Origin of the sequence: Actinomycetospora lemnae (genome assembly GCF_028737315.1) — a bacterium.
GTDB lineage: Bacteria > Actinomycetota > Actinomycetes > Mycobacteriales > Pseudonocardiaceae > Actinomycetospora > Actinomycetospora lemnae.
In genome coordinates this window covers 1-44,436 of record NZ_JAQZAO010000023.1, presented here as the reverse complement: position 1 = coordinate 44,436, position 44,436 = coordinate 1, and the positions used below count along the sequence as shown (strand labels likewise).

38 protein-coding genes, 1 tRNA gene and 1 rRNA gene are annotated in these 44,436 nt (G+C 74.4%); 28 read left to right on the top strand and 12 right to left on the bottom strand.

Going from position 1 to position 44,436, the window contains the following annotated elements; genetic code table 11:
• Positions 1–107, top strand: a 5S ribosomal RNA gene (gene rrf, locus PGB27_RS29045); the annotation flags it as partial.
• A gap of 274 nt (positions 108–381) precedes the next feature.
• On the opposite strand, the gene PGB27_RS29040 is transcribed toward rrf, so the two are convergent.
• On the bottom strand, positions 382–1,452 hold the full coding sequence (locus PGB27_RS29040; RefSeq protein ID WP_274203936.1) for a hypothetical protein: 1,071 nt from the start codon (positions 1,450–1,452) through the stop codon (positions 382–384).
• Here PGB27_RS29040 and PGB27_RS29035 point away from each other — a divergent pair.
• The 10 genes from PGB27_RS29035 (at position 1,384) to PGB27_RS28990 (ending at position 12,108) form a co-directional block, all read left to right on the top strand.
• A complete protein-coding gene (locus PGB27_RS29035) occupies positions 1,384–2,244 on the top strand; it encodes a hypothetical protein (RefSeq protein ID WP_274203935.1) in 861 nt (286 codons plus the stop codon). The two genes, PGB27_RS29040 and PGB27_RS29035, sit on opposite strands and share 69 nt — an antisense overlap.
• Positions 2,241–3,233 (top strand): HAD-IIA family hydrolase, encoded by a 993-nt coding sequence (locus PGB27_RS29030; RefSeq protein ID WP_274203934.1) that lies wholly within the window; start codon positions 2,241–2,243, stop codon positions 3,231–3,233. Before PGB27_RS29035 ends, PGB27_RS29030 begins: the two co-directional genes overlap by 4 nt.
• A 56-nt stretch (positions 3,234–3,289) precedes the next feature.
• Positions 3,290–3,448 (top strand): hypothetical protein, encoded by a 159-nt coding sequence (locus PGB27_RS29025; RefSeq protein WP_274203933.1) that lies wholly within the window; start codon positions 3,290–3,292, stop codon positions 3,446–3,448.
• 5 nt (positions 3,449–3,453) lie between these two features.
• Positions 3,454–4,281, top strand: coding sequence for a TlyA family RNA methyltransferase (locus tag PGB27_RS29020; protein ID WP_274203932.1), 828 nt, complete (start codon positions 3,454–3,456; stop codon positions 4,279–4,281).
• Positions 4,282–4,418: 137 nt separating this feature from the next.
• Complete coding sequence (locus PGB27_RS29015) at positions 4,419–5,345, top strand: NAD kinase (RefSeq protein WP_274203941.1); 927 nt, start codon at positions 4,419–4,421, stop codon at positions 5,343–5,345.
• A 117-nt stretch (positions 5,346–5,462) separates the two neighbouring features.
• Positions 5,463–7,400 carry a DNA repair protein RecN gene (gene recN / locus PGB27_RS29010; RefSeq protein ID WP_274203931.1) on the top strand — a complete coding sequence of 646 codons (1,938 nt, stop codon included), beginning with the start codon at positions 5,463–5,465 and terminating at the stop codon, positions 7,398–7,400.
• Positions 7,401–7,464: 64 nt separating this feature from the next.
• The gene (gene steA, locus PGB27_RS29005; RefSeq protein ID WP_274203930.1) at positions 7,465–8,664 is read left to right on the top strand and encodes a putative cytokinetic ring protein SteA; all 1,200 of its coding nucleotides are present in this window, start codon (positions 7,465–7,467) and stop codon (positions 8,662–8,664) included.
• Positions 8,661–9,578, top strand: a complete 918-nt coding sequence (locus PGB27_RS29000; RefSeq protein ID WP_274203929.1) for a copper transporter — start codon at positions 8,661–8,663, stop codon at positions 9,576–9,578. The genes steA and PGB27_RS29000 overlap by 4 nt, the downstream gene beginning before the upstream one ends.
• Before the next feature lie 116 nt (positions 9,579–9,694).
• Entirely contained in the window at positions 9,695–11,431 is a 1,737-nt protein-coding gene (locus PGB27_RS28995; RefSeq protein ID WP_408630140.1) for a CTP synthase, read from the top strand.
• A complete protein-coding gene (locus tag PGB27_RS28990; protein ID WP_274203928.1) occupies positions 11,428–12,108 on the top strand; it encodes an NUDIX domain-containing protein in 681 nt (226 codons plus the stop codon). The genes PGB27_RS28995 and PGB27_RS28990 overlap by 4 nt, the downstream gene beginning before the upstream one ends.
• On the opposite strand, the gene PGB27_RS28985 is transcribed toward PGB27_RS28990, so the two are convergent.
• A complete protein-coding gene (locus PGB27_RS28985) occupies positions 12,109–13,002 on the bottom strand; it encodes a TIGR03619 family F420-dependent LLM class oxidoreductase (RefSeq protein WP_274203927.1) in 894 nt (297 codons plus the stop codon). It lies immediately after the preceding gene.
• Positions 13,003–13,070: 68 nt separating this feature from the next.
• Here PGB27_RS28985 and ald point away from each other — a divergent pair, with 68 nt between their 5' ends.
• Both ald and xerD read left to right on the top strand, forming a co-directional pair.
• Positions 13,071–14,195 carry an alanine dehydrogenase gene (gene ald / locus PGB27_RS28980; protein ID WP_274203926.1) on the top strand — a complete coding sequence of 375 codons (1,125 nt, stop codon included), beginning with the start codon at positions 13,071–13,073 and terminating at the stop codon, positions 14,193–14,195.
• Entirely contained in the window at positions 14,192–15,154 is a 963-nt protein-coding gene (gene xerD, locus PGB27_RS28975) for a site-specific tyrosine recombinase XerD (protein ID WP_274203925.1), read from the top strand. Before ald ends, xerD begins: the two co-directional genes overlap by 4 nt.
• A gap of 45 nt (positions 15,155–15,199) precedes the next feature.
• Here the strand turns inward: xerD and PGB27_RS28970 are convergent, their stop codons facing one another.
• Entirely contained in the window at positions 15,200–16,648 is a 1,449-nt protein-coding gene (locus PGB27_RS28970) for a cytochrome P450 (protein WP_408630139.1), read from the bottom strand.
• A gap of 101 nt (positions 16,649–16,749) precedes the next feature.
• On the opposite strand from PGB27_RS28970, the gene PGB27_RS28965 reads away from it, so the two are divergent.
• Positions 16,750–17,334, top strand: coding sequence for a TetR family transcriptional regulator (locus PGB27_RS28965; RefSeq protein ID WP_274203924.1), 585 nt, complete (start codon positions 16,750–16,752; stop codon positions 17,332–17,334).
• Between the two features lie 43 nt (positions 17,335–17,377).
• Here PGB27_RS28965 and PGB27_RS28960 read toward each other — a convergent pair whose 3' ends face one another.
• Positions 17,378–18,628: an MFS transporter gene (locus PGB27_RS28960; protein WP_274203923.1), complete on the bottom strand. Its 1,251-nt coding sequence runs from the start codon at positions 18,626–18,628 to the stop codon at positions 17,378–17,380.
• Positions 18,629–18,871: 243 nt separating this feature from the next.
• On the opposite strand from PGB27_RS28960, the gene PGB27_RS28955 reads away from it, so the two are divergent.
• From PGB27_RS28955 to PGB27_RS28905, 11 genes are all read left to right on the top strand, one after another.
• Positions 18,872–19,768, top strand: coding sequence for a ParA family protein (locus PGB27_RS28955; protein WP_274203922.1), 897 nt, complete (start codon positions 18,872–18,874; stop codon positions 19,766–19,768).
• A 31-nt stretch (positions 19,769–19,799) separates the two neighbouring features.
• The gene (locus PGB27_RS28950) at positions 19,800–20,609 is read left to right on the top strand and encodes a segregation and condensation protein A (RefSeq protein ID WP_274203921.1); all 810 of its coding nucleotides are present in this window, start codon (positions 19,800–19,802) and stop codon (positions 20,607–20,609) included.
• Entirely contained in the window at positions 20,606–21,190 is a 585-nt protein-coding gene (gene scpB / locus PGB27_RS28945; RefSeq protein ID WP_274203920.1) for an SMC-Scp complex subunit ScpB, read from the top strand. The genes PGB27_RS28950 and scpB overlap by 4 nt, the downstream gene beginning before the upstream one ends.
• Before the next feature lie 21 nt (positions 21,191–21,211).
• The gene (locus PGB27_RS28940; RefSeq protein WP_274203919.1) at positions 21,212–22,696 is read left to right on the top strand and encodes a carboxylesterase/lipase family protein; all 1,485 of its coding nucleotides are present in this window, start codon (positions 21,212–21,214) and stop codon (positions 22,694–22,696) included.
• Positions 22,697–22,772: 76 nt separating this feature from the next.
• Positions 22,773–23,522, top strand: coding sequence for a pseudouridine synthase (locus tag PGB27_RS28935; RefSeq protein ID WP_274203918.1), 750 nt, complete (start codon positions 22,773–22,775; stop codon positions 23,520–23,522).
• Positions 23,523–23,623: 101 nt separating this feature from the next.
• The gene (gene cmk, locus PGB27_RS28930; RefSeq protein WP_274203917.1) at positions 23,624–24,379 is read left to right on the top strand and encodes a (d)CMP kinase; all 756 of its coding nucleotides are present in this window, start codon (positions 23,624–23,626) and stop codon (positions 24,377–24,379) included.
• A gap of 33 nt (positions 24,380–24,412) precedes the next feature.
• Positions 24,413–25,813, top strand: a complete 1,401-nt coding sequence (gene der / locus PGB27_RS28925) for a ribosome biogenesis GTPase Der (RefSeq protein ID WP_408630138.1) — start codon at positions 24,413–24,415, stop codon at positions 25,811–25,813.
• Between the two features lie 40 nt (positions 25,814–25,853).
• Positions 25,854–26,426: a TIGR03086 family metal-binding protein gene (locus PGB27_RS28920; protein WP_274203916.1), complete on the top strand. Its 573-nt coding sequence runs from the start codon at positions 25,854–25,856 to the stop codon at positions 26,424–26,426.
• A gap of 216 nt (positions 26,427–26,642) precedes the next feature.
• Complete coding sequence (locus tag PGB27_RS28915; protein ID WP_274203915.1) at positions 26,643–27,359, top strand: hypothetical protein; 717 nt, start codon at positions 26,643–26,645, stop codon at positions 27,357–27,359.
• Positions 27,356–29,536 carry an Rv1355c family protein gene (locus PGB27_RS28910; RefSeq protein ID WP_274203914.1) on the top strand — a complete coding sequence of 727 codons (2,181 nt, stop codon included), beginning with the start codon at positions 27,356–27,358 and terminating at the stop codon, positions 29,534–29,536. The genes PGB27_RS28915 and PGB27_RS28910 overlap by 4 nt, the downstream gene beginning before the upstream one ends.
• A 29-nt stretch (positions 29,537–29,565) precedes the next feature.
• A complete protein-coding gene (locus PGB27_RS28905) occupies positions 29,566–31,434 on the top strand; it encodes a putative bifunctional diguanylate cyclase/phosphodiesterase (protein ID WP_274203913.1) in 1,869 nt (622 codons plus the stop codon).
• Between the two features lie 7 nt (positions 31,435–31,441).
• On the opposite strand, the gene PGB27_RS28900 is transcribed toward PGB27_RS28905, so the two are convergent.
• Both PGB27_RS28900 and PGB27_RS28895 read right to left on the bottom strand, forming a co-directional pair.
• Positions 31,442–32,941, bottom strand: coding sequence for a mannitol dehydrogenase family protein (locus PGB27_RS28900; RefSeq protein WP_274203912.1), 1,500 nt, complete (start codon positions 32,939–32,941; stop codon positions 31,442–31,444).
• A 46-nt stretch (positions 32,942–32,987) separates the two neighbouring features.
• Positions 32,988–34,214, bottom strand: coding sequence for a hypothetical protein (locus PGB27_RS28895; RefSeq protein WP_274203911.1), 1,227 nt, complete (start codon positions 34,212–34,214; stop codon positions 32,988–32,990).
• A 108-nt stretch (positions 34,215–34,322) separates the two neighbouring features.
• Here PGB27_RS28895 and PGB27_RS28890 point away from each other — a divergent pair.
• Positions 34,323–34,396: transfer RNA gene (locus tag PGB27_RS28890), tRNA-Pro, on the top strand.
• Here the strand turns inward: PGB27_RS28890 and PGB27_RS28885 are convergent.
• From PGB27_RS28885 to PGB27_RS28865, 5 genes are all read right to left on the bottom strand, one after another.
• Positions 34,378–35,160 carry a dihydrofolate reductase family protein gene (locus tag PGB27_RS28885; RefSeq protein WP_274203910.1) on the bottom strand — a complete coding sequence of 261 codons (783 nt, stop codon included), beginning with the start codon at positions 35,158–35,160 and terminating at the stop codon, positions 34,378–34,380. The two genes, PGB27_RS28890 and PGB27_RS28885, sit on opposite strands and share 19 nt — an antisense overlap.
• A gap of 53 nt (positions 35,161–35,213) precedes the next feature.
• Positions 35,214–35,501: an acyl-CoA dehydrogenase family protein gene (locus PGB27_RS28880; RefSeq protein WP_332843895.1), complete on the bottom strand. Its 288-nt coding sequence runs from the start codon at positions 35,499–35,501 to the stop codon at positions 35,214–35,216.
• A 288-nt stretch (positions 35,502–35,789) separates the two neighbouring features.
• The gene (locus PGB27_RS28875; protein ID WP_274203909.1) at positions 35,790–37,178 is read right to left on the bottom strand and encodes a DNA-binding protein; all 1,389 of its coding nucleotides are present in this window, start codon (positions 37,176–37,178) and stop codon (positions 35,790–35,792) included.
• A 2-nt stretch (positions 37,179–37,180) separates the two neighbouring features.
• Positions 37,181–38,485, bottom strand: a complete 1,305-nt coding sequence (locus PGB27_RS28870; RefSeq protein WP_274203908.1) for an acyl-CoA dehydrogenase family protein — start codon at positions 38,483–38,485, stop codon at positions 37,181–37,183.
• Positions 38,486–38,602: 117 nt separating this feature from the next.
• Positions 38,603–39,049, bottom strand: coding sequence for an RrF2 family transcriptional regulator (locus PGB27_RS28865; RefSeq protein WP_274203907.1), 447 nt, complete (start codon positions 39,047–39,049; stop codon positions 38,603–38,605).
• Positions 39,050–39,478: 429 nt separating this feature from the next.
• Here PGB27_RS28865 and PGB27_RS28860 point away from each other — a divergent pair, with 429 nt between their 5' ends.
• Positions 39,479–40,789, top strand: coding sequence for an acyl-CoA dehydrogenase family protein (locus PGB27_RS28860; RefSeq protein WP_274203906.1), 1,311 nt, complete (start codon positions 39,479–39,481; stop codon positions 40,787–40,789).
• Between the two features lie 314 nt (positions 40,790–41,103).
• On the opposite strand, the gene PGB27_RS28855 is transcribed toward PGB27_RS28860, so the two are convergent.
• The gene (locus tag PGB27_RS28855; protein ID WP_274203905.1) at positions 41,104–41,367 is read right to left on the bottom strand and encodes an SHOCT domain-containing protein; all 264 of its coding nucleotides are present in this window, start codon (positions 41,365–41,367) and stop codon (positions 41,104–41,106) included.
• 242 nt (positions 41,368–41,609) lie between these two features.
• On the opposite strand from PGB27_RS28855, the gene PGB27_RS28850 reads away from it, so the two are divergent.
• The gene (locus tag PGB27_RS28850) at positions 41,610–44,204 is read left to right on the top strand and encodes a heavy metal translocating P-type ATPase (protein ID WP_274203904.1); all 2,595 of its coding nucleotides are present in this window, start codon (positions 41,610–41,612) and stop codon (positions 44,202–44,204) included.
• Positions 44,205–44,436: the final 232 nt, after the last annotated feature.

Below are 44,436 nucleotides of genomic sequence, written 5' to 3'. Positions count from 1 at the left end.
ACAGCGGAGGGGAAACGCCCGGACCCATCCCGAACCCGGAAGCTAAGCCCTCCAGCGCCGATGGTACTGCGACCGACAGGTCGTGGGAGAGTAGGACACCGCCGGAACACCCGACCACCCCCACACCCGGGGTGGGCAACAAGCATCGACGGCTCGACGAGCCGCCACGAGATCGAGCAGGACCTCGACGGGCAGGACTCCGGCCGGAGCCCTGCCCGTTCGCATGTCCACAGGAGGCCGTCCATGTCGTCCGACCCGTCGGAGGGCGCCGGCGCTCGCGGAGGCGACGACGGCGGTCGGCGCGGCAGGACCGCGGGCGCACCACGCGACGACCAGCCGTCGAGCGGCGGCCGTCCGGCCGGCGGCCGCGGCGGTCCCCGGTCAGGCGGACCGCGAGGCGGAGGCCAGGGCCTGGGCGGCAACCGCTCGGCGGGCCGCGATCGCGGGCCGCGCGACGACCGTGGGGGCGAGCGCCCCCGAGGCGGCCCCGACCGGCGGTCGGGTGGCGACCAGGGAGCCGGGCGTCCCGACCGCGGGGGCCCCCGGCGGCCGTCCGGCGACGACCGTGGCGCCGGCCGCAACGGGCCCCGCGGCGACAACCGCTCCGGCGGGCGGCCCGGCGGCGGGCCACCCCGCGACCGTGGCGGAGCTCCTGGCTCCCGCGGTCGCGTCGACGACCGGCCCACCGACGGCGGCCCGCGCTCGGGTGGCGGCGGGCGGGACGACCGGCGTGGTGCCGACCGCCGGGACGATCGACCGCGCGACGACCGCCCTCGCGACGATCGGCCGCGTGGCGGCTGGTCGCGGGACGACCGGCGCCAGGACGAGCGCGGACGGGACGACCGTCCGCGTCGTGAGGACCGGTCGCGTGACCGCGCCCGTGACGACCGAGCCCGCGACGAACGACCGCGCGGTGACCGACCCCGTGACGATCGTCCGCGGGGTGACCGCGGCCGCGGCGACCGGCCCCGTGACGACCGGCCCCGTGACGACCGGCCCCGCGACGACCGGCCGCATGGTGACGGACCCCGCGGCGACCGGCCGCAACGCGATCGGCCCGAGGGCGGACGCCCCCGCGACGACCGCCGCACGGGCGACCGTCCGTCGGGCGGGCCGCGCCGGGACGACCGGCCCGGCGCCGACCGCGGCGGGCGTCCCGATGGTGCTCGTCGGGGACCGGACCGTCAGGGACCGCGCCAGGACCGTCCGCGCCAGGAGCAGACCCGCGACCGCGGGGATCGCCGGGACGAGCCCGCGATCCAGCGCCACCAGGACGCGGCGCCGCGTCCCGTCGCGCCGCCGCTGCCCGACGACATCACGCCCGACCTGCTCGACCCCGAGGCGCGCCGCGACCTGCGGGGGCTCCCGAAGGACCTGGCGGACATGGTCGCGCGGCACCTCGTCGCGGTGGGCGAGCTCGTCGACGACGACCCCGAGCAGGCCCTCGCCCACGCCCGCTTCGCGCGGCACCGGGCGAGCCGGGTGGCGATCGTCCGTGAGGCGGCGGGCCTCGCGGCGTACCACGCGGGGGAGTGGGCGGAGGCGCTCTCCGAGCTCCGCGCGAGCCGGCGGATGGGCGGCGACGGTCACCTCCCGGTGATGGCCGACGCCGAGCGCGCCCTCGGCCGTCCCGAGCGGGCGATCGAGCTGTCCCGCAGCCCCGAGGCCCGCGACCTCGAGACGGAGGACGCCGTCGAGCTCCTCATCGTGGTGTCGGGCGCCCGGCGTGACCTGGGTGAGTACGACGCGGCGGTGGTCGGGCTCCAGGTGCCGGCGCTCGACGCGTCCCGCGACGACCCGTGGGTGCCGCGGCTCTTCTACGCCTACGCCGAGGCCCTGCAGGCCGCCGGGCGCACCGACGACGCCGTCCGCGCGTTCCTCGAGGCCGCCCGCACCGACGTCGAGGGCGAGACCGACGCCGAGGAGCGGGCCATCATGCTCGGCGTCGGCGACACGGCGGTTGCGGTCGGGAACGCGGTCGACGACGGGGCCGCCGACGACGCGGCCGCCGAGGACGAGGTCGCCGACGACGCGGCCGACGACGCCGATGCGGCCGACGACGCCGATGCGGCCGACGACGCCGATGCGGCCGACGACGCCGATGCGGCCGACGACGCCGATGCGGCCGACGACGCCGATGCGGCCGACGACGCCGATGCGGCCGACGAGGCCGACGAGGCCGGGGACACCGACCGCGAGGATGCGGCGTCGGGGACCGGGACGGGCACGGGGTCGGCCGGGTGAGCACGCACGACACGCTGCTCGTCGACCTCGACGGCACGGTCTACCGCGGCCCGGCGGCGATCGACGGCGCGGTCGCGAGCCTCGAGGCCGTGCGGGCGCGGGCGACCGTCTCGTACGTCACCAACAACGCGTCGCGCGGGCCCGACGAGGTGGCCGACCACCTGCGCGAGCTCGGTCTGACCGTCGACACCGACGACGTCGTCACCAGCGCCCAGGCCGGCGCCGCGGTGCTGGCGGAGCGACTCTCGCCCGGCGACAAGGTCCTGGTCGTCGGCACCGAGGCGCTCGCCGAGGAGATCCGCCTCGTCGGCCTCGAGCCGGTCCGCGCCGAGGAGGACGAACCCGTGGCCGTGGTGCAGGGCCACTCGCCGGACACGGGCTGGCGGATCCTCGCCGAGGCGGCGCTGGCGCTGAACCGCGGCGCCGCGTGGGTCGCTTGCAACGTCGACCCCACGCTCCCGAACGAGCGGGGCCTGCTGCCGGGCAACGGGTCGATGGTCGCGGTGCTGCGCACGGCGTGCGCGCGTGAGCCCGACGTCGCGGGCAAGCCGGCCGCACCGCTGCTGCAGCAGGCCATCGCCCGGGCCGGCGCGCAGCACCCGCTCGTCGTCGGCGACCGGCTCGACACCGACATCGCCGGCGCCCACGCGGTCGGCGCCGAGAGCCTCCTGGTGCTCACGGGCGTCTCGACCCCCGCCGGCCTCCTCGCCGCGCCCTCGGGGCAGCGCCCGACCTACCTCGGCGCCGACCTGCGGGTCCTCGACGACGACCTCGCCCCGACCGCGATCGGCGACGGCGACACTGGCGGCTGGACCGCCCGCCGCGACGGCTCGGCGCTGGTCCTCGAGGGCCAGGGGAGTGACGCCACGGCCGCCCTGCGGGCCCTGTGCCGCGCGGCGTGGGCGTCGTCGGAGCCCCACGACGCGGTGCGCGGCGGTGACGAGGCCGCCGAGAAGGTGATCAGCACACTCGGCCTGTCCACCGGTTGAGGCGTTAGCGTGGTGCCGGAGCACCCGCCCACCGAACAGCCCGGGGAGCACACGCCATGACCGACGCGCTCGCCAGCCTGCGCGAGGCCGTCGCCGCGCTGCCCGCCGACGGGCAGGACGGCGGTGGGGAGCACGACGCGGCCGAGCACGCGGTCCGTTTCGAGGCGGTGCACGACGCGCTGGTCGCGGTGCTGGCCGACCTGGACCGGACCTGAGCGCGGTGGCCCGGTCCACCGCGCGCCGGCTGCGCCTGGACGCCGAGCTGGTCCGTCGCGGCCTGGCGCGGTCGCGGGAGCACGCGGCCGGGCTGATCGCCGAGGGCCGGGTGACGGTCGGCGGCACCGTCGCGACGAAGCCCGCGACGGCCGTCGAGACCGCCGCCGCGGTGGTGGTGCGCGAGGACGTCGACGACCCGGGCTGGGCGTCGCGCGGCGCGGGCAAGCTGCTGGGGGCGCTCGAGGCGTTCGTCCCGCAGGGCCTCGCGGTCGAGGGACGCCGCTGCCTCGACGCCGGCGCGTCCACGGGCGGCTTCACCGACGTGCTGCTGCGTCGTGGAGCGCGCGAGGTCGTGGCCGTGGACGTCGGGTACGGGCAGCTGGTGTGGTCGCTGCAGACCGACCAGCGGGTCGCCGTGCACGACCGCGTCAACGTCCGCGCGCTGACGCCCGAGGACATCGGCGGGCCGGTCGAGCTCGTCGTCGCCGACCTGTCGTTCATCTCGCTGCGCCTGGTCCTCGACGCGCTCGTTTCCTGCACGGTCCCGGGCGGGGACCTGGTGCCGATGGTCAAGCCGCAGTTCGAGGTCGGTCGCGACCGGCTGGGCTCGGGCGGGGTCGTGCGCGACCCGGCGTTGCGGGCGTCGGCCGTGCTCGACGTCGTGGGCGCCGCGCGGGAGCGGGGGCTGGTGCTGCGTGACGTCGTCGCGAGCCCGCTGCCGGGGCCCTCGGGCAACGTGGAGTACTTCTGCTGGCTGCAGCGGACCGACGACGATCCCGACGGGGACGACGAGGCCCTGGTCCGCCGGGCCGTGGAACGGGGACCGGCGTGAACGACGCGGACGAGGGGAGGGCGCCGGTGACCGGCGTCGGGACCGAGGCACGGGGCAACGGGGTCGGTGGTGTCGCCGGCCCTCCGCCGGGCGAGCACAGCGTCGCGTCGGTGGAGACCCACCCCGAGGCCGGCCGCGTGGACGGTGACGGCTCGTCGCGGAACGCGCTGCTCGTCGTCCACACCGGGCGGGAGGCGACGCGACGGGTGGCGTCGGAGGCCGCCCGTCGGCTGGCCGAGGCCGGGTTCGCCCTGAACATCCTGCCCGACGAGTACTCCACCGACGAAGGGCTCTTCGACGACCTGCCCGCGTCGATGCGCCCCCGCACCGTCCCGGCCGAGTCGGACGCCGCGCTGGGCATGGAGATCGTCCTGGTGCTCGGCGGGGACGGGACGCTCCTGCGGGCCGCGGAGCTCGCCCGGCACGCGCGGGTGCCGATGCTCGGGGTGAACCTCGGGCGTGTCGGCTTCCTCGCGGAGGCCGACATCGACGACCTCGACGAGGTCCTCGACGCCGTCGTCGGGCGCACCTACCGCGTCGAGGAGCGCATGACGGTCGACGTCGTCGCGCACCAGAACGGCACCGAGCTGGGCCGGACGTGGGCGCTCAACGAGGCGATCGTCGAGAAGATGAACTGGGCGCGGCTGCTCGACGTCGTGCTCGAGGTCGACGCGCGCCCGGTGTCGGAGTTCGCCTGCGACGGGGTGCTCGTCGCGACGCCGACCGGTTCGACGGCCTATGCGTTCTCGGCGGGCGGGCCGGTGGTGTGGCCCGAGGTGCAGGCGATGCTGCTGGTGCCGAGCAACGCCCACGCGCTGTTCGCGCGCCCGCTGGTGGTCTCGCCGGAGTCGTCGGTGGCCCTCGAGGTCTCCAACCGCGGCGACGCCGGCGTGCTCGTCTGCGACGGCCGGCGCACGATCGAGCTGCCGCCGGGCTCGCGGGTCGAGGTGGTCCGCGGGCGCAACCCCGTGCTGCTCGCCCGGCTGCGGGTGCAGCCGTTCACCGACCGCCTGGTCCGCAAGTTCGGCCTGCCCGTGCAGGGGTGGCGCGGGCGCCGGCCGTAGTCCGTCCCGGTCGGCGCGCCCCCGTCGACCGCCCGACACCGACCGTTCGACCATGTGTTCGATCAGATCGGCGTGTTCGGGCCCGGAGCGCCGGGGGTCGTGGTTATCGTGAGGCCCGTGCTCAGCGAGCTGAGGATCCAGGGCCTCGGAGTCATCGAGGACGCGACCCTCGACCTGCACCCCGGACTCACCGTGGTCACGGGGGAGACCGGCGCGGGCAAGACGATGGTGGTCACGGGGCTGCACCTGCTGGGGGGCGGCCGGGCCGACTCCTCGCGCGTGCGCCGCGGGGCCTCGCGGGCCACCGTCGAGGGCCGCTTCCTGCTGCCGCCGGCGCCGGACGCGGACGACGAGGGCGGTGCCGGCGCCGAGGGGGAGGACGGCACCGACGTCGGGGACGCCGGGGACGCCGGGGACGGCCCGCCCCGCTCGGCCCTGCGCCTGGCCGCCGACGCCGGCGCGGCGCTCGACGACGACGGCAGCCTCATCGCCGCGCGCACCGTCTCCGCCGACGGGCGCTCGCGGGCGCACCTGGGCGGGCGGTCGGTGCCGATGGCGGTGCTCGGCGACGTCACCGACGCGGCGCTCGCGGTCCACGGCCAGCACGAGGCGCTGCGCCTGCTGCGCTCGGCCGAGCAGCGCGCGGTGCTCGACCGGTTCGCCGGGGCCGCGGTCGCCGAGCCCCTCGCCGCCTACCGCCGCACGCGCACGGCGTGGCGGCGCGCGGTCACCGAGCTCGCGCGTCGCCGCGAGCAGGCCCGCGAGCTCAGCCGCGAGGCCGACATGCTGCGCCACGGCCTCACCGAGATCGAGTCGGTCGACCCGCAGCCCGGCGAGGACGCCGAGCTCGTCGCCGAGGCGCGCCGGCTCGCCGACGCCGACGACCTGCGGGCCACCGCCGCGGGCGCGCTCGCGGCCCTCGCGGGCCCGCCGGACGGCACGGGCGAGGAGCCGGACGCCGTCGGCCTGCTGGGCGAGGCGCGCCGGCGCGTGCAGGGCAACGACGACCCGGTGCTCGCGGGCCTCGACCCCCGGCTCGCCGAGGCGGCCGCACTGATCGGCGACGCGGCTGCGGAGCTCACCGACTACCTCGAACGCCTCGAGGCCGACCCGCAGCGCCTCGAGCAGGTGCTCGCCCGGCAGTCCGCGCTCAAGGGGCTCACCCGCAAGTACGCCGCCGACGTCGACGGGGTGCTCGCCTGGGCCGACGCCGCGCGCGAGCGCCTCACCGGCCTCGACACCTCCGACGAGGCGCTGGCCGCCCTGGCCGTCGAGGCCGAGCAGCTCGCGAGCGAGCTCGCCGGACACGCCGCGCGCGTGTCCGCGGCCCGCCGCGAGGCCGCCGACCGGTTCGGCGCCGCGGTGTCCGCCGAGCTCGACGGCCTGGCCATGGGCGCGGCGTCGGTGCAGCTCGCGGTCCGGGTCAAGGAGGCCGCACCCACGGACGCGGCGGCGCTCGAGGTCGACGGCGCCCGCGTGGTCGCCGGTCCCGACGGCGTCGACGAGGTCGAGCTCCTGCTCACCCCGCACGCGGGCGCGCCGGCGCTGCCGGTGCACAAGGGCGCCTCGGGCGGCGAGCTGTCGCGGGTGATGCTCGCGGTCGAGGTCGTGCTGGCCGGGGCGGACACCACGCCGACGCTGGTGTTCGACGAGGTCGACGCCGGGGTCGGCGGGCGTGCCGCGGTGGAGGTCGGCCGGCGCCTCGCACGCCTCGCCGCGACCCACCAGGTCGTCGTCGTCACCCACCTCGCACAGGTCGCGGCGTACGCCGACCGTCACCTCGTCGTGGACAAGGGCGGGCTCGCCGACGTCGCGGCCACTGACGGGGTCACGCGCAGCGCGGTCCGCACGCTCGACGACGCCGAGCGCACCGTCGAGCTCGCCCGGATGCTCGCGGGCACCGAGGAGACCGAGACCGGGCGCGCCCACGCCGAGGAGCTCCTCGCGGCCGCCGCGGCCGATCGCGCGGGGTCAGGCAGCGATGCCCCGACGCCGATCAGTCGCGGTGCGGCCACGCGGCGTAGCGGCAGCCGCCGGAGTCGCCGGGCCGGGTGACCGCTGCGGTCGCCCTCGGCGCGTCGCCTCCGTCCCACGCGTCACTCCGACCACCATCGACCCCATGGGCATCAAGTGGCCGCGCGGTCGCACGAAGGAGGCGCCGGTCGGGGTCGTCGGCACGGCGCGCCTCGGGGGGCGCTCCGGCGGCGAGGTGTCCCCGGAGCTGCTGCGCAGGCTCGGCCGCGGCGACGTCGCCGTGATCGACCAGGTCGACCTCGACCGCGCCACCGCGCACGCACTCGTCGACGCCGGGGTGGCCGGGGTCGTCAACGCCTCGCCGTCGATCTCGGGGCGCTACCCGAACCTCGGTCCGGAGATCCTCACCGAGGCCGGGGTGGCGCTGCTCGACGACGTCGGCGACGCGGTGCTGCGCCGCCTGCGCGACGGCGCGTCGGTCCGGCTCCACGACGGCGGGGTCTACCTGGGTGACGAGGAGATCGCGCGCGGCTTCTCCCAGACGCCGGAGACCGTCGCCGACCAGCTCGCCGAGGCGCGCTCCGGGCTCGCCGCGCAGCTGGAGGCGTTCTCGGCGAACACCACCGAGTTCATGGGCCGCGAGCGGGCGATGCTGCTCGACGGGGTCGGCGTCCCGGGCCTCGAGACGGCGATGAACGGCCGCGCGGTGCTCGTCGTGGCCCCGGGCCCCGACCGCGCCGCCGAGCTGCGGCGCCTGCGGCACTTCGTGCGCGAGGAGCGCCCGGTGCTCGTCGGGGTCGGCGGCGGGGCCGACGCGCTCAAGGCCGCGGGCTGGACGCCGTCGGTCGTCGTGGGGACCGCGCTGGAGATCGACCCGGAGCTCGCGCGCAAGGCCGTCGACGTCGTCATCCCGGCGGACCTCGACGGACACATCGCCGGGCTCGCGCGCCTGCAGGACGCCGGCATCGACCCCGTGGGGTTCCCCTCGTCGGCGAACCCCGAGGACATGGCCCTGATCCTCGCCCAGCGCCACGGCGCGTCGCTGGTGGTCGCCTGCGGGTTCGACGCCACGCTGTCGGGCTTCCTCGACCGCGGCCGCACGGGCAGCAACCCGTCGACGGTGCTCACGCGGCTGCGGCTGGGCCCGACGCTGGTCGACGCGTCGGCGGTCGCCGCGCTGCACCGCCACCGCGTCACCACGGGCGCCGTGCTGCTCCTGCTGCTGGCCGTCATGGCGGTCGGCGCCACGGCGCTGCTGGCCAGCGGCGTCGCCGAGGCGCTCGTCCTGCTCGTGCGCGAGGGGTGGACGGCGGCCGTCGCCGCTGCCCAGGGGGTCCGGGGATGATGTCGCTGCGCTACCACGTCGTGTCGATCGCGGCGGTCCTGCTGGCGCTCGCGCTGGGCGTCGTGCTCGGGGCCTCGGCGCTCTCGGGCCGGGTGCTCGGCGCGCTGACGTCCGACCGCGACCAGCTCGCGGCCCAGGTCGTCGAGGTCCGCGGGGAGCGCGACGCGATCGGCGCCCACCTGCTCGCCACCGAACGCCTGGTCGCGGCCGGCGCGCCCTCCACGGTCGCGGGCGTGCTGCCCGGCCGGGGGGTCGCCGTCGTCGCCGCCCCGGGCGCCGACCCGGCCGACGTCGACGCCGTCGCCGACCTCGTCGCCCGCGCCGGCGGTCACGTCACCGGCCGCCTGGCCCTGACCGACGCCGCCGTCGCGCCCGAGCGGGCCGAGGAGCTGCGCGCGCTCGTGCCGCGCCTGCTGCCCGCGGGCTCGCAGCTGCCGACCACCACCGACACCGGCACGCTCACCGGCTCCCTGCTCGGTTCGCTGCTGGTCACGCGCCCGCAGGGGCTCGACGAGCAGACCACCGGCCCCGAGGTCGCGACGGCGCTGCGCGCGCTGGCGGACGCCGGGTACCTGGCGGCCCCCGACGCGGTGGACCCGTCGCCGGGCGAGCTCGCGCTCGTCGTCACCGGTGGGACCGCCGACCCGGCCCGCGACGCCGTCGTCGCCCGGCTCGCGGGGGAGATGGACCGGGTCGGGGCCGGCGCGGTGCTCGCCGGGCGCACCGGCTCGGGCGCGGTCGACGCCGTCCGCGCGGACCCGGCGACGCGCAGTGGGCTGTCGACCGTCGACGCGCTGGAGGGTCCCTCGTCGCGGGTGGCGACGGTGCTGGCCCTGCGCGAGCAGGCCGACGGCCGCACCGGCCTCTACGGCCCCGCCGCGGGGACGTTCATCCCGCAGCCCGCCGCCGGCTGAGGAGGGTCACTCGGGCGGGGAGGCGCCCCGCTGTTACGGTGGGGTCCCGTGGATCGCGGAGTCTCCCTGCGGAGCATCGCCCGAACGGCCGTCTCGACCGCGACGGGGTCCTGATCATGCAGCAGTCTCGGACGACCAAGCACGTGTTCGTCACCGGCGGGGTCGCCTCGTCGCTCGGCAAGGGGCTGACGGCGTCGAGCCTGGGCCAGCTGCTCACCGCGCGCGGCCTGCGCGTCACGATGCAGAAGCTCGACCCGTACCTCAACGTCGACCCCGGGACGATGAACCCGTTCCAGCACGGCGAGGTCTTCGTCACCGAGGACGGCGCCGAGACCGACCTCGACATCGGGCACTACGAGCGCTTCCTCGACCGCGACCTCTCCGCGCGCGCCAACGTCACCACCGGCCAGGTGTACTCGAGCGTCATCGCCAAGGAGCGCCGCGGCGAGTACCTCGGTGACACCGTGCAGGTCATCCCGCACATCACCGACGAGATCAAGGCGCGGGTGCTCGCGATGCGCATGCCCGAGCCGGCGCCGGACGTGGTGATCACCGAGGTGGGCGGCACCGTCGGCGACATCGAGTCGCTGCCCTTCCTCGAGGCCGCGCGCCAGCTGCGCCACGAGGTCGGCCGAGACAACTGCTTCTTCCTGCACGTCTCGCTGGTCCCGTTCCTCGCGCCGTCGGGGGAGCTGAAGACCAAGCCCACCCAGCACTCGGTGGCGGCGCTGCGCAACATCGGTATCCAGCCCGACGGCCTGGTGCTGCGCGCCGACCGCCCGATCCCCGACGAGATGACGCGCAAGATCAGCCTCATGTGCGACGTCGACGAGGACGGCGTCGTCGCCTGCCCCGACGCGCGGTCGATCTACGACATCCCGAAGGTGCTGCACGGCGAGGGCCTCGACGCCTACGTGGTGCGCCGGCTGGGGCTGCCGTTCCGTGACGTCGACTGGACCGTCTGGGGCGACCTGCTCGACCGCGTGCACCACCCGACGGAGACCGTCGAGATCGCGATCGTCGGGAAGTACGTCGACCTGCCCGACGCCTACCTCTCGGTCACCGAGGCCCTGCGCGCCGGCGGGTTCGCGCACCGCGCGCGGGTCAGCATGCGCTGGGTGCCCTCCGACGAGTGCGAGACGCCGGCCGGCGCGGCCGCGGCGCTGCAGGGCGTCGACGGCATCCTCGTCCCCGGCGGCTTCGGCATCCGCGGGATCGAGGGCAAGGTCGGCGCGCTCGCCCACGCCCACCGCCAGGGCATCCCCGCGCTGGGTCTCTGCCTGGGCCTGCAGTGCATGGTCATCCACGCGGCCCGGTCGATGGCGGGGCTCGAGGGCGCCAACTCCGCGGAGTTCGACGAGACGACGCTCCACCCGGTGATCTCGACGATGGCCGACCAGACCGATGTCGTCGCCGGCGAGCGCGACATGGGCGGGACGATGCGCCTCGGCGCCTGGCCGGCGGTGCTCGCGCCGGACACGATCACGCGCGCGGCGTACGGGACGGGGCGGATCACCGAGCGCCACCGTCACCGCTACGAGGTCAACAACGCCTACCGCCAGCGCCTGGCCGATGCGGGCCTGGTGTTCTCCGGGACCTCGCCGGACGGCGGTCTCGTCGAGTTCGTCGAGCTGCCCCGCGACCAGCACCCCTTCTTCGTCGGCACCCAGGCGCACCCCGAGCTCAAGAGCCGGCCCACCCGCGCGCACCCGCTGTTCCGGGCCTTCGTCGCGGCGGCCCTGCGCTACGTCACGTCACAGCGCCTGGACCTGGGGACCGACGGCCCGGACGACACGGACCTCACCGACGAGCAGACCGAGCGCCTCGACGAGCCGGCGCGGGCGTCCTCGTGAGCGGCCCCCGCACCCCCGACACCCTCGCCGACCCGCACGACGGGCGGCCACCGCACGACTTCGCCGTCGTCGACAGCGAGACCCTCTACGAGGGCCCGATCTTCGCGCTGCGCCGCGACGACGTGCGGATGCCCGGCGGACGGGTCGCCGGCCGGGAGAAGGTCGAGCACTTCGGCGCGGTCGCGATCGCCGCGCTCGACGAGGACGACCGGCTGGTCATGGTCTACCAGTACCGGCCCGCGCTCGGGCGCCGCATCTGGGAGATGCCGGCCGGGCTGCTCGACGACCCGTCCGAGGAGCCGGTCTCGGCGGCGCGCCGCGAGCTGGTCGAGGAGGTCGGGATCGAGGCCGACGAGTGGTCGACGCTGGTCGACATCGTCGGCTGCCCCGGCTTCGCCGACGAGTCGGTGCGCGTGTTCCTGGCCCGCGGGCTGCGGTCGGTGGAACGGCCCGCCGGCGGCGACGACGAGGAGGCGGACCTCGTCATCCGCCGGATCCCGCTCGACGACCTCGTCACCGGCGCCCTGTCCGGGGCGCTGGTCAACGGGCCCTGCGTCGCGGGCGTGTTCGCCGCGGCGGCGGTCCGCGACGGCCGCTCCGAGGCCCGCCCCGTCGACGCCCCGTGGGTCGACCGGCCGAGCGAGTACGCGGCCCGGCGGGCGGCGCGACAGCGCTGATCAGGCGACGCGGCGCAGGACCTCGCGGACCAGGTCGAGGCTCGCGTCGAGACCCGGCGCGACGTACATCGGGTCGACGAACACCTCGGTGAACCCCGTCGCGTCGACGAGGCGCCGGGTGCCGTCGGCGATGGCGGCCGCGTCGACGCCCGCCGCGACGTTGACCCGCAGCGCCGTGCCGACCGCGGCGGGGTCGCGGCCGGCCTCGGTCGCGGCGGCGTCGACGTTCGCGCGGAAGCGCCGCAGGGCCCGCGCCTGGCCCTCGAGGTCGTCACCGGGCAGGCGGCCGACCGGCAGCCACCCGTCGGCGCGCTGCCCGACGCGGCGCAGCGCGGTCTCCGTCCACGCCGAGAGGTAGAGCGCCGGGCGCTCGCGCGGGGTGTCGACGTGCGCGGCCGGCAGCGGGAAGCGCGGGCCGGGCAGGGGTGCGGGCGTGTCCGACCAGAGGGTGTCGAGGCCGTCGAGCAGCTCGTCGAGGCGGGCGCCGCGGTGGTCGAAGTCCAGGCCGGCGCCGGCGTACTCCTCGGGCGACCAGCCGATGCCCAGGCCCGCGACGAGCCGCCCGCGGGCGATGGCGCTGATCGTGCCGAGCGAGCGGGCCAGCACCGCGGGCGGGTAGAGCGGGCCGACGAGCACGCTGGTGCCGAGGGTCGCGCGCGACGTCGCCGACGCCGCGACCGCGAGCAGCGCGAACGGGTCGAGGGCGCGGCGGAACTCGACGGGGATCGTGTCGGTGCCGGCGTAGCCGACCTGCGGGTCGACGGCGGCGAGCAGGCGGTCGCCGACCCACAGGCTCGCGGCGCCGGCCTCCTCGGCCGCGGCGGCGAAGGCGCCGATCCGGTCGGCCTCGTCGACGGCGTCCCCGAACTGCGGCAACGTGGTCCCCAGGCGCACGGAGATCATTCTGGCCCGGTCGCGCGCGGCGGGCGCTGCGGGCCCCGCGGTCCCGCTATGGTCCGGCCATGAAGGTGGGCGTGCCGCGGGAGGTCAAGGACCACGAGGACCGGGTGGCGCTGACGGCGATCGGGGTCACCGAGCTGGTGCGCCGGGGCCACGAGGTGGTGATCGAGGCCGGTGCCGGCGTCGGGTCCGCCATCACCGACGACGCCTTCCGCGACGCGGGGGCGACGATCCTCGACAAGGCCGACGACGTGTGGGCGTCGAGCGACCTGCTGCTCAAGGTCAAGGAGCCGGTGCCCGAGGAGTACCACCGGCTGCGGCGCGGGCAGGTGCTGTTCACCTACCTGCACCTCGCGGCGTCGCGGGAGTGCACCACGGCGCTGCTCGACGCCGGGGCGACGGCCGTGGCCTACGAGACCGTGCAGACCGCCGACGGCGCGCTGCCCCTGCTCGCGCCGATGAGCGAGATCGCCGGGCGCATGGCCCCGCAGGTCGGCGCGCACCACCTCGAGAACGCCCAGGGCGGGCGCGGCGTGCTGCTGGGCGGCGTGCCCGGCGTGCGCCCGGGCCGCGTCGCGATCATCGGCGCGGGGACCTCGGGGCTCGCGGCCACCACGATCGCGGTGGGGCTGCGGGCGTCGGTCGAGGTGCTCGACACCAACGTCCGGGCCCTGCGCCGCGTCGACGAGATCTTCGCCGGCGCCGTGCGCACCGTGCTCTCGAGCGCGCCGGAGGTCGAGCGCGCCTGCCGCGAGGCGGACCTCGTCATCGGCGCCGTGCTGGTGCCCGGCGCGCGGGCCCCGGTGCTCGTGTCGTCGGAGCTGGTGGGGGAGATGCGGCGCGGGTCGGTGCTCGTCGACCTCGCCGTCGACCAGGGCGGCTGCTTCGCCGACACCCACCCGACCACCCACGCCGAGCCGACGTACCGCGTGCACGACTCGATCTTCTACTGCGTCGCCAACGTCCCGGGGGCGGTGCCGACGACCTCGACCCGTGCGCTCACCGGCGTCACGCTGCCCTACGTCCTCGCGCTCGCCGACCAGGGGCTGGCGGCCGCGGCGGCCGCCGACCCCGCGCTCGCCAAGGGCGTCAACGTCGTCGACGGCGAGCTGACCACCCCCGCGGTCGGCGCGGCACACGACCTGCCCGTCCGCGAGCTCTCCGAGGTGCTGCCGGGGGTGGCGTGACCGCCTCCGACGGGTCGGGCTCCGCTGCGCTGCGCGTCCCGGCGGCCGCCGCCGTCCGTGCCTACCTCGACCACCTGCTCGTCGAGCGGGGCACGGCGGAGAACACGCTGGCGTCGTACCGCCGCGACCTCGCGCGCTACCTCGAGCACCTCGAGACCGCCGGCGTCACCGACCTCGCCGCGGTGACCGAGCGCCACGTCGGCGACTTCCTCGTGGGCCTGCGCACCGGGGCCGGCGGGCGCGCGCCGCTGGCCACGGCGTCGGCGACCCGGGCGGTGGTGGCGGTCCGGGGCCTGCACCGCTTCGCGCTGGCCGAGGGCATGGTCGCGGTGGACGTGGCGCGCGAGGTGCACCCGCCCGCGCCGCCGCGCCGGCTGCCGAAGGCGCTGGACGTCGCGACCGTCGGGCGGCTGCTCGAGTCCCGGGGCGGCGAGGCCGACGACCTCGCCGGGGTGCGCGACCGCGCCCTGCTCGAGCTGCTCTACTCCACCGGCGCGCGGATCTCCGAGGCCGTCGGGCTGGACGTCGACGACGTCGACACCACCGAGCGGTCGGTGCGCCTGGCCGGCAAGGGCGGCAAGCAGCGGATCGTGCCGATCGGGCGGCCGGCGCTCGCGGCGCTCGAGGCCTACCGCGTGCGGGCCCGTCCGGGCCTGGCCGCGCGGGGGAGGGGCACGCCGGCGCTGTTCCTCAACGCGCGCGGGGCCCGCCTGTCGCGGCAGAGCGCGTGGGCGTCGCTGCGCGAGGCCGCCGACCGGGCGGGCGTCGACGGCGCAATCTCCCCGCACACCCTGCGGCACTCGTTCGCCACGCACCTGCTCGACGGCGGCGCCGACCTGCGCGTCGTCCAGGAGCTGCTCGGCCACGCCTCGGTGACCACGACGCAGATCTACACCCAGGTCACCGTCGACAAGCTCCGCGAGGTGTTCGCGACGGCGCACCCGCGCGCCCGTATGTGAGTACTTTCCACGGCTATAGCCGTGGAAAGTACTCACATACCCCGGTCAGCCCAGCGGCTCCAGGCGCAGGGGGAGGCCGTCGGCGGGCACGGGCAGCGAGGTGTTGTCCCAGCGCGGGGTGTAGCCCGGCGCGACCGTGATGCGGTGGTGGCGAAGCAGCTCGTGGAGGATCGCCGTCACCTCCAGCGAGCCGAACAGCATGCCCAGGCACTTGTGCACCCCGCCGCCGAACGGGATCCAGGCGTCGCGGTGGCCCTTGTCCTCGCGGCGGTGCTCGGCGAAGCGGTCGGGGTCGAAGGTGTCCGGGCCGGTCCAGATCGCCGGGTCGAAGTGGTTCACCGCGCCCGCGGCCATGACGAGCTGGCCCGCCGGCAGGTGGTGCCCCAGCAGCGCGGTGTCGCGCGTCGTGCGCCGCATGACCACCGGCACCGGAGCGGCGAGGCGCAGCGACTCCCTGATGACGAGGTCCAGCGTGGTCAGCGACTCGAGCGCGGCGCGGTCCGGTGGCGCGTCGCCGAGCGCCAGCGACTCCGCCCGCGCCTTCTCCTGCCAGTCCGGGTGCGCGGCGAGGTAGTAGGCGGCGGCCGCGCTCGTGATCGTCGAGGTGTCGTGCGCGGCCATCATCAGGAAGATCATGTGGTTGACGACGTCGTCGTCGGTGAACGCCTCGCCCTCCGGGGTGCGCGCCCGGCACAGGGCGGCGAACAGGTCGTCGCCGTCGCTGCGGCGCTTGGCCGGCAGCGCGTCGCGGAAGTACCGCTCGAGCAGCGCCCGCCCCCGCAGGCCGGCCCGGAAGCGGGTGCCGGGCAGGTCGCGCCGCACGATCGCGCTCGCCGCCTGCACGCACGCCATGAACGCCTGGTTGACGGCCTCGGCCTCGGGGCCCGAGCGGTCGTCCATGAAGACGTGGGTGGCGACGTCGAGGGTCAGCCGCTTGAGCATCGGGTAGACGCGCACCTCGCGGCCGCGGGGCCACGCCGGGATCGCCTCGCGGAGCACCGGCACCGTGCGGTCGACGTACCCGGCCACCCGCGGTGCGGTGAACGCCTCCTGCATCACGCGGCGGTGCACGCGGTGCTCCTCGCCGTCGAGGAGCATGAGGCCGCGGTGGAAGAAGTCGTCGACGAGGAAGCGCCAGCCGTCCTGCGAGTAGGCCTTGTCGGGGTTGGTGAGCACGGCGTGGGTGGCGTCGGGGCCGGCGGCGATGACCACGTGCTCGCCCGCGAACCCGCACCACGACACCGGGCCCAGCGTCGCGTGCCGCGCGCGGGTGAAGGCGTGACCGAAGCGGATGTAGGTCAGCGTGTGCCCGATGACCGGCGGGCCCGGGTCACCGGGGACCGGCGCGAGCCCCGACCCGGCCGGCGGCGCCGCGAGCGGCACGACCCGCCGCGGCCGCGACCGCTCGAGGATGCGGCGGTCGACGCCCGCGGGCATCGGCGTGAGCACGACGGACGACAGGCGCTCACCCGTCGCGGTGCGGACCACGGACACGGCCACCTCCGGGGCATCGGCTGGTGCTCCGGACGCTAGACACGAATCGCGTTTGTGTCCACGGTGCAGACACGACGGCAGCGAACGTCTAGCCTCGCGGCGTGCCCAGCTCGTTCGCCGCCCGCACCCGGGGACTCGTGCGCGACGAGGCGCTCGAGCGGGCGGCGGAGCTGCTCGTCGCCGGCGGCTGGCGGGGGCTGCGGCTCCAGGACGTCGCCGACGGCATCGGCGTGAGCCGCCAGACGCTCTACAACGAGTTCGCGAGCAAGCAGGGCCTCGCCGCGGCGCTGGTGCTGCGCCGGACCGAGGAGTTCCTGGGCGAGCTCGAGGCGGCGCTCGACGGCGAGGACGACCTGTACCGCGCCTGGTCCTCGGCGGTGCGCACCACGCTCGACACGACCGCGCGCGACCCGCTGCTGCGCGTGCTGCTGACCGGCCAGGGCGCCGAGGAACTGCTGCCGCTGCTGACCAGCGAGGCCGAGCCGCTCGTCGCCGCGGCGCGCGACCGGGCCGCGGACTTCCTGGCGCGGCGCCGGCCCGGGCTCGACGCGGCGACCGCGACCGCCGCCGCCGAGATCGCCGCGCGGCTGACCATCAGCCACATCGTGCTGCCCCTGCACCCGCCCGACGTCGTCGCCGACCAGATCGCGACGACGGTGGTCCGGTACCTGGCCGCCCCCACGTGAGTAGTTGGCCCGCCTATAGGCGGGCCAACTACTCACATAGGAGCTACGTGCGCGCGGGTGCCCGGCCCACCAGCACGACGCCCAGGGCGCCGAGGGCGGCGACGAGGGCGAAGGCGTAGAAGCCCCACGGGTACGCCACGCCGGCCTGGAGCAGCGCGCCGCCGATGATCGGCCCGCTGATCGCGCCGAGGCGCCCGACGCCGCTGGCCGTGCCCAGCGCCGTGCCCCGCGCCTCGGCCGGGTAGAGCTGCGAGACGTAGGCGTAGACCAGGACCTGCGCCGAGAACACGAAGATGCCGGCGAGCAGCACGCTGACGTACACGCCGATGCCGGGCAGGCGGACCGACAGGAGCGCGAGGAAGAGGGTCGCCGCGGCGAACCAGGCGATCGTCGCCGGGCGCACGCCGATCCGGTTGGCGACGGTCCCGGCGAGCAGGAGGCCCAGGATGGCACCCACGTTGAGCACGAGCAGCAGGGCCAGCGCGGCGCCGAGCTCGTAGCCGGCCGACCGCATGATCTCGGGCAGCCAGGTGTTGAGGCCGTAGACCAGCAGCAGGCCCATGAACGACGCGATCCAGAACGCGATCGTCGGGCGCGCGAGGCCGTCGTGGAACAGCGTCGCGACCGGGTTGCGGCGCTCCTTGCGCCAGCTCGAGTCCCGCGACGCGCCGCGGCGCTCCAGGTACTGGGCCGACTCCGGCAGCCGCAGGACGATCAGCGGCAGCAGGATCACCGCCGGGATCGCGCCCGCCACGAACATCGCCTGCCAGCCCAGGGGGCTGATGAGCAGGATGCCGAGCAGGGCGGTCAGGACGGCGCCGACGTGGTAGCCGGTCATGAGGATCGTGGTCGCGCTGCTGCCGCGCCCCGAGGGGGCGTACTCGGCCACGAGCGCCAGCGCGACCGGCAGCACCCCGCCGAGCCCGAGGCCGGCGAGGAAGCGCAGCACGCCGAGCACCTCGGGGTTCGGCGCGAACGCACACGCCAGCGTGAGCACCGAGAACCCGGCGACCGTCCAGATCATCGCCTTCCGGCGCCCGATGACGTCGGCGATCGGTCCGACGGCCAGCGCGCCGACCATGACGCCGAGCAGGCCGACGGTGACGACCACCGAGGCGCCGGCGGGGTCGAGGTCCCAGGTGGGGTCGCGCAGCAGGACGGGCAGCACGACGCCCAGGACGACGAGGTCGAAGCCCTCGAGGGCCACCGCGGACCAGCACAGCGGGCGCACCCAGCCCGCGCCGGCGCCGCGGGTGCCCGGACCGGTCGCGGTGGTGGTCGGCTCGGTCGTCATCGCTCACGTCCTCGTGGTCGACGGACGGCAGGGAAACGGTGAGTATGCAAGCGGTCACACCGCGGCGTCGTCACGTCTTCCGCTGGCCGGGAGAAGGTGACGGAGAGGGTAGAAGATGTGGCCGTCCGTGACGACCGTGACGCACCCCGTTGCGTGCTCGGCGAGTCGCGCACCGGCGTGCCCGACGCGGTGCCTACGCTGATCGCACGAGCACGCGCCGGGCACGCGAGGGAGGGACACGCGATGTCGAACCCGCAGCCGGTCCTCTGGCCGGCTACCGACCAGCCCCCCGAGAACGCCCCCGAGCAGTCCGCCGAGGTCCCGCCGGGCCGCCCGCGCCGGCACGTCCCGGTTCCCGGCCCCCTCGACGGGCACGGCCCCGCGACCGTCCTCGCGATGTGCAACCAGAAGGGCGGCGTCGGCAAGACGACGTCCACGATCAACCTCGGCGCCGCGCTCGCCGAGTACGGCCGGCGCGTCCTGCTCGTCGACTTCGACCCCCAGGGCGCCCTGTCGGTCGGCCTGGGCGTGCAGCCCCACCAGCTCGACACGACGATCTACAACCTCCTCATGGAGAAGGGCACGACGATCGACGACGTCATCCGCCCGACCACCGTCGAGGGGATGGACCTGCTGCCGTCGAACATCGACCTCTCCGCGGCCGAGGTGCAGCTGGTCACCGAGGTCGGCCGCGAGCAGTCGCTGGGCCGCACGATCGCGCCGGTGCTCGACCGCTACGACTACGTCCTCGTCGACTGCCAGCCGTCCCTCGGTCTGCTGACGGTCAACGCCCTGGCCTGCGCGGACGGGGTGCTGATCCCGCTCGAGTGCGAGTTCTTCAGCCTGCGCGGAGTCGCGCTGCTGATGGACACGATCGAGAAGGTGCAGGACCGGCTGAACCCCAAGCTCGAGATCACCGGCATCCTGGCCACCATGTACGACCCGCGGACGCTGCACACGCGCGAGGTGATGACCCGCGTCGTCGAGGCCTTCGGCGAGCTCGTCTTCGACGCCGTCATCAACCGCACCGTGCGCTTCCCCGAGACCACCGTGGCCGGCGAGCCCATCACCCGGTGGGCCACGCGCTCGGCCGGCGCCGAGGCGTACCGCGCCCTGGCCCGTGAGGTCATCGCGCGGTGACGCCGGACGCGAAGCCTGTCGGAGCCGGACCGTGACGCTGGCGCCCGAGAGGAGCGAGGCACCCGAGCGGTCCCGCTTCCAGGTCAGCCTGGACAACTTCTCCGGGCCGTTCGACCTGCTCCTGCAGCTCATCGGCCGCCACGAGCTCGACGTCACCGAGGTCGCGCTCTCCCGCGTCACCGACGACTTCATCGCCTACACCGCGGCCCTGGGCGACGACGCGGACCTCGAGGAGACCACCGGCTTCCTCGTCGTCGCGGCCACGCTGCTCGACCTCAAGGCCGCCCGGCTGCTGCCGCAGGCCGAGGTGGAGGACGAGGAGGACCTCGCGCTGCTCGAGGCGCGCGACGTGCTGTTCGCGCGCCTGCTGCAGTACCGCGCCTACCAGCAGGTGGCGGCCCTCTTCCGCGAGCTCGAGGGCGCGGCGCGCATGCGCTACCCGCGCGCGGTGACGCTGGAGCCGCGGTTCGCCGAGCTGCTCCCGCCCGTGCAGCTGGGTGTCGACGCGGACGGGTTCGCCGAGATCGCGGCGGCGGTGTTCCGCCCGAAGCCGCCCCCGACCGTCGGCCTGGACCACCTGCACGCGTCGACGGTGTCGGTGCCCGAGCAGGTCCGCATCCTCTCGGACCGCCTGCAGGTGGCGGGCGCGGCGACGTTCGCCGAGCTCGTCGCCGACTGCGAGCAGGGCATCGAGGTCGTGGGACGCTTCCTCGCCGTGCTGGAGATGTACCGCGCCCGCGACGTCGCCCTCGACCAGCCCGAGGCGTTCGCCGAGCTCCGCGTCCGCTGGGCGCCCGGGGGTGACGCGGGCAGCGCGAGCGCGACCGGGGAGGACGAGTGAGCGACCCGGGGGAGACCGATCCCCTCGAGGAGATCGAGGAGGCGCTGACCTCCGACACCGAGCTGGTCGCCGCGCTCGAGGCCGTGCTGCTCGTGGTGGACGCGCCGGCGCCGACCGACCAGCTCGCCGACGTCCTCGGCCAGCCCGTCGCCCGCGTGAGGGACGCCCTGGAGACCCTGGCCGCCGAGTACACCGAGCGGGAGCGGGGCATCGAGCTGCGCCCGACCGGCGAGGGCTGGCGGCTCTACAGCCGCGACCGCTTCGCGCCCTACGTCGAGCGCTTCGTCCTCGACGGCCAGCGCACCCGCCTCACGCGCGCGGCGCTGGAGACGCTCGCGATCGTGGCGTACCGCCAGCCGGTGACGCGGTCGCGGGTCGCGGCGGTGCGCGGCGTCAACGTCGACGGGGTCATGCGCACGCTGGCCGCCCGCGGGCTGATCATCGAGGCGGGCACCGACGTCGGCGGCGGCACGCTCTACCGCACCACCGAGCTGTTCCTCGAGCGCCTGGGCCTGCAGTCGATCGACGAGCTGCCGCCGATCGCCCCGCTGCTGCCGGACGTGGACGACATCGACGAGTAGCGAACAGGGCACCCCCACGCCGTGGAGGACATCCGGAAGACCACCGGCGGCGCGGTCCGCGGCACCGTCACCGACGGCGTGGCCGCCTTCCTCGGCGTGCCGTACGCGGCGGCGCCGGTGGGGGAGCGGCGCTTCGCCCGCCCCGAGCCGCCGCACTGGGACGGCGAGCGGGACGCCACCGCCCCCGGGCCGACGGCACCGCAGGGCCCGACCGACACCCCGGGGATGCCCGACATCAGCCCGATCGTCGGTCCCGGTTGGGTGCCCGGCACCGACTACCTGACCGCGGACGTGCGCACGCCCGAGGGCGGCGGCTCCGGCCTGCCGGTCATGGTGTTCGTGCACGGCGGGTCGTTCACCGCCGGCACCGGGCGCGCGCCGGTCTACGACGGCACGCGGCTCGCCCGCGAGGGCGCCGTCGTCATCGCGATCAACTACCGGCTCGGGGTCCCGGGGTTCGCGGCGCTGCCCGGCGTCGTCGCCAACCGCGGGTTGCACGACCAGGTCGCGGCCCTGCAGTGGGTCCGCGACAACGCCGCGGCCTTCGGTGGTGACCCCGACCGCATCACGGTGTTCGGGGAGTCGGCGGGGGCGCTGAGCGTGGCCGACCTGCTCGTCGCCGCGCCGCGCGGCCTCGTGCGCCGCGCGGTGGTGCAGAGCGGTGGGGGCTCGCAGGTCCTCGCGCCCGCCCAGGCCGCGGTGGCGACCCAGGCCCTCGCCGACGAGCTCGGCGTCGATCCGCACGCGCTGGTCGACGTCCCCGACGAGGGCCTCGTCGCCGCCGTCGCGCGGCTGGGCGAGCACCCGCCCGACCTCGCCGTCCAGGGGCTGCGCGACCCGCTCATGGGCCTCGCCCTGCTCGGACCCGTGATCGACGGCGACCTGCTCGACGGCCCACCGGTCGACGCCGTCGCGGCCGGCGCCGCGAGCGAGGTCGACCTGCTCGTCGGGCACAACACCGACGAGATGGCGCTCTACCGGCTCTTCGACGAGGCACTGGGGGTGGCGCCGCCCGACGAGCAGGCCCTGCGCGCCTCCGTCGCCCGCCTGCACGACGACCCCGACCGCGTCGTCGACGCCTACCGCGCCGCGGTCCGCGGCTCGACGCCGGCCGCGCTGCACGAGGCGATCCGCACCGACTGGATGTTCGGCGTGCCCACCCGCCGCCTCGCGGACGCGCACGCTGCTCACGGGGGCCGGACCTGGCGCTACCTGTTCGCCTGGGGTGCCGACCGCCTCGGCGCCTGCCACGGCCGCGAGCTGCCGTTCGTCTTCGACGCGGTCGGCCACGTCGACACCGGCGCGTTCGCCGTGCCCGACACCGAGGAGACCCGCGCCCTCGCCGCCCGCATGCGCACGGCGTGGGTGGCCTTCGCCCGCGACGGGGACCCGGGCTGGCCGGAGTACGCGGCCGAGACGCCCACGACGCGGCGCTTCGACGTCGAGGACGCCGACACCGACACCCCCGACGGCGCCGAGCAGGAGGTGTGGGACGGGGTCCGCTGACCAGGCCGTACGCTGGAGTGTCGGTCGAGTCGGGAGACGAAGTGCAGCGGAGCTCGACCGGGATACGAGGAGTGCGGTGAGCGGGTCGGACGGCAGCGAGGGAATCCGCCTGCAGAAGGTGCTCGCGGACGCGGGCGTCGCCTCGCGGCGACAGGCGGAGATCCTCATGCGCGAGGGTCGCGTCGAGGTCGACGGGAAGGTCGTCACCGAGATGGGCATCCGGGTCCACCCGGACACCGCGGTGATCCACGTCGACGGCTCGCGGATCGTCACCGACACCGAGACCGTGCACCTCGCGCTGAACAAGCCCGAGGGCATGCTCTCGACGATGTGGGACGACCAGGGCCGGCGCTGCGTCGGTGACATCGTCCTGGAGAAGGCCGAGGGCCAGCGCCTCTTCCACGTCGGGCGCCTCGACGCGGCCACCGAGGGCCTGCTGCTGCTGACCAACGACGGCGAGCTCGCCAACCGGCTGATGCACCCGTCGTACGAGGTGCCCAAGACCTACCTCGCCGAGGTCCGCGCGCCGATCCCGAAGGACCTCGGGCGGCGGCTGCGCGAGGGCGTCGAGCTCGAGGACGGGCCGGTCGCGGTCGACAGCTTCCGCGTCGTCGACCGCTCGGGCGCGCGGGTGATGGTCGAGGTCGTGCTGCACGAGGGCCGCAAGCACATCGTGCGGCGCCTGCTCGACGCCGTCGACAAGCCCGTGGCGCGCCTCGTGCGCACCGCGGTCGGTGACGTGCGTCTCGGCGACCAGCGCCCCGGCACCCTGCGCAAGCTCGGTCAGGACGAGGTCGGGGCGCTGTACAAGGCCGTCGGACTCTGATCGGGCGCGTGACGCGCGCCGGGCGGGGCGGACGTCACACCCGCCCGCAGGGCACAATGGTCTTCCGAACGCTGTGTGGTCGACGTTCGGGAGGCGCGGGGATGGACGGGACGTTGCGCGGGGTGGTCGCCGTCGACGGGCCCTCCGGGACGGGCAAGTCGACCACGGCCCGCGGGCTCGCGATGCGGCTCGACGCGCGCTACCTCGACACCGGGGCCATGTACCGCGCCGTGACGCTCGCCGTCCTGCGCGCGGGGCTGCCCGTCGACGAGGCCGCCACCGCGAGCGACGGCGACGACGACGTGGTGGCCGTGGCGCTCGGGGCGCGGGTCTCCGTGTCCACCGACCCGGCGGAGCCGCGGGTGCGTCTCGACGGCGAGGACGTCGACGCCGAGATCCGCGGCACGGAGGTCACCACCGCGGTGTCGGCGGTCTCGGCGCTCACCGCGGTGCGCGCGCACCTCGTCGCCGAGCAGCGCCGCATCGTCGACGAGGCCCTGGCCGACGGAGCGGGCATCGTCGTCGAGGGACGCGACATCGGCACGGTCGTCCTGCCGGACGCCGGGCTCAAGGTGTTCCTCACCGCGTCCGAGCTGGTCCGCGCGGGCCGGCGGGACGCGGAGAACACCGCGGCGGGGCGCGCGGGCGCCCCGGACACCCAGGCCGACCTGGCCCGGCGTGACAGGCTCGACTCCTCGCGCGCCGCGTCCCCGCTGCGCGCGGCGGAGGACGCGGTCGAGGTCGACACCTCGACGCTGGACATCGAGGGCGTGCTCGCACGCCTGCAGCACCTGGCCGAGGACCGCGGACTGGTCACCGGCCTCGCCGACGCGGGAGTCGGCAGACACGGAGGATGACGTGAGGACACGCAGCGCAGCGGAGCTGGACCGTTGACGCAGCAGGAAGGGCCCGCTTCGCTCATCGGCGAAGGCACGGGCGATCTTCCCGACGAGGCCCGCCCGGCGCAGCCGGTGCTGGCAGTCGTCGGGCGCCCCAACGTGGGCAAGTCGACGCTCGTCAACCGCATCCTGGGACGCCGCGAGGCCGTCGTCCAGGACGTCTCGGGGGTGACCCGGGACCGCGTCGCCTACGACGCGTTCTGGAACGGGCGGCGGTTCACGCTGCTCGACACCGGTGGCTGGGAACCCGACGCGAAGGGCATGCAGGCGGCCATCTCGGCGCAGGCCGAGATCGCGATGCAGACCGCGGACGTGATCCTGCTGGTGGTCGACGGCCAGGTCGGCGCGACCGCGGTCGACCAGGCGGTGGCGCGCACGCTGCGCCGCTCGGACCGGCCGGTGATCCTTGCCGCCACGAAGATCGACGACTCGCGGGGCGAGGGCGAGATCGCGGCCCTGTGGCGTCTCGGGCTCGGCGAGCCGCACCCGGTCTCGGGCCTGCACGGTCGCGGTTCGGGCGACCTGCTCGACATCGTGCTCGACGCGATGCCCGAGAGCCCCCGTGACGACGTCGACATCGAGGGCGGGCCGCGGCGCGTCGCGCTCGTCGGGAAGCCGAACGTCGGCAAGTCGAGCCTGCTCAACCAGCTCACCGGCGAGAACCGGTCGGTGGTGGACGCGACCGCCGGCACCACGACCGACCCGGTCGACTCGCTCGTCGAGATCGACGGCGAGACCTGGAAGATCGTCGACACGGCCGGCCTGCGTCGCAAGGTCGGGCAGGCGTCGGGCACCGAGTACTACGCGTCGCTGCGCACGAAGGCCGCCATCGAGGCCGCCGAGGTGACGGTCCTGCTGCTCGACGCCTCGCAGCCGATCAGCGAGCAGGACCTGCGCGTCGCCTCGCAGGTCGCCGAGGCCGGCCGCGCGCTGGTGCTCGCGATGAACAAGTGGGACCTGGTCGACGAGGACCGCCGCCACGCCATGGTCCGCGAGCTCGAGCGGGCGCTCGTGCGCTTCCCGTGGGTGGAGCGGGTCAACATCTCGGCGCGCACGGGCCGGGCGGTGCAGAAGCTCGCGCCGGCCATGCGGACCGCGCTGGAGAACTGGGATCGGCGCGTGCCGACCGGCCAGCTCAACCAGTGGCTCGCCGACGTCGTCGCCGCCACGCCGCCGCCGGTGCGCGGCGGCAAGCAGCCGAAGATCCTCTACGCGACGCAGGCGCAGAACCGGCCGCCGACGTTCGTGCTGTTCACCTCGGGCTTCCTCGAGGCCGGGTACCGGCGCTTCCTCGAGCGCAAGCTGCGCGAGACCTTCCCGCTGACCGGCACCCCGGTGCAGATCAACGTGCGGGTCCGCGAGAAGGGGAAGCGCGGCGGGCGGGGACGCTGATACATTCCTAGGACTTCGTCGTCCTCCAGGAGCGATCGCCGTGCACGATCTCGGACCCGCCGCCCAGGAGACCGCCCGCGTCGTCGCCCGGGTGCGCGACGACGACCTCGCCCGCCCGACCCCGTGCGGCGACTGGACGGTGCGTGACCTGCTGGGGCACCTCCTCGCCTTCGCCGGCCACTTCGTGCGGGTCGCCCGGCACGAGGCCGCGGAGTCCGGTGGGGCGCCGCAGCCGCTGCCCGACGACTGGCGCGGCGAGCTCGCCGCCACCCTCGACGACCTCGCCGCCGCCTGGCGCGAGCCGAGCGCGTGGGAGGGCGAGGGCCAGGCGGGCGGGCTGACGATGCCCCGTGCCGAGCTCGGCGTCGTGGCGCTCGAGGAGCTGGTGCTGCACGGCTGGGACCTCGCGCAGGCGATCGGCGCGGGCTACGACGTGCGCGACGAGGACCTCCCGGTCGTGCGCGGGTTCGTGGCGAACTTCGAGCACGCGCCGCAGGAGCAGCGCACCGGTCTCTACGGGCCGGTCGTGCCCACCGACGGCGGGAGCGAGCTCGAGCGTGTCCTCGCCCTGGCCGGGCGGGACCCGCACCGCCCGCTCGCGACCGCCGGCTGAGGCCACACCCGAGGTCCACGGGATCGTCCGAGTTTGCCGGTCGCGCGATCACCGGCCGGGCGCAGGCGCCCACGGTTCGTGGCCGCGACGGGGGCGGACGAGCGATGATCGTGACACCTCGACGGCGGTGTGTCCGCCGGGATCGTCCGACCACGATGGATCTTGTCGGGTCGCGGTCGTCGGGGTCGGGATCCGGCCGACGGGTCGGGAGCCGCCGTGACTGCAGTGATCACCCTGGACGGCCGTTCGGGCGCGCGACCACTGAGCTACTGCATCGCCGAATCGCCCCACCGCATCGTCGTCAGCACGCCGCGGGCGGAGCCGGACCTGTGGGAGGAGTACCTCGACGGTGCCGCGCGCAGCTACGCCGCCCACGGCGTCACCGGCGTCGTCGAGCTCGACCGCGTGCGGGAGGGCGCGGCCACGGCATTGTTCTTCGTCGCGCTCTCGGCGGACGACCGCGTGGTCGCCGGGCTGCGCTCGCAGGGGCCCTACACCAGCGCGGACCAGGCGCACGCCGTCGCGGAGTGGGACGGCCACCCCGACCAACCGCTCGTCCGGGCGCTGATCGAGGAGCGCCTGCCGTTCGGCGTGGTGGAGTCGAAGACCGTGTGGGTGGAGCGCGACGTCCCCGGGCGCCGCGAGATCGTCACCGGCTTCGCGCGGGTCCCGCTGCACGCGTCGATGATCCTGGGCGCCCGCTACGCGTTCGGGACGGCGGCGGCCCACGCGCTGCCCATGTGGGCCGCGACCGGCGCGCTCGCGGTCGGCGGTCTCGCGACCACCGGCTATCCGGACGTCCGGTACCGCACGAACCTCCTGTGGTGGGACCGGTGGGACCTGCCCGCCACGGTCCCGGACGGCGTCCGGCGGGCCCTCGACCTCGAGACCGCCCAGCTGCTGTCCCCGGCGATCCCGACCGTCGCGTGGTGAGCGACATCGGCCCGTCCCGCACGGGGGACGACGGCCGGGCGTGGCGGGCCGTCCTCCTCGACGAGGTGGTCCCCGCGGACGCCGAGGTCCTGGCCGGTCTGCGCGCCGATCCGTGCATCACGGTGGTCGACCGGCGGGAGGCCCAGCGGGCCGACCTGGCCGGCATCCGGTCCCGGGCGCGCGGGGACGAGCCGGGGGAGCTGCCGACCACCTGGGCCTTCTACCCGTGGCGGCGCACGCTGATCGGCGTCCTGGGGCAGGACGCCTTCCGGCGGCTCCGCCTCGACCGGAACCGGAACAAGATCACCGAGGCGGAGCAGGAGCGGCTGGGCCGGCTCCGGATCGGCGTGGTGGGTCTGAGCGTCGGGCACACGATCGCGCACACGCTGGCCCTCGAGGGGCTGTGCGGGGAGCTGCGGCTGGCCGACTTCGACGCGGTGGAGGTCTCGAACCTCAACCGGCTGCCGGCGACGTTGTTCGACCTCGGCGTCAACAAGGCCGTCGTCGCCGCCCGCCGGATCGCCGAGCTCGACCCGTACCTGAGCACCGTCGTGGAGCCGGACGGGGTGACCGACGACGGCCTCGCGGCGTTCCTCGACGGGCTGGACGTCCTCGTCGAGGAGTGCGACTCCCTCGACATCAAGGTGCGGCTGCGCGAGGAGGCGCGCCGCCGGCGCATCCCGGTGCTGATGGAGACGAGCGACCGCGGCCTGCTCGACGTCGAGCGCTTCGACCTCGAGCCGGACCGCCCGCTGCTCCACGGCCTGCTCGGCGACGTGGACTCGGCGGCGCTGCGGGCGCTGTCCGCCGAGGACAAGGTGCCCCACGTCCTGCGGATCCTCGGCGCCGCGGACCTGTCCGCGCGCACGGCCGCCTCGATGGTCGAGGTCGGCCGGACGCTGACGACGTGGCCGCAGCTCGGCGGCGACGTCACGCTGGGCGGGGCGACCGTCGCCGCCGCGGTGCGCCGGCTGGGCACCGGGCGCGGGCCGGCGTCCGGGCGCGTCCGCGTCGACCTCGACGAGCGCCTCGACGCCCTCGACACCGTCCTGGCCGGGCCGCCCCCGGCCGACGAGCCCGCGCCGGTGGACCCGCCGGCACCCGGGTCCGGGCACGCGGTGACCGACGCGGTCCTCGAGGCCGTCCGGCGTGCCCCCTCGGGCGGCAACATCCAGCCGTGGCGGGTCGAGGTCGGGGCCGGCGTGGGGGGCGCTGTCGATCCCGTGGTCCGGCTGCGCCTCGACCGCGCGCGGACGACGACGATGGACGTCGAGCACCGCGGCAGCTACGTCGCGCTCGGCGCGGCCCTCTTCAACGCCCGGGCGGCGGCCGCCGCGGCGGGCGCCCTCGGACCGTGCCGGCTCTTCGGGGACCCGGGCGACCCCGACCTCGTCGCGACCCTGCGTCTCGCCCCGGGCCGCGACGAGCGCCTCGCGGCCGCCCATGCCGCGGTGCTCCGCCGGGGGACCAACCGCGCGCACGGCCGGCCGGCCCCCGTGCCGGACCGCACCGTCGCGGCGCTGCGGGAGGCCGCGCACGCCGAGGGCGGGCGGGTGCACCTCCTCACCGGCGACGACCTCGTCGCGGCGGGGGAGACGCTGGCCGGGTCGGACCGCATCCGGTACCTGACCGACCGCCTGCACCGCGAGATGTTCGCCGAGCTCGTCGAGCCCGGAGCCGCACGGACCGACGTCGGCATCGAGACCCGGACCCTCGGCCTCGACCCGGCCGACCTCGCGAAGCTGGCCATCGCGAGGCGCCCGGAGGTCATGGCCCTGCTCGCCGACTGGGACGCCGGGGTCGCCCTCGGCGAGGACACCCGCGACCGACTGGCGTCGAGCTCCGCGCTCGCGGTGGTGGCGGTCGAGGGGTCGGCGCCCGCGGACTTCGTGCGGGGCGGCGCCGCGGTCGAGGCGGTGTGGGTCGCCGCCGAGGACCGGGGGCTCGCCGTGCACCCGACGTCCCCGGTGTTCCTCTACGCGACACACCCCCACGATCTGGTGGTGTTGTCGCCCCGGTTCGCCGACGAGCTCGCGGCCCTGCAGTCCTCCTTCCGGGGGATCGTGGGCCTCGTCCCCGGGGAGGCGGTGGCCCTCGTCCTGCGGATGAGCCACACCGACGTCCCCGCGCCGCGCAGCCGACGGCGTCCGCTGACCGAGATCTCGTCGATTACCTGAACGGCCGCAGGGCGGCTACCCTGCGTTGTGTGGACCGCACGAAGAGTGAGATCGCGCCGACGAACCTCGACGAGCTCGTCACCCGCGTCGCGACCACGCTCATGGGCGTCGACTCGACGACCCTGCGGACCGCCAGCGAGGAGATGCTGCAGGTCCTGGTGGAGTACTTCGAGGTGGACCTCAGCTTCCTGCGGTTCCACGACGCCGCCCGGCGGGCGACCGTGCTCGTCGCCGAGTGGCCGCCGCGCGAGGACGTGCCGGACCCCGACCCGCTGGGCGTCATCTACTTCGCGGACGCGGACCCGTCCTTCGCGGCCACCGAGCACCTCGTCGACATCTACGCCGTCCGTCCGTCGGACTCGGAGGGCTACCAGGAGCGGGTCCGGCAGGGGTCGGGAGTGGACGCCACCTCGGCCGTCTCGATCCCGCTGCGGTCGGGCGGGAGCACCACCGGCATCTTCGGGTTCGTCAAGTTCGGCGACCGCGGCTGGAGCGGCGAGGAGACCCGCGCGCTGCGCACCATCGCCACCCTGATCGCCCAGATGCAGGCCCGGCTGCTCGCCGAGGACCAGCTGCGCCACATCGCCCACCACGACGAGCTCACCGGCCTGCCCAACCGCCGCGCGCTGCTCGCGCACCTGCAGGCGATGCTGACGTCCCCGCCGCCGGGGCCGCGGGCGCTGCTGTTCATCGACGTCGATCGGCTCAAGGCCACGAACGACTTCCTCGGGCACGACGCCGGCGACCGCTTCATCATCGCCGTCGCCGAGCGCATCCGCGCCGCGGTGGGCGTCAACGACATGGTGGCCCGGCTCGGCGGCGACGAGTTCGTCGTCGCCCTCGCGGGGACCGCCGACGAGGCGCAGGCCGCCGCGGTCGCGGCGCGGGTGCAGCGCGCGATGGCCGAGCCGATCCGGCTCGGCGGCCAGTCGCTGCGGCGCACCGTCAGCGTCGGGATCGCCGTGGCGCACGCCCCGACCACGGAGGTCGGTGTCTGGCTGCGCAGCGCCGACCAGGCCGTGCTCACCGCGAAGGACCACGGCGGCAACGAGGTCGTCACCTTCACGAGCGAGATGCGGGTCCGCGAGGAGGTGCGCGTGACCGTCGAGATGAGCCTGCTCTCGGCGATCCGCGACGGCACCCTCGCCATCCACTACCAGCCGGTCGTCGACCTGCGCACCGCGTCCGCGACCGGCGTCGAGGCCCTCCTGCGCTGGCACCACCCCACGCTGGGGCCGGTGTCGCCCGAGCTGTTCGTCGGCGTCGCCGAGGCCACCAACCTGGCCGGCGAGCTGGGTCGCTGGGTGCTCGACGGCGCGTGCCGCCAGCTGGCCGCCTGGCGTCGCGACCGCCCCGACGTGGTGGGCGCGGACTTCACGATGGCGGTCAACATCTCGCCGGTGCAGCTCATCGCCGTCGACTTCGTCGACGCCGTCGCCGAGGTGCTGACCCGTCACGGCCTCGACGGGCGCGACCTCGTCCTCGAGGTCACCGAGCACGCCGTCGTCGGCGACCTCGACGCGGCGTCGGCGACGCTGCGCGGCCTGCGTCGGCTCGGCGTGTGCGTCGCCATCGACGACTTCGGCACCGGCTACAGCTCGCTGGCCCAGCTCAAGGCCCTGCCGGTGACCATCCTGAAGATCGACCGGACCTTCGTGCAGGACCTCGGCCGGACCGCCGAGGACCTCTCCATCGTCCGGTCGATCGTCGGCCTGGCCCAGTCGTTCGGCCTCGACCTCATCGCCGAGGGCGTCGAGACCGACCTGGCCGCGCGGACGCTGCTCGAGATGGGCTGCACGACCGCGCAGGGCTACCTGTTCTCGCGTCCCCTCCCGGCCGACCAGCTCCTGGCCTGGGCCGCCGCCCCGGCCACGCCCGCCGTGCCCAGCCCGCGCTGACCCGGCCTCACCGCCCCAGCCGCTGCTCCAGGGCCTCGACGGTGGCGCGCGCGCCGTCGGTGTGCAGGGCGTCGAGGTGCGCGCGGTAGGCCGTCGTGAAGCGCTCGTCGTCGATGAGGTCGCCGAACAGGTCCCGGTCGGAGAGGAACGCCAGCGGCTCGTCGGGGTAGCGCCGGGCGGCGGCGATGCGGTCCTCGGCGCGGCCGGTGTCGACGACCTCGATCGGCTCGCCGCTCTCGTCCACCCCCTCGGCGTACCGCGCCCACGCCGCGACGACCAGCGCCGAGCGCTCGATCTCCCCGCCGTTCTCGAGGTTGGTGCGGATGACCGGGACCAGCCACGTGGGGATGCGGTCGGAGCTCTCGGCGGCCAGGCGGGCGAGGGTGTCGCGGATCGCCGGGTTCGCGAACCGCTCGATGAGCGTGGCCTTGTAGTCGTCGAGGTCGACGCCGGGCACGGGCTGCAGGGTCGGCGTGCCCTCGCGGTCCATGTACGCGCGGGTGAAGCCGGCGAACAGCTCGTCGCCCGCCACCTCGTGGGCGTAGCGGTAACCGGCGAGGTAGCCGAGGTACGCGATCGCCTGGTGGCTCGCGTTGAGCAGGCGCAGCTTCATCAGCTCGTAGGGCTCGACGTCGGCGACGACCTGGACCCCGACGTCCTCGAACGGCGGGCGCCCGGCCGCGAACCGGTCCTCGAGCACCCACTGCGTGAACGGCTCGCAGACCACCGGCCAGGCGTCGACGATGCCGGTGTTGGCCTGGAGCTCCTCGCGGTCCTCGTCGGTGGTGCGCGGGGTGATCCGGTCGACCATCGAGTTCGGGAACGGGACGTTCGCCTCGATCCAGTCGGCGAGCTCGGGGTCCCGGCGCCGCGCGTAGGCGGTGATCATGGCGTGGGCGACGTGACCGTTGCCCTGGATGTTGTCGCAGGACATCACCGTGAACGGGCCGGTGCCGTCGTCGCGGCGCCGCCGCAGCGCCTCGACGAGGAAGCCGAACGTCGTGCGCGGCGGGGAGCCGGGCTCCGCGGCGATGTCGGCCTGGATCGCGGGGTCGCGGTCGTCGAACTCCCCGGTGCTCGCGTTCTTGTGGTAACCGCCCTCGGTGACGGTGAGGCTGACGATCCGCGTGGCCGGGTCGGTCATGCGGTCGAGGACGGCCTCCGGGTCGTCGGGCGCGTAGAGGTAGTCGACGATCGACCCGATCACCCGCGCCTCGCGCCGGCCGTCGGCGTGCTTGAGCACGAGCGTGTAGAGGTCGTCCTGCGCCTCGGTGACCTCGGCCATCTTCTTGTCGGCCTCGAGCACGCCGACCCCGCAGATGCCCCAGTCCAGCGCCTGACCCTGCTGCATGAGCTCGTCGAGGTACATCGCCTGGTGCGCCCGGTGGAACCCGCCGACCCCGAAGTGCACGATGCCCACCGACACCGCGCTGCGGTCGTAGCTCGGGCCCGGGACGTCCGCGGGCAGGTCCGCCAGGTTCGCCGCCGTCAGCGTCGTCGCAGCCACGCCGCCCACTATGTCGCGGATCACCGACACCGCGCATCCGCCGAGGTCAGCGCACCAGCACAGGCGGGTCCGGCTGGGCCTCCAGCGGGGGCTGCACCACCGTCCGCGGCGGCGGGTCGCCCAGCGGCGGCAGGAGCGGTTGGCGTGGGGTGCCGCCACCGCCGACGCTCGCGGGCCCGTTGTTGTCGACGACCTGCAGCAGCGGGCGGATCCGCTTGACGTCCTCGGCCCACGGGTTGTCGGTGACCTCGGACTCGACCTCGAAGTCGTAGCCCCAGTCGCCGCGGAACTGCTCGCGCATCGACCCCGCGGGGCCCACCTCCGCGTTGAGGGCGAACTGCGGGCCGTTGGTGTCGTCGACGATGTACGCGCCGTAGTTCTGCAGCGTCCACGCGAGCTGGCGGCCCGGCTCGGTGGTCAGGCCGATCGTGGCGATGTCCACCGCCGGCGGCAGCGCGAGCAGGGCGCCCAGGCGCATCGCGGCGTTGCGGTTGTCGCCGTCGGTGCCGTAGTTCCGGGGCCCGCCGCGGTCGCTCTTGCGGGCGGGCCAGCGGGAGCAGCTCGCGGAGTCCGCGCAGCGGGCGAGCTCGCCGCGGCCGTAGACGTTGACCTTGAGGACGTGGCGCGGCCCCTCCTGCCCGGGTCGCAGCTCGCCCAGCCGGATCGACCCGCCGAGCGCCGAGAGGCCCGACCCGCCGTGCGCGCCGTCGATGCCCGGTCCGTAGAGGTCGGTGTCGGGGAAGTAGACGATGCTCGTCGCGGGCCCGCCGGCCGCGCAGCGCGCGAGGGGCTGGACGTTGATGACGGTGCGACGGTCGGGGCCGAGGATCGCGGCGCTCTGGTTCTTGTTGTCGCTGGGCAGGACGTAGCCCGCGGGGATCGGGGCGGTCCGGAGCACCCGGGACGGGTCGGCGGCGCAGCGGTCGCCGCCGAAGCCGCCGCGGCTGTAGAGGATCGGGGTGTCGGGCGCCTCGGGGGTCAGGATGATCGGTTCGTCGTCGATCTGGGGGACGCGCCCGCTGGTCTCGCCCCCGGGCAGCGGCTGGAGACCGGCCGGGACGTAGACCGCCCCGCTCCCGATCGGCGTGTTCCAGATGCTGTCCGACGCGAAGGGCTGGATCAGCGGGTTGCGCTCGCCGGGGCCGACGGTCCCCGGCGTCGGATCGTCGCTGGTCGCGCCGCACGCGGCGAGGACGACGGCCAGGACGGCCAGCAGAGCGAGCGGCGCGCGTCGGCGCCCGGAACGGATGCGGAATCCCCCCATATCGCCCATGCCTACCGTACGGGGCCGGGGAGCTCACCGCGGCCCCGTGCCCCGGGTCGCGGGCGGGGCGTCGGCGTGGGGTAACCTTTCGACGTCGCGCCCCAGGGCGCCGACGATCGGGACGTGGCGCAGCTTGGTAGCGCACTTGACTGGGGGTCAAGGGGTCGCAGGTTCAAATCCTGTCGTCCCGACAGACAGAAGTGGCCCGCTGATCACGGTACAGCCGCTGGTCAGCGGGCCCTTCTGATGTCGGGCCATCCCAGCGTGGGTAGCGCCTGGAGCTGGGGACCACCCGTCCCGTTGTGCCGGGGGCGCAGGTCTGCTGCGGGCCTGTAGCCATAGCTGTTCCTGCTCCATCTCTATCAGAGGGCGTTGTCCCGCAACTGCGGACGGCCTGGTCTCGGCGTGCCCCCACCACGTCGTAGATGGCAGTGAGGAAGGGGCCAGACCTGCCCTGATCACGCAATTGCAGATTGAAGCGTCGCGGGAACAACGGTTTCCCCGCCCCCAGAGTGACCGGCGCAAAAGTCAGAAGTATGTCGTTCAGCATCCCGGCTTCCGCGAAGTCGGCAGCCAATCCGCCGCCCCCGACCATCCACACATCGCGCCCGTCCGCGACAGTCTCGATGCGTGAGCGGTGCTCGCTCGGGTGGCCTTGAAGGAACGTGATGTCACCGGCCGGAGCCGCCAACGTCTGGTGGGTGAAGACGAACCACGGAAGCGAAAAAGGCATCCCGGGGTCGCCCTCCTTCAACTCATCGAGGATGGAGCGGTAAGTCGTGGCTCCCATGACCAAGGCCCCCACGGTGGCCGAGAACGTGTCGTAGTCCACCAATGAAGGCCCAGGCGTTGCCTGCTCGCCGCTGTCCTGCTCGAAGAGCCAATTGAGAGAGTTGTTCTCGTCGGCCAAGAAGCCGTCGAGTGATGTCGCCGTGTAGTAGCGGTACCGGGTCATGGATGGCCCCTTGGCTGTCTGATGTGCGTATTCGCTCCTGCCCGCGCCGCAAGCTAGCGGACCCCACCGACAGTCACGGCCGCGCTCGGCGTCGTGGCTGTCAAAGATCGAGTTCGACTCACGGGGACCACCTGGGGACCACACGGGCGCCGTGCCTTCTGCTCGTCGCTCCCAAACCGGATGATCGGCTGGAGGCCGACGCCGGTAGCGAGGACCGCCGTCGGAGTGTTGGTGCCGACGCGGGCGAGCTCCTCGGCGACCAGGGTGAAGGCGAGCGAGGAGAACTTGTTGCCGCCGTACTCGTCCGGGAGCAGCGCCTTGAGGAAGCCGGCGTCGACCATCTGCTGGAAGAACAGCTTGATGGCGTAGAACCGCTCTCTAGGTCCGGGAATCCCGTCGTGCGCGCCCGCGACCGGGTCAGGACGCCGTCGGCGAACTCCCGGGCGCCGGCACGGAGCGCCAGCTGCTCCTCGCTCAGGTGAAGGCGAGTCCCATCACGACACCTCTTGTCCACGGCCGACTCTTCCGCGGCGGGTGGAGGAAGTCTGGGGCGGTCGCTACGCGCGACACTTGGACCTGAGCGCGGACCGGGTGGAACGAGGGGGGCGAAGCGCCTCCACCACCGCCCCCTAGATGCCCAGGGCGTGGCGAACCGAGGGGACGTGACGGCGGGACACCGGGACGCGCTCGTCGTCGATGCCGGTGCTGAGGACCAAGCGGTCCTTGACCGCCACCACGTCGCGGACCCGACCGAGGTTGACCAGGTAGCAGCGGTGCACGCGGAGGAACCCGGCGCCCGCGAGGTCCCGCTCGACGTGGTCGATGCCGCGGACACTGGCCCGCAGCGGTCCTTGATCGGTCACCAACCACACGACGTGTCCGTCCGAGCGGGCATAGCGAATCTCGTGGGGGTGGAGCACGACGATCTGACCTCCGGCGCCGAGGGCCGGTACCCGGCGGGGTGCCTCCCGGGGGCCTCGGGACGCCAGGACGGCACGGTCGAGCATGTCGACCCGGCCGGCACGATCATCCGTGCTGGCCAGGAACGCGATCGGGTCAGCCCCGGCGATGACGGGGATGACGCGATAGGTCTCGACGTCGTCGGTGATCGCCGACCAGATGGAGACCGCGCCGCGCCACGCGGGGTCCTCCCGAGCCCGGTCCCTGGCGTCGGGGATCACGCTCCCGAGGCTGGCGATGCCCTCCCGGGACGCCATCGGTGGCTCCACGGGGTAGTCGCCCGGCACGGCTCCGCGACGGCGCGCCGCATCGTTGGCCGCGACGATCCGTCCGGTGAGGTCCAGGGCGACGAGGGCGCCGGTGGTCCGTCGCTCGAGGTCCGTGAACGCCTCCACGATGCGTCGTCCGTGCCGGCTGGCGGTCTCCTGCAGCGCGGTGACCAGGGGCCCGGTGGCGAGCAGGAGATCGATCGATCGCACCGCCACCATCTCGCGCCAGCTCGCGACGGTGAGCGTCGCGAGGGGGGCTGCCGTGACCGGGTCGTTCACCGCGATACCGGTGCAGCTCCACCGGTGGAGCGCCGGGCTCCAGTGCTCCGGTCCGCGCACCGCGCAGACACGTCGTTGCACGATGGCGGTGCCGATGGCGTTCGTCCCCGTGACCGGCTCCGACCAGGCCGAGGACGGGACCAGTCCCGCTTCCGGCGCTCGGCGTTCCGCGGCACCACGACCCCAGGCAGCGACGACCGCTCCACCGCCGTCCGACACCATGACCAGCCGGTTCTCGCCCGCCACGAGGAGGGTCTTCGCCAGCGCGCCGAGCTCGGCGAGGACGCGGCCGTGGACAGGACGGGTGGGCGCGTCGCCGTCGACGGTGTCGGGGCGAGCCCGGGCCGGGTCGATGCGGTAGACGTCGCGGCAGCGGTGCCAGGACAGGGCGATGGAGAGCGGGACGCCCGAGGCGTCGTCCTGTCCGGAGGCGAAGCGCTCCCACGCAGCGTAGGTGCGTGAGAAGGCGCGATCGAACGAACGCGACGGGGGACAGGCGGTCTCGTCCATGGTCAGCCGTTCTCCGGAACGACGCCGTAGCCCTCCATCGACTTGGTGAAGACGAGTGGATCACCGTCGACGAAGGTGTCGGGAGTGAACGCCGCATCGGCCATCACGCCCCACGTCCGGCGGCGCTGCATCGCGAGGTTCCCGGCGTCGTAGAGGGGGAAGACCATCGACTCGCGGTAGTAGCGCGCCATGGGGAACTTCCGGTCCAGCGCGTTGACGCCCACGACGCGCATGCAGTCGAAGACGACGCTCTGCATGAGATCGCCGCAGAAGGTCTTGTTCATCCCGCCGAGAGCGTGTCCCTGACCGTCGTGGGTGTCGGCGTAGTGGGCCGCCTTCCAACAGAGGTAGCGACCCGCCTCGATCTTGGCGGCGACCTCGGCGAGGAGGTGACCGACGGCCTGGTGGTCGATGATCGGGCGCGAGCCGCCGCCGGTGTAGGTCTTCGCCCACTTCAGGGCGAACTCGTAGGCCCCCCGGGCGACGGCGACGGCGGCGATGCTCGCGATCGGTGCCGACCAGGTGAAGTTCCGGTTGATGAGCAGGTCGCCGTCGCCCTCGGCGATGAGGTTCTGCTCGGGCACACGAACCCCGCGGAAGGTCATGGTGACGTTCTGGCAGGTGCGGTGGGCCATCTTGTCGATCACCGAGTACTCGATGCCCGGCGTGCCCCGCTCCACGAGGAGTGCGCTGAGCGCCTCCTTGCCGCCCTTGGTGCGGTCGGTGCGGACGACGCACAGGTTGACGTCCGCACCGCGGAGGTCCCAGCCACCGGCGTTGCACGGCCAGTGCTTCTCGCCGTTCACGACGTACTCGCCCCGAGCGCGGTCGTGGTCGGCGACGAGCTGGATGCCCGCCTGGGGGCTCGGGTGGTCGAAGTTCGCGGTGCCGCCGCGCTCACTGACCACCCACCCGGCGAGGAAATCGCCGCGGGTGTCCGCGGTGGCTCGGCCGATCCACTGCTCGCGCTGCGCCTCGGACCCGAACCAGAGCACGGGCATCAGGGCGAGCCCGTTGACGAGGAGGACCGTCGGGAAGCCCGGATCGACCGCGCAGAGTTCCTCGATCGCGACGAGGAAGTCGACCGTCGACGCCCCGCCGCCGCCGTACTCCTCCGGGAGGAACATCGTGGAGAACCCGGCCGCGGTCGCCTGCTCGTAGACGGGCTTGAGCTCGCAGAAGGCCGCCTGCGGGTCCGGCAGGGCGTCGGCCCGTTCGGCCGCCGGACGGAGGACCTCCCGCGCGAACTCCCGGGCGACCGCCTTGAGCTTCTTCTGCCGTGCGGTCAGGTCGAAATCGATCGGCACGCTACGTCCTCCCGGCCGGCACGCAGGTGGCACGGCTGTGTGGTGGGCGCCGGGCGTCGTCGGCCGAACGATGGGTGGCGACCCCGGAGGGCCGAGGGGACCGCACTCGTCCGGTGCCTAGCTGCCGGTACCGGGCACCAGGCCGAGGGCGCCCCTCAGCCCGAAATCGTTGGCTGCGATGTCCTCCAGGCTCGACCCGTCGAGGACCTCGAAGTACGCGTCGAGCGCGCGGGAGAAGACGCTGCGGGCACCGCAGACGCCGGCGACGCGACAGAACCGTGCGGCGCCCAGACACTCGACCACCGCGAAGTCCTTCTCCATCACCCGCATGACCTCGCCGACACTGATGGAGGAGGGATCGCGGACCAGGCGCACGCCCCCACCCCGACCTCGCGTCGTCTCCACGATGTCGGCGCTCGCCAGTCGCTGGACCACCTTGAGGAGGTGGTTGCGCGAGACGTTGTGCGCCTCGGCGATCGCGGCGACCGACCCGTGACGACCCGGAGCTACACGCAGGTAGAGCAGGACCCGCAACGCGAAGTCGGCGTGCGTCGTGTGCCTCATCATCTGCTCGTCTCGATGGGGATCGCAGCGGACCGTTCCCACGCCGCCCTCGGGTACCGCCGCAGCCCGTCGTGCGCTCGTGGTCCTGGATCATGTCGGCCTGTCCTCGCGGCGCCGAAAAGAAGTACGCCGGATGCTAGTTATCGCCGGGCGGCACGGACAAGGGTTGGCGTGTTACGACCTGATGAGGGCGCGACGACCCCGCCCCGCCCTGGCCCCTGCCCTTCGTGACCTGCGAAGAGTCGCCTTGTTCGTTCGTGACGCATCCCGGGTTGTTCGTGCCGTGTGCCTTCCGCGCCGGGCGGGCAGCGCGCCACGCTCCTCCTCGCCGTGCCCGTTGGGCTCGTCGGCCCTCAGAACCAGTACGGCGTTGACCTCTTCCCGCTCCGCGGCCGCGGCGGGCGATGCACCGAGAGAAGGAGGGTCCCCGTGACCATCAACTTCACGATGTCGGACGAGCAGAAGAAGCTGCAGTACGAGGTCCGGGCGTTCGCCGAGAACGTCCTCAAGCCCGTGGTGGCAGAGGCCGACGCCGAGCCCGACCCGCTCAAGGGTTTCCAGAAGACCAAGCCCGCTTACATCGAGGCCTACAAGGCCGGCATCGCCATGTGCATGCTCCCCGCGGAGTACGGCGGTGGCGGGGTGTCGTGCGTCGACCTGGTCGTCGCCGCCGAGGAGATCTGCGTGGTCGACCCCGGCTTCGCCTGCACCGTGCTGTGCAACGGGCTCGGGCTCATGCCCATCGCCTGGTACGGCAACGACGAGCAGAAGGACCGCTTCTTGCGAGCGGCGACGTCCGACCCGGCCGGCGAGTACCTCGGCGGGTGGACCGCGAGCGAACCCCCGGGCAACCCGTCGGGCACCGCCAACTTCGACATCCCCCTGCCGCGTCCCGCCGGCGTCGGGCTCACCGCGGTGCGGGACGGCGACGACTACGTCGTCAACGGGCGCAAGTACTGGCCGTCCTCGGCGGGCTGGGACGAGCGCGGCGTCGATGCCGGCACCCTCATCGTCCGTACCGACTCGGAGAAGGGCGGCACCGAGGGCCTGTCGGCGCTGGTGCTCGAGCGCGACACCCCGGGCGTGACCTACCGGCACCTCGACAAGATCGGGCACAGGCTCGCCTCGAACGCCGAGATCGTCTTCGACAACGCCCGCATCCCGGCGGCCAACCTGCTGCCGGACGCTGCGGGCAACGGTGACTTCGTCATCAACCGCAACTTCGCCTGGTCCGGGCCGGTGGCCGCGATCGCCGCGGTGGGCATGGCCCGCGCCGCGTACGAGATGGCGCTCGACTTCGCGAAGGGCAACACCGCCGGCGCGCTGAAGCCCATCATCGGGTTCCAGAACGTCGGCTACGTCCTCGGCGACGTCGCGTCCAAGATCGAGATGGCGCGCGCCTTCTCCTGGCGGGCCGCGGACTACCTGGACAAGCACGACCAGCACGCCGAGCTGGTGGGGGCGATGAACAAGATCCAGGTCACGGAGATGATGTTCGACTGCGTCTACAAGTGCCTGCAGATCGTGGGCGTCAACAGTCTCGAGACCAAGAATGGCTTCGGCAAGATCCTGCGTGAGGCCGCGGTCCTGCCGATCTACGACGGCGGGAACATGGGCATGCAGCGTCGTCGCGTCCACGGCATCCTCGCCGACCCCCTGTTCAACCCGCGGGCGATCATGGAGGACGACTACGTGAAGTTCGAGAAGCACCACGAGTCGATCGACACCGTCGTCGGCTGACCGCGGCCGGCGCCGGCCCGATCCAGTGCACGGGGATCGGGCCGGCTCCCGCGTCATCAGACGCCGGTCGTGGACCCTCCGTCAACGGGATGATCGTGCCGGTCACCCGCCCCGCCGTTGACCTGAGCGCCGGTGTCGGTCAGCTCGAGGGCCAACGCACTGACGGCGTGGCCGAGCCCGCCCTCGGTCGGCGCGGTGAGCTGAGCGCGGTCCTGGAGACCCAGGTCGTTGTCGCACCCTCGGTGACGGTCCGCGCCGTGGAGACCGTTCCCCCGACTGCTGTGGGAAAGGCGCCCCTCGATCGTGCGAGAAATCTAGGACGTGGCGCGCGGACGTGTGTCTGCGGTGATGACGTCCACACGGCGTCGGTATTCCTCTTCGTCGATCTCTCCGCGCGCGAAGCGCTCGTCGAGGAGTCGCCGGGGCGTCGGGCGGTCGGTGCTGACCTGACCCGCTCTCCCGATGTAGCGGATGAGTGCGACGATCCCGAAGATGATCAATGCCCAGAACAGCACCATGCTGATGGTCATCAATCCGTAGCCCCAGCCGTTCATGCCGGGGCCGTACCACCACATCATGTCCTCGACCTCCCACGCCGTCGCCGGCCCCTGGCCGCTGCTGCCGCGCAGGCCGCGCCGTCGGCCGGACGATGCTGAGCTTCGGTCGGGATCGAGGGGTCGGGCAGGGCCCGGCGTCGCCGCACAGCGAGTCGAAGGACCCTCGTCCGGACCGCCATCGGTCCCTGCCCGGACGAACTCACAGGTGGTGACGATCGACGGAAACCTGCCAGACCGAGTGGGCCGGCGAGGGGAGGCCGTCGATGAGCACGAACGAGGTCGTGGTGCTGGTCGCCGCGGTCGTGGTGATCCTCGGGCTGGGCTGGTTCTTCTTCGGGCCCCGGCGCGCGCTCGCCGCGAGCCTGAGCGGGGGCGTCCAGCGCGTCGAGGTGACGGTGCACGGCGGCTACCGGCCCGAGGTGATCCAGGTACGCCAGGGCCTACCCGTGGAGCTGGTGTTCGACCGGCAGGAGAGCGGCGACTGCACCTCGCGCGTCGTGTTCCCCGACTTCGGGATCAGCGCGGCACTGCCGGCGTACTCCCGCACCACCGTGGCGCTGGAACCGGCGCGGGCCGGGACGTTCCCGTTCGCCTGCGGGATGAACATGATCCACGGTTCGCTCGTCGTCCAGGCCGCGGAGAGCCACGTGCACGCGGCCCCCACCTCGGCGGCGGACGGGGCGTCGACACCACCCCCGGCCGCGGCGCCGGGCTCCGATGACGCGACCGAGGACGAGGCCGCGCAGGCGCGGGAACGGCGCGCGGAGATCACCGACCTCACCCGACGGGTGGTCGTCGGCGCCGTGCTCACCCTCCCGGTCCTCGTCGCGGTCATGGCCCATGACCTGTTCGGCGCCGAGTGGGTGCCCGGCGTCCTGCTCGACCGATGGGTGCAGCTCGCGCTGATCACGCCGGTGATGCTCTACACCGGCTGGCCGATCCACCGGACCGGGTGGCTCAGCCTCGCCCACCGCAACGCGGACATGAACAGTCTCATCACCCTCGGTACCGTCGCGGCCTACGGCTACAGCCTGCTCGTCACGATCGCCCCGGGCCTGCTGCCCGAGGACGTCCGGGAGGTCTACTTCGAGGCCGTCGGGGTGATCCTCACCCTGATCGTGCTGGGACGGCTGCTCGAGGCCCGCGCGAAGGCCGGCACCGGGGAGGCCATCCGCGCCCTGCTCGGCCTGCAGGCGCGGACCGCGCGCGTCGTCCGCGCGGGGACCGAGACCGAGATCGGCATCGACGAGGTCGTCGTCGGCGACGAGATCGTCATCCGCCCCGGTGAGAAGATCCCCGTCGACGCCACCGTGGTCTCGGGGGGCTCGGCGGTGGACGAGTCCATGGTCACCGGCGAACCGATCCCCGTCACCAAACACGCCGGCGACACGGTCATCGGCGCCACCATCAACACCACCGGCTCTCTGCGCGTGCACGCCGCCAAGGTCGGTGCCGACACCGTGCTCGCCCAGATCGTGCGCATGGTGCAGCAGGCACAGGCGTCCAAGGCGCCCATCCAGCGCCTCGCCGACGCGACGTCGGCCTACTTCGTGCCCGTCGTCATCGCCGTCGCGGTCGCCACGTTCACCGTCTGGTACCTCGCGGGGCCACCGCCGGCGCTCACCCTCGCGCTGGTGTCCGCGGTGGCCGTCCTGATCATCGCCTGCCCGTGTGCCCTCGGCCTGGCCACCCCGCTGTCGATCATGGTGGGCACCGGCAAGGGTGCCCGGGCCGGCATCCTCATCCGATCCGCCGAAGCTCTCGAGACCGCGCAGCGGCTCGACACCGTCGTGCTGGACAAGACCGGCACCATCACCGCCGGCCGACCGGCCTTGACCGACCTCCGACCCGTCGGGCCGATCGACGAGCGGGACCTGCTGCGCCTCGTCGCCGGCGCGGAGGCGGACAGCGAGCACCCCCTGGCCTCCGCCATCGTCACGGCAGCCCATGACCGCGGACTCGGCGACACCTCCGCGGACCGGTTCACCTCGATCACCGGCAAGGGCGTCCAGGCGACCGTCGAGGGTCACGACGTCCTGGCCGGCACCCACCGGCTCCTGACCGACACCGACATCGACACCACTGCTCTGGACCCCATCGCCGCCGAGCTCTCCGCGAGCGGCAAGACACCCATCATGGTCGCCGTCGACGGGCACCCCGCAGGAGTCGTCGCCGTGGCCGACACCGTCAAGGACGAGTCCGCGGCCGCCATCGCTGCTCTGCACCACCTCGGCCTCGACGTCGTCATGATCACCGGAGACAGCGCACGCACCGCTGCGGCCATCGCCCGCCAGGTCGGTATCCGGCGGGTGCTCGCAGAAGTCCTCCCCGAGCACAAGGCCGACGAGATCCGCCGGCTGCAGGCCGAGGGACGCCGTGTCGCCATGGTCGGGGACGGGATCAACGACGCACCCGCCCTCGCGCAGGCCGACATCGGTCTGGCGATCGGGACCGGCACCGACGTGGCGATCGAAGCCGCCGACATCACCCTCATCTCCGGCTCGCTGGCCGGCGTGGTCACCGCCATCCAGCTCTCCCGGGCCACCATGCGCAACATCCGGCAGAACCTGTTCTTCGCCCTGATCTACAACGCCATCGGCATCCCCATCGCGGCCGGCGTCCTCTACCCCCTGGTCGGCCTGCGCCTGAGCCCCATGCTCGCCGCCGCCGCCATGGCCCTGAGCTCGCTGTCGGTGGTCGGCAACGCCAACCGACTGCGCCGTCATCGAACGCCCGCCCTCGCGGCCGCGGTCCCGGTCGCCACCGAACCGACCGTCGAGGTGTTCGCGGCCCGGGGCCGCGGCCGCGACGACGCGGCTGACGGACGTACCCACGAGGTGGCAGACCAGCGATCCTGATGGCCGCAGGACGGGGGCGGGCGGTCGCCGTACCGGGCTCGGCAGGTCGTCGGCGTCATCGGGGCGGTCGGCACAGGGCGCTGCGGGTCCGCGGCCAGGGGACCTGGTGCTGACGACGGCTGAAAGCTGACCCCTTGGCGACGGGTGAATCTGGACCCCCTTGCCGTTAGTGAGGGGTGCTGAGCGTGGAGGACTGGGCGGAGATCCGCCGGTTGCACCGGGCTGAGGGGAT

Excerpts from the sequence above, each read along its gene's own strand:
- PGB27_RS29035 (WP_274203935.1), top strand. The coding sequence starts at position 1,384 with ATGGTCGCGCGGCACCTCGTCGCGGTGGGCGAGCTCGTCGACGACGAC.
- PGB27_RS29025 (WP_274203933.1), top strand. The coding sequence starts at position 3,290 with ATGACCGACGCGCTCGCCAGCCTGCGCGAGGCCGTCGCCGCGCTGCCC.
- steA (WP_274203930.1), top strand. The coding sequence starts at position 7,465 with ATGGGCATCAAGTGGCCGCGCGGTCGCACGAAGGAGGCGCCGGTCGGG.
- PGB27_RS29000 (WP_274203929.1), top strand. The coding sequence starts at position 8,661 with ATGATGTCGCTGCGCTACCACGTCGTGTCGATCGCGGCGGTCCTGCTG.
- PGB27_RS28995 (WP_408630140.1), top strand. The coding sequence starts at position 9,695 with ATGCAGCAGTCTCGGACGACCAAGCACGTGTTCGTCACCGGCGGGGTC.
- ald (WP_274203926.1), top strand. The coding sequence starts at position 13,071 with ATGAAGGTGGGCGTGCCGCGGGAGGTCAAGGACCACGAGGACCGGGTG.
- PGB27_RS28960 (WP_274203923.1), bottom strand. The coding sequence starts at position 18,628 with ATGACGACCGAGCCGACCACCACCGCGACCGGTCCGGGCACCCGCGGC.
- PGB27_RS28955 (WP_274203922.1), top strand. The coding sequence starts at position 18,872 with ATGTCGAACCCGCAGCCGGTCCTCTGGCCGGCTACCGACCAGCCCCCC.
- cmk (WP_274203917.1), top strand. The coding sequence starts at position 23,624 with ATGGACGGGACGTTGCGCGGGGTGGTCGCCGTCGACGGGCCCTCCGGG.
- PGB27_RS28895 (WP_274203911.1), bottom strand. The coding sequence starts at position 34,214 with ATGGGCGATATGGGGGGATTCCGCATCCGTTCCGGGCGCCGACGCGCG.
- PGB27_RS28885 (WP_274203910.1), bottom strand. The coding sequence starts at position 35,160 with ATGACCCGGTACCGCTACTACACGGCGACATCACTCGACGGCTTCTTG.
- PGB27_RS28880 (WP_332843895.1), bottom strand. The coding sequence starts at position 35,501 with ATGGTCGACGCCGGCTTCCTCAAGGCGCTGCTCCCGGACGAGTACGGC.
- PGB27_RS28875 (WP_274203909.1), bottom strand. The coding sequence starts at position 37,178 with ATGGACGAGACCGCCTGTCCCCCGTCGCGTTCGTTCGATCGCGCCTTC.
- PGB27_RS28865 (WP_274203907.1), bottom strand. The coding sequence starts at position 39,049 with ATGAGGCACACGACGCACGCCGACTTCGCGTTGCGGGTCCTGCTCTAC.
- PGB27_RS28855 (WP_274203905.1), bottom strand. The coding sequence starts at position 41,367 with ATGATGTGGTGGTACGGCCCCGGCATGAACGGCTGGGGCTACGGATTG.
- PGB27_RS28850 (WP_274203904.1), top strand. The coding sequence starts at position 41,610 with ATGAGCACGAACGAGGTCGTGGTGCTGGTCGCCGCGGTCGTGGTGATC.